This is a genomic window from Streptomyces sp. NPDC025638, from assembly GCF_055558775.1.
In genome coordinates this window covers 264,473-320,895 of record NZ_JBVHLX010000010.1, presented here as the reverse complement: position 1 = coordinate 320,895, position 56,423 = coordinate 264,473, and the positions used below count along the sequence as shown (strand labels likewise).

Here is a 56,423-nt window from a genome sequence, read left to right as displayed (position 1 = left end):
CAGGCCCAAGGGCGTCGTGGTCCCGGCACGCGGTGTCCACAACCTGCTGGCGGCCTTCCAGAGCCGCGCGCCGCTGAGCCCGGGAGCGCGGCACAGTTGGTGGACGTCGCCCGGGTTCGATGTCTCCGTGTACGAGATGTGGAGTGCGTTGCTGAACGGCGGGACCGTGGTGCCTGTGCCGGACGCGCATCGCCGTGACATCGACGCCACGCTCGACTACTTGGCCGCGCAGCACATCGACTCGGCGTACCTGCCTCCTCAGTTCCTCCCTTCGCTGCGCGACCGGGTCATGAGCGGTGGTCCCGCTCCCCGGCTGCGGCGTCTGCTGACCGGCGTCGAGCCGATTCCCATCGGACTGCTGGTCGATCTGCAGTCATGTATGCCCGACGTGGTCGTCGTCAACGGGTACGGCCCGACCGAGACCACGGTGTGCGCCACCCTGTACACGGTTCCCGAGCGATGTACCGAACCGCAGCGGCGGACACCGATCGGATCGGTGATCGAAGGCAACCGCGGCTTCGTGCTCAACGATCGCCTCGCTCCGGTCGGTCCGGGCCAGCCCGGGGAACTGTGCGTCGCCGGCCGTGGCCTGGCCCTCGGTTACCTGCACGATCCGAGCCGGACCGCCGAACGCTTCGTGCCCGCCGCCGACGGCGATGGTCTGATGTACCGGACCGGTGATCTCGTCGTTGCCGACACCGAGGGCGAGTTGACCTTCCTCGGCAGGATCGACGACCAGCTCAAGATCGACGGCGTCCGGATCGAACCGGCGGAGACGGAGGTCGCGCTCAGGCGGCTCGACGAGATATCGGACGTCGCCGTGCTCGCCCGGCCGACGAGCCCCGGTGGCCCGTTGGTGCTGACGGCCTTCGTGGTGCTTTCCGACGCCGTCGGCGAAGCCACCGGCGACCTCTGGACCGTGATCAGGGCGCGCCTGGCCGAGGAGCTTCCCTCACAGGCCGTACCCCGGCGCTTCTTCGCGCTGGAACGCATACCGATGACCAGCGACGGCAAACTCGACCGCGCCGCGCTCCCGCAGCCGAACGACGCGCCGGCGCGCCCGGCCCGGAACGAGCACGAGCGCGCCGTCGAGGACGCCTGCCGCGCTCTGCTCCCCCACACACCGCCCTCGGCACTGGACCTCGGGTTCGCCGAGGTGGGTGGCGACTCGCTGCAGGCCGCGCGGCTGTCCATCGCGCTGCGCTCGGCCACCGGCCGAGCCGTCACAGCGGCCCACGTTCTCGAAGCGGAGACCTTGGCCGACCTGGCGGCGAAGATATCGGCGATGCCCGTCGACGACGCGTCGGACGACGAGAACGCGGGAAAGAACGAGGCACCCTTGACGCCGGGCCAGGCCGGGATGTGGGCGGCGGAGCTGATCAGCGCCGTTCCCGGGTCCTTCCACGAATCCGTGGCACTGGAGCTGACCGGCCCCGTCGACCCCGACCGAACGGCCCAGGAGCTGACGGCCGTTCTCAACCGGCACGTTGTCTTCCGCGGACGCATCGACGAGGGCGCCGCGCTGTTCGTGACCGATGGTGAACCGGTCTCCGCCGTGGTGCGGTCCGTGGCGCCCGGGGAGACTCTGGAGCACGTCTGGCAGCAGTTGCTGGCCGCATTGCAGCGTCCGGCTTTCGACGTCACCAAGGGGCCGCTCGTCCGGGCTGCCGTGCTCGCCGCACCGGGCACGGTCCGCGTGCTGCTCGTCTGGCACCATCTCGTGATCGACGCATGGAGCGCTCGGGTCGTGCTGGAAGAGCTCGCGGCCGCACTCAGCGGCCGTGCCCCTTCCCGCTCGGAGGAGCACGGCCATGCCGACTACGCGTACAGGCAGCGGCGTTACCTCGATTCCACCGAGGGCAAGCTGGCCGTGTGCGCGGCGGCCGACCGGGTACGCGCCTGGCTGCCGCCGCAAGGCGACGGTGAGAGCGGTCCGGTACAGAGCTCGTGCAGTGTCACGGAACTGGCGGTCGGCCCACGTGTCTGGTCCAAGGTGCGCGACTGCGCGCGGCGCAACGGCACAACGGTGTTCGCGGTCACCTTGGCTGCCGTCCTGGAGCCGGTGTGTCAACTGGCGGAGACCGGCGGGCGGTTCGCTGTCGCGGTGGCCGACCGGAACGAACCTGCCGACGCCGACGCCGCGGGATACTTCCTCACGACCGTTCCGTTCGGCCCGCCTCCCGGAGACGGTCACGTCACCCCTGTCCCGAAAGACGCACTGCGCCGCGCCCGCGAGGTGATCGCCGAGGCACGCGAGATGTCGAGCGTGCCCTTCCCCGCGCTGATGGCCGAACTGGGCCTGCGCGAGACCCGATCCGTCGCACCGCTGGTCATTGCGTGGGACCGCGACCCGGCCACCGCGCTCTCCGTCCCGGGTTGCACGGTGCGGTCCCTGTCCGTAAGCCCTCTGGGAGTGCGCTGGCCGTGGACCGTTCTGTTCACGGACCGAGCGGACCTCGGAATGTCCGGACGGATCGAGTTCCCACCGTGGGTGCCCGGTGACCCAGTGGCGCGCTTCGGCGCGGAATTGGAATCGATGCTGGACGAGTTCACGTCCTCGGTATGAGCTCGGTATGAGTACGGTGCGACTCGGTCGCACGACAACCGTTACCAGTGGTGGAGCGGCGTAATCATTGCCTGATGTGCCATCGCATACACATTCTTTCGGGGGAGGAATGCTGCCTACACATAGCGCCGACGAAGGTGAATGTACCGGAGAGGTTGATTCGGTCGAGCTGTACCGGCTGATGGTCCGTCAACGGGACCTGGACCTGTCCGCGGCGGCGGGCATGCTGGGCTGGAGCGAGGGGCGTACCGTCGCGGCCGCCGAGTGGCTCAGCAAGTACGAGCTGCTGGTCCCCCTGCTCGGAGAGGGAACCACCTTCGGCGTCTCCACGCCCCGTAGCGCGGCATCCCGGCTGCTGGTCCCGCTGGACCAGCAGATCGAACGCCTCGAACGCGAGGCGGAACATCTCCGTGCCGACCTCGGCCGCTATCAGGTCACGTACCACGAGGCCATCCACGAAACCGAGGACGGGAACGAGTTCAGCACGATTGCCGGGCTCGACGCCATCAATGCCGAGTTGGAGGTCGCGGCCACGCGCTGCACGGAGGAAGTGCTCACCGTGCAGCCCGGCGGCGGCCGCAACGCCGAGAGTCTGGCCGCGTCCTGGGAACCCACCCGCGCCATGCTGGAGCGCGGTGTCCAGATGCGTACCATCTATCAGCATTCTGCCCGCTTCCACACTGCCACCCGGCAGTACGTCAAGCAGGTCACCAGTCACGGCGGGGACGTGCGCAGCGTCGACGAGTGCACCGATCGGCTGATCATTTTTGATCGCAAGATTGCCTTCATCCCGGCCCGTGGTGACCGTCAGATCGCGCTCGCCATCCACCAGCCGGCCGTCGTCGAGTTCCTGGTCTCGGTCTTCGAGCGGTTCTGGAACGACGCGACACCCTTCTCGGCCCGCAACCGGGTGTCGGAAGTGAAGACCCTGCTGTCCGACGTCCGCATGTCCATCATCAAGTTGCTGGCCGAGGGGGAGACCGACAACGCCATCGCCCGCCGCATGGGAGTGAGCGTGCGGACCTGCCGTGGACATATCGCCAAGATCTACGAGGAGTTCGGCGCGCGCAGCCGCTGCCAGCTCGGCGTGCTGATCGCCACCTCAGGGATCCTGGACGCCGACGATGTCCAAGACGACGGCAACGCCGCTGCCGGCTGACCGGACGGCTCAGGCCCGCTCTGCCGTGGGGAGGCCGAGGCGGTCCGCAAGGCCGGCGCTGTCACGCACCACGTACGTGGCGCGGCTCAGGCGGTCGGCCGGAGTCAGGGGCGCGAAGCCGATGCTGGTCATGCCTGCGGCCACCGCCGCGTCGACCCCCGGCACGCTGTCCTCGATCACCACCGCGTGGGCCGGGTCGACGTCCATGCGCACGGCGGCGTGCAGGAAGAGGTCCGGAGCGGGCTTTCCCCGCAGGACGTCGTCCGCCGAGTACACACGGTGCCCGAAGTGGGGGGCGAGCCCGGTGACCCGCAGGGCGAGGTCGAGACGGTCCCGTGGTGAGCTCGACGCGACACAGAACGGAGTTCCGCGCTCGCCCAGGGCGGTCAGGATGTCCAGCATCCCGGGGACGGGGCGCAACTCCCGCTCGAACGCCGCCTTCAGGCGCTCCCGGTAGCGCTCCGCGAAGCCGGCCGGGATCTCGCGTCCCGTTTCCGCGCGGACCAAGGCCCGCACACGGTCCAGGGTGCCGCCCATGTAGCGCCGGATGCTGTCCTCGAAGGTGGTGGGGAACCCGGATTCGGTGAGCAGGGCGGCGAGCACCCGGTTGGCGATCGGCTCCGAGTCGACCAGTACTCCGTCGTTGTCGAAGATCACCAGATCCGCGTCGGCGGGGTCCCGCAACGGCGTCGCGACGGGCGCGGGCGGTGCCCAGCCGGGATACGGATTCCCGTGCAGACGGGAGTTGTCGAAGCGGAGGTCCTCGGTGACCTCCTCGGCGATCCACGGGGGCAGGTCGGTGACGGATTGGGCGTCGTCCGCGTCCAGTTCGGCCAGGACCAGGCCGGAGTTGGAGCCGAAGAACTCGTCCACGATCCAGCCGTCGTAGGGCCCACCGAGGTAGTGCCGCACCTTCTCCACGAGGGGTTGTGGGCACAGCCGTCCGAGGATCTCCCCGGCGTCGGCGAGCGGTACGTGGTACTCGAACTCGGGCCTGAGCGCGCCCTGGCGGGGGCCCTTGACGGTGAGGACCGCGGACCGCCCGTCGGTGATCCGTACCCGCACGGCCCGGTCAGGGTCCTCGGACAGGTAGCCCTGGCGGATTTCCCGTGTCCGGACCACCGCCTCGCGCCAGCCGCGGCGCACCAGGAACTTGCGTTCCGTCTCCACTCCCATCACGCGAGCCCGTTCAGTGCGGTGTCGAAGATCTCGGCGAACACGTCGAGTTCGGCCTCCCGGATGACCAGAGGCGGATGCACGTTGATGACGTCGGGTGCCATGCCGGTCGTGGCGACGAGGACCCCGGCCTCGGGGTGCGCGGAACGGAAGAGGTGACGCAGTCGGCCGGCGTGCGGCCCGTCGAGGACGATACGAGCCGTGCCGCCCATCGCGTCGACCTCGCGGACCAGGGCGGGATGACGCGTCGCGACGGCGGTCAGCCGTTCCCGCATCGCCTCCTCCAGCAGGAGGATGTCCTTGTCCACTGTCGTCCACCGCTCCCAGCGGTCCAGCACCGTGTCCACGACGGCGAGTGCGCTCGGGATGCCGATGTACGTGGAGGAGTGGCTGCCGGGGCGGTACTGGTCGGGATGGCCCAAGGGCTCGCGCGACCAGACCATGCTCAGCGCCGCACCGCCGTTGGTCAGGCCCTTGCTGGTCACCACGACGTCCGGAGTGACGCCGGCTCGCTGGAAACCCCAGCGCGGTCCGACCCGGTGCATGCCCGTGAAGATCTCGTCCGCGATGACCACCGCGCCCTGCTCCCGGGCGTGGTCCACGGCGGAGCGCAACAGCTCGTGGTCGGGCTCCACCATGCCGCCGACGTTCTGTACGGATTCGAAGACGAACGCCGACACCTTGCGGCGGAAGCCGTTGCCGCCGACCCCGGTCAGCTCGGATCCCCAGCGGGCGACGGCCTTGCGGCAGCCGGCCGTACACCCGCCGCCGACGGGAGGGTGTGGACACCGCCGGCAGTCCGGGCTGGGCAGCCGGACCACCTCAAGGCCCCACGCGGCGAGCAGTTCGCGGTAGCGAGGGCTCGAACTGAGCATGCTCGTCACTCCGGAGCGGCCGTGGAAGGCCCCTTCGAAGACGACGACCGTGCCGGGCCCGTTGGCCGCGAAGGCTATGCGCAGCGCTGTTTCCATCGCTTGCGCGCCGCCGAGGTCCAGTTCCACGCGCCCGGGGGCGCCCACGACACCCGACACGAGTCGCTCCAGCCGGGACAACACCTTCAGCCGCAGTTCGGACTCGCAGAAGGAAGGCAGAGCCGGCAGTTGCTCGCAGCGCGTCAGCGCCTCGCGCAGCAGCTCGCCGTCGTAGCCCCAGGCGACGGTGCCGTTGGCGGCCTCCGCGTCCAGGTAGCGGCGTCCGTCGCCGGCGGTCAGCCAGCAGCCCTGGCCCGAGACGAATCGGGGGACCTCGGGCTCGCGATAGACGAGGTTGCCCGCTCCGACGAAGCCGGGAATGCGGTCTGAGTTCTTGGATTCGGTCATGCGGATGCTTCCTCGGTCAACCGCCGACCGCCCAACGGCGTCGGCTGTCCGTCCACCACGACGACGCGGCTTCCGTCAGGGTGCGTGCTGTCGCTGAGCGCGAGCCGTCCGGCCGCGAACGCCCGCACGGTCCACTGCAGGCAGGGGCGGTCGCTGCGGCTCTTCTGCTCCAGTTCCTGCTGCCAGGCGTCCTCCGGGGTCGGCCGCCGTCCCCCCACGGGCACCTCCGGTCCCATGGCCAGCACCGCGCCCCCGTCCCGGGTCGGGTCGACCAGGAAGCAGGAGGTACGAGTCGTGGGACGGCCCGCCGCCATGGCGAGCCGTACGGGATCCTTGCCGATGAACTCCCGTGTGCCCTGGTCGGACAGGACCGAGAGATCGGCCGGGTGCTGGTTGATCATGCGGCCCTGATAGCGCTCCAGGAGCCGGCCCTCGATCCAGCGGTGGTAGGCGAGGACCATCAGGTCCAGTTCGCCGTTGCGCCGCTCCCAGTCGGCCAGCCGCGTGTCCAGGCCGTCGTGCCATTCCCGGGCCCGGGCCCGGTAGCGCGCGCGGGCCTCCGGGCCGGACGCGGCCGACGCGGTGCCGCAGTGGCGGTCGAAGTCGCCGGTCCACGCCTCGACGCCGGCCCGGCGCGCCACGTCCAGGGCCTTGACCCGCTCCCCGTGCGAGGCGACGAGGCAGACCTCGAACTCGCCCGGGTGTGCTTCCTGCATGCCGAGCAGGGTGCTGAGGTTGGCGCCGGTCGCGGAGACCAGGACACCGATGCGCAACGGCCCGGAGACGGAGCGGCGGCTCAAGGGGACATGGGTACCGGTGGCGGTAGGAAGTACGGACAAGGGCGGACTCTTCTCTCGGGTTCTTCGAGGCCGTGCGACAGCCGCTTCGACGTTGTTCCACTGTGCGGTGCGGCGGCATGCCGGTCCATCCCGGTCCGGCCCAGTTTGCTGAACTGCAGGAAGCTGAAGGACGACATTCCTCCGCCGACACATGCATCGAGCTGCACTCATGTTCATGCAATGCATGGAGATGATGCCCGCGAAACTGGAGTTCGGTCAGGCCAGGGAGCGAGTCTTGCGAGGCCGCCACAAGCGGCGTTCGTTGAATTCCTAACGGTGGGAGAATTCAGATGGCCTCGTGCTCGCTCATACGGTCCCGTTCCGCGCTCTTTGTGACGGCGAACGACATTCGCTGGGACCTGATCTTCGGTCTGGCGACGCCCGGCCAACGCTCGGCCGAGCTGCGGCACGTTGGCTGACATCGCGGGTTATACGGCGCTGGCCGGCCTGGTGGTGGTCGTCCCTGGAGCCGACACGCTCGTCGTGGTGCGCAACACCCTGAGCGGCGGCCCCGGGAGCGCTGTCCGGACCACCACGGGCGTATGTACGGGGCTGGCCGCGTGGGCTCTGCTGTCCTCGGCGGGACTCGCGGCCGCCGTCGCTGCCTCTCCGACGCTTTTCGCCATGCTCAGGGTGGCCGGCGCCGCCTATCTCGTCCTGCTCGGGGTGCAGGCGCTCGTCGCCGCGTCCCGGGCGGCGGAGCCCGAGCTGCCCGTCGGCCGGGACTGGCGGCAGGGCGCGCTGACGAGCCTGGGAAACCCCAAGGTCGGCGTTTTCTACACGTCCCTGCTCCCGCAGTTCCTGCCCTCCCACGGGTCGGCGCTCGGGGCCGCCACGCTGCTGGCGTCGATTCACATCGCCTTGAGTTTCCTGTCGCTGCTCGTCTATGGCGTTCTCGCGGCGCGCATGGGCGACATCTTCCGCGAAGGGAGATGGCGAAAGGTCCTGGAGAGGTGTGCGGGGACCGGTTTGTGTGCCGTCGGACTGTGGCTGATCGTGTCCGCGGTGACAGGGAATTGACAAGGCTGGAAGGGTTGCAATGGGGTCGCCGCTGGACGGCTGGTACGAAAAGGCAGGAGTGCGGACCGATCCGCGGCGTGTGATCGGGGACGAGCTGGAAGCGGGAAAGACCCTCTTTCCCGAGAAGCTGATCCCGTACCTGGACCATCCGCTGGTGCGGACGCTGGAGCCGCGGCAGCGGTTCGCTCTCATAGCCCGGCATCTCTACCAGTACATGCTGTTCACGATGCACTTCGAGACGAGCGTGGTGAACCGCGCCGCCGGTCGCATCGCGGACGGTACCTCGGGGCTGCACCTGCCGTCCTCGGTGCGCCTGGACGCGTACAAGATCTACTGCGATGAGGCCTACCACGCGCTGTACAGCCTGGACGTGGTGGAACAGGTGAGCGACGCGACCGGCGTCGAGACGCCCGACTACGACTTCGCGCCCTTCCTCGGCCGCCTCGACGCAATCGGCGCCGAGGTTCTGCCCGGCGAGCCCGTCCTCGTGCAGCTGCTCCAGGTGGTCGTGTTCGAAACGCTGGTCACCTCGATCCTCAAGGACATACCGAAGGACCCCTCCGTGGTCGGCACCGTCCGCGAGGTCGTCCGTGATCACGCCGAGGACGAAGGCCGCCACCACGCCTATTTCGCTGCCTTCTTCAAGGAACTCTGGCAGGGCATGAGCCCGGCGTTGCGCGTGCGGGCCGCGCGCTGTCTGCCGGAGCTGGTCAGCCGCAGCCTCACGCCCGACCTGGTGCCCGTGCGCAGCTCCCTCGGCGCGGCAGGGCTGGGCGACGCGGCCGTGCGCGAGATCGTCGCCGACTGCTACGCCCCCGAGCAACTGCGGCGCGGCGTCCGGTCCTCCGCGCGGCACACCTTTCACCTGTTCGAATCCGTTGGAGTGCTGGACGTGGCCGGGGCGCGGGACGCCTGCACGTCCGCCGGATTGTTGTGACGACGTCTATAGGAGATGTGAGACATGGTGGCAACAGGCCGATCCCTGCTGGGACTGCCTGAGCGTGCTTCGGAGTCGGGGATCTTCTCCCTCGCCGACCTGGAGGACAAGGACCTCGACCAACTGGTGTGCCGGTCCCGTGCGTTCTTCACCGACCGGACGGGTCACGACGAGCCGCTGCGGGGGAAGATCGCGGGCATCCTGTTCACCAAGACGTCCACCCGCACCCGTACGGCGTTCACCACCGCCGCGCTGCGCCTCGGCGGCCAGGTCATCAGCTACGGCCCGCACGACCTCCAGCTGGAGACGGGCGAGTCCGTGGAGGACACCGGCCGCGTCTTCGGGCGCATGCTCGACCTCCTGGTCGCGCGCACCGCGGGGCCCGTGGCCCAGTTGAAGACCCTCTCCCGGGCCGGCGGCATTCCCGTGGTGAACGCCATGGGTCAGGAGGAGCACCCCACCCAGGGAATCTGCGACCTCGCAACCATGAGCCTGCACTTCGGCGCCCTGGACGGCATCAAGGTGCTGTATGTCGGCGAGGGCAACAACAGTGCCGTGGCGCTGGCGCACGGCCTGGCCCACTACACCGGGACCGAGCTGACCCTGCTCACCCCGCCCGGCTACGGCGTGCCCGAGGCCGAACTGGTCCGCGCCCGCGCCCGGGCCGCCGAACGCGGCTCCTCGATCCGGCAGGTTCACGCGCTCGACGAGGCCCCCGAGGCCGTCGACGTGGTGTACACGACCCGCTGGCAGACCACCGGGACATCGAAGCCCAACGCGAACTGGCGCGAGGAATTCCGCTACTTGCACATCGACGCGGCGTTCATGAGCCGCTGGCCGGGTGCCGTGCTCATGCACGACCTGCCGGCCCATCGCGGTGACGAGATCTCCTCAGAGGTGCTGGAGGGCGACCGGTCGCTCGCATGGGCCCAGGCGGAGATGAAGCTGACCAGCGCCATGGCGGTTCTGGAGGCTCTGATACAGCCGCGCCAGGGAAGCCAGTGATCAAGGATTCCGTGTGCGATCTCGTCACCGATGACGTCTTCCTGAGGTTCACCGACGTCCTCCCGGGAAGCGAGCTGTATCTCAAGCTCGAGGGACTGAATCCGGCCGGCTCCGTGAAGCTCAAGACGGCGGTCGGGCTGATCGAGGACGCCGAGCGGCGCGGTCTCCTGTCTCCGGGCGGACGCGTCGTCGAGTCCTCGTCGGGGAACCTGGGCGTCGCCCTGGCCATGGTCTGCGCCGCGAAGGGCTACGCCTTCAGCTGCGTGACCGACGTCAACGCCGCACCGCACAATGTGGCGCTGATGCGCGCCCTCGGCTCGGCCGTCGCGGTGGTGGACCAGCGGGACGCGAACGGGGGCTTCCTGGGCACGCGCATCGCCCTCATCGAGCGCATGCTGGCGGACGATCCCCTGCTGGTGTGGCCCAATCAGTACGCCAACCCCGCCAATCCGAGGGTCCACCAGACCCGTACGGCCGCAGCCATTCTCGCCGCGATAGAGAACGTGGACTTCCTGTTCGTGGGCGCGGGCACGACCGGCACCCTGACCGGGTGTGCCATGCACTTCCGTGAGGTCTCGCCCCACACCAGGATCATCGCCGTCGACACACTCGGCTCGGTCACCTTCGGCACCCCCGCGGGCCCCCGTCACATTCCCGGCCTGGGCACCAGCCGCCCTCCCGAGATCTGCCGCCCCGGCCTGGTCGACGAGGTCGTGCTGATCGAGGAGACCGAGGCGGTGCGCACCTGCCGGATGCTCGCCCGGCGGCACGGTCTGCTGGCCGGCGGCTCGACCGGCTCGGTGTTCACGGCGGTACATCGGGCCGCGCCCGGAATTCCCCCTGGTTCCCGGGTGGTGGCCATCGCACCGGACATGGGCGAGCGCTATCTCGACACCGTGTACGACGACGACTGGGCCGCCGCTCGCTTCGGTATCGACCCCACTCCTGCTGTCGACGCGCTGACGCGCCGGCTGAGCCCCGAGAAGGAGACACCTTGTTCGCGTTCGATGTAGTCAGCGGTACGGTGGCCCGCGAGGTCATCTCCGAGTCACGGCAGGACCTCCTCCAGGTCGTGAAAGAGGCCTACCTGGCGCATGAGTCGGGGCAGTCGATCAACCCCAACAGCTACTTCCTGCGGTTCCCCGAGAAGCCCTCGGCACGGATCATCGCGCTGCCCGCGTATCTCGGCGGCGATCACGACGTGGCCGGCATCAAGTGGATCGCGAGTTTCCCGGACAACGTCGCGCGCAACGTTCCCCGGGCCTCCGCCGTACTCCTGCTGAACGACTATGCCACCGGGTATCCGTTCGCCTGCCTGGAGGCGTCCCAGATCAGCGCCGCCCGCACCGCGGCCTCCTGCGTCCTGGGCGCCTCGACCCTGCACGGGTCCACCCGCGCGGACCGGATCGCTGTCGTCGGCGCCGGTGTGATCGCGCGCAACATCCTGGAGTTCTTCACCGCCGGGCAGTGGGAGATCGGCGAGTTCGCGGTGTACGACCAGGTGTCCGGCTACGCGGATGCCCTGGTGTCGTACTCCCGCGAAACGCTGGGGATTCCCGCGACGGGGGCGGACAGCTTGGAGTCCGCCGTGCGCGGCGCGGACGTGGTCGTTCTGGCCACGACGGCTGCCACCCCCTACATCAGCGGCCCCGACGTCTTCTCCCCGAAGCAGACGGTGCTCAACATCTCGTTGCGCGACATCGCCCCCGAGATCGTCCTGGCGTCGCACAACGTGGTCGACGACATCGACCACTGCCTGACCGCCCGGACCTCCCCGCACTTGGCCGAACAGGCCTGCGGCCACCGCGACTTCATCGACGGGACCCTGGCCCAGGCCGTGCTGGGCAAGGTGGAGTTCGACGACGCCAAGCCACGCATCTTCTCCCCCTTCGGGCTGGGCATCCTCGATCTGGCCGTCGGCTCCTTCATCTACCGGCGCGCGGTGGACTCGGGGCGTACGACCCCGATCGACGGGTTCTTCGCAGAGACCGAGCGCTGGCAGAAGTGAACCCCGCGATCGTGTGGGCGAGCCGCTCACCCAGGACATCGTCCCGGCCCTACGCGACATCTGCGCCGACGACCCGCTCCCACTGAGCGGGTCGTCGGCGCACCAAGTCGGGCGGCCGGTCACGCCTCGGCCGGTACGGCTTCCATCGCGGCCTGTGAACGAGCCCAGATGCGCTCTACAAGCGCGCACACGAACCCCGCTGCGGTGACGATCACCCCGAGGACGATCCAGCCGGGCTTGCCCCAGTTGACGCACATCCCGATGACGACGATGGGCGCCACCGCCTCGGTCAAGCCGTATCCGAGACCGAACACGCCCTGGTACTGGCCATGGGCCTCAGGCCGGGCCAGGGCGAAGGAAAGCTCGAACGCGCCTCCCGCCTGCCAGACTTCGGCCAGCGAGTGCACGATGACGCCCACGAGCAGCAGCGTGATCGCAAGCCACGCGGCGGGGCCGGACGCCATGGCGATGAGGAGCCATGACACCAGGAACAGCGGGCCGGACAGCGCGAGCAGCCGCGCCGCGGAGCGCGGCCCGTCGATGGAGCGCGTTGCGGGGACCTGTGTGGCCGCGACGATGGCCGCTTCGAAGAACAGGACGACGGCAGCAATCCATCGCGGCGCCGTCGTGTGCAGGACAATCCACACAGGCAGGCCCGTGACCAGGACGAAATACTGCAGGCTCGCGACCGACGACGCGGCGGTCAGCGCCAGGTAGGGCAGGTCGCGCAGCGCCACCCACCGGGGCTCCTTCTTGGGCTCGGCGCTGTCCTTTCCGGCGGAGCGAGTCGGGGGGATGTGCGGGAGCCGCGCCAGGATGCCGGCGCCGATCAGGAAGGTGATCGTGTCGGTGAGGATCATGGCCACGTACGCCGGGCGGGTGTCGACGGCCAGGACGATCGCGGCCCCGATGGTCCCGATGGCGAGCCCGACGTTGGTCACGGCACGCAGATACGTACGCAGTTGCGCGCCCTTGCCCTCCTCGGCCAGCGCGCCGATCATCGCGCCGCGCGCGCTGCCCGTTCCCGAGCGGCCGACGGCAGCGGCGGCGGCCACGACCAGCAACGGCCACAGGCTGTGCACGAACAGGAGGCTGACGCTCGCCACAGCCTCCAGCAGCATGGATCCGATGACCACCTCCCGCGTGCCGCGTCGGTCGGCCTGGTCACCGATCAATACTCCGGCGCCGAAGCCGGTCAGCGACCCCACCGTGAGGCCGATACCTGCGTTCGTCGGACTCAACCCGGCGGACCTGATGAGGAAGATCGTCCCTGTGGACAGGAATATCCCCATGCCGATGGTGTTGACGACGGTCGACAGCGCGAGCAGCCGCTGGCGGGGATCCTGAGGACCACTCAGTGCGGTGCGGAGTCTGGTCAGCTGGTTCATGGTGTTCACCTGGTTTCTCTCTCTTGAACTGCGACCTGCGCAGGGTGGTTCACAGGCGTCGCCGTGCGCACCGAGAAGCCTGTGGTGCGGCCTCTTCGGTGAGCACGGCGACGCGGTGGGCAGGTTTCGCCAGTACGCTCAGCCGGCCGAAAGGAGGGCGTCCTCGAGCCGGACGAGGTGCGCCTGGGTCCATCGGGCCACGCGGCGGGCGCAGTCGCCGTCGGACTCCCCGGAACGGGCGCCGTCCAGGACCATCGAGCGGTATTCGTCGACCGTGATCCCGCATTCCGGCGTGCCTTCGAGACGGCGCAGCATCCACTTCTTGCGTCGGCACAGCTGCCCGGCCAGGACCAGACTCGCGTCCGCGATGTGCTCTGCCGCGATGTCGGCGGACACACGAGCCGACATGAAGTCACCGGAGTCGAGCTGGCCGGCGACATCGGTCAGAGAGTTCTCCGTGTCGGCCTTGAGGAGGCGGGCGAGTGCCCGCTTGTACGACGAGCGGTCGAGCAGCTCGTTCATTTCCTGGAAGAATTTCTCGTTCTTCAGCGGAATGCCGATGGAGAGTCGGTAGACGAAATCCTGGAGAAAGTCGCCCATGGAACAGAACTCGACCTCGGTTTCGAGGTAGCGCGCCAGCGCCGTGGCGAGCGTGTCGGTCGGCCACACCTTCAGGTCGACACGCGCGCCGTCGTAGACGCCCATCCAGTTGTGCCAGCGGATTCCGCTGGGGTCGGCGCCGGGCCAGGTCTCCATGGTCTCGTCGACCGGAAGAACGAGTTCCTTGTCGGAGAACACATAGAGGTCGATGTCGCTGAAGGTATTGCCCCAGCCGGCCGCCGTCGAGCCCGTCATGCAGACGGCCTCGGCCTCGGCCAGTCCGGGAAAGTGCTTGAGGATGGCTTCGAAGGAAAGGTCCGGCGGAGTGAGGACCCTCGGCTGTGCGCAGATGACGTCGATGGTGGGATTAAACATTAGGACCTCCCGGATAGAAGGGATTCTCGGGTTGTGTGAATTCTGTTAGCTTCGTCACGCTGTGCCTTGAATGGCGCAGCGGGTAGGATCTGTTTTATGAATATTCCAAAGCAGTCTTCGGTGCTGATTCCATGGAGTGCGGAAACAGGGAATGGAATCGCCTGTATATGTATTCCGTGGGCCGGCGCCGGGGCGGCTCCTTTCCGCGCCTGGGCTCCGGCGCTCGGCGACGCGGCCGACGTGTACGGCGTCCGGCTCGCCGGCCGCGAGAGCCGGCAGACGGAGCCGCCGGCGACCGCCCTCGGTGACGTCGTCGACGAGCTGGTCCGGGAGCTGACCGAGCTGGGCGCACCCCGGGTCGCGCTCTTCGGCCACTGCTCCGGGGCGCTGCTGGCCTTTGAACTGGCGCACGCGCTGCGCCGATCCGGCAGCGCTCCCGAGGTGGCCCACCTGCTCGTCGCGTCGCAACTTCCGCCGCGTGTCTTCCAGAACGCCCGCGTCGACCAGGATCAGGACCTCGCCCGCTACGTGCCCGAGGAGTTCCGGCGAGAACCCGAACTGCTCGAGGTGCTCCTCCCGATCCTCACCGCGGACATGAAACTGGTCTCGGACTACGCCCGCTCGGTGGACGCGCCCCTCGATGTGCCGCTCACCGTCGCGTACGGCGCACGCGACGACGAACTCGGCGGCGCCGAGGTCGACGGCTGGCGCCACGAGACCACGGGCCCGGCCGCGTTCCATGAGATCGCCGGTGCCGATCATCTCTTCAGCGGCAGCGCGTGGTTGGAGCTCGCCCGGACGGTCCGTGCCGCGCTGACCTGAGCGGTCCGCCGCCGCGATCGGCTCACGCATCGCCGAGAAACGCCGCGAGCTGCCCGGGAGTCGGGTGGGAGAAGACGTGGACGATCTTCAGGCGCGGCCAGCGTCGGCGCAGGATGTGGACCACCCGCACCACTGTCGCCGACGTGGCTCCCAGGTCGAAGAAGCCCGCGTCCGGGTCGACGGACTCCAGGCCGAGCACCTCGGCCCACACCGCCGCGATGACGTCGCCGGGGGCGCCTTCCAGAGCGAGGTGGTTCTCCGGGGCGCCGGTGCGCTCAGTCATCCATGGCCTCGCGCAGTGTCGTTCCGACCCGGTGCAGATGGTCGAGATCGCCGGCGTCGAGGACCGTGGCGATCACACCGTCGACCCCGGCCGCGCGGTACTCCGCGACCTGGCGCCGCACCTCGGCGGGGGTGCCGCAGAGCGCGAGTCCGCGAGCCGCGCTCGGCGCCACGCCCAGCAGGGATCCCAGCCGCTCCAGCGCTTCCTGGAGCTCTGCCTCGGAATCGGTGACGATCGCGGTCCCCAGCCAGGTCTTGCTGATCTCGCCGCTGTCGCGACCCACCGCGGCGCACGCCCGTTCGAGGACCTCTGTCTTGTGGCGCACCGTGGCGGGTCCGCCGAAGAAATTGCACGCGTCCCCGTGCCGCGCCACCAGGGGGATGAGGACGCGTTCGCCGCCGCCGCCGATCAGGATCGGCGGACCGTCGGGATTGACCGGGCCGGGCACATTGAGCGCTTCGTCGACGCTGTGATACCGGCCGGAGAACCGCGCGGCGTGCTCGGTGAACATCGCCCGGCAGATCTGGACCGCCTCGTCGAGACGTGCCAGACGTTCCCGGGGCGGCTGGAAGTCCATGCCGTACGCGCGGCACTCCTCCTCGTGCCAGCCGGCGCCTATGCCGAGGACCGCACGGCCGCCGCTGATGATGTCGATGGTCGTCACCATCTTCGCCAGCAGTGCAGGGTTGCGGAATCCATTGCACGAGACGAGCACGCCGAGGCGAGCGGTCGAGGTGACGGCCGCCAGCGCCGCGAGCGTGGTGTACGCCTCCAGGATCGGTTCGTCCGGCTCGCCGACCGACGCGATCTGGTGGACGTGGTCCATGGTCCACAGACTGTCGAAGCCGGATGCCTCGGCAGCGTGCGCGATGTCCACGATGTGCTGGAAGAGCTTGTTGTCCATCACTCCTGGAAAGGAGTAGCCGGCCAGCTGCAGGCCGACCCGGGTGATCGCGGGGCGGCTCATCCGGCGACTGCCGACTGTGCGAGGGCAGCGGCGTCGGCCGGAGTCAACTCCTCGACGAGACCGAGCTCCAGCAGCCGCTCGCAGAGGTCGTGCACCGGCCCGCGGACCTCCGCGGCGGACAGTCCCAGCTTCTCGGCCACGCCGTCGACCACCTGGGCGAGGTTGCGGCGCCCGTCGATGAGCAGCCAGACCACACGCCCGTCGCTGTCGACCACGTAACGGCCGACCCAGGTCTCGAGCAGTACGCCGCCCTCGGTGCGCTCACTCAGTTCGGCCACCTGACCGGTCATGCGGGCGGTCACGTCCAGCCGGCGGACCAGGGCGGTCTTGTCGTTGACAGTGCTCATGAGGTTGTCTCCATAGCTAGGGTCCGATCGAGGAAAGCTGCGCTGGCAGCGATCGTGGGAGCGATGAACGGCAGGTCGACCGCGAGGTCGAGCCCGAGGCCCTCGTTCAGGCGGGCACCGATCTCCACCGCGTACAGGGAGTCGCCGCCGAGGTCGTCCACGAAGTGTGCGTCGTGCGCGATGTGCTGAACGCCGAGGACTTCGCACCAGACCTTCTCGACGTAGCCGACGATGTTCGTCGCGTCGGTGCCGCTCGAACCACGCGGCTCGACGTCGGCGGGATCCGGCTGGACTTCGGGGCGCTCGAGCCAGAACCGACGGCGCGTGAACGGATACGTCGGCAGCGGTACCCGGCCGCGCGGCTCGTCGCCGTAGTAGGCGGCCCAGTCGACAGCGACTCCCGCTCGCCACGCCGCGGCCGCAGCCTCGGCCAGGTCGAACGACGGCCCGACCAGGACCTGACCGGCCCGCTCGCGGACGGATCCGGCGTCGGCGCCGGTGCAGGCCTCGACAGCTGCGGTCAGTGACGCGGGGTCGGCGCCGCCGGCGAGCCACTGCGCGGCCGGACGTGCCCAGTCCGGCGCGTCCACCCGGGAGAAGGTCAGCCCCAGGCGGCGCAGGATCCGGGCAACGCCGAGCGCGGCCAGCGCGCCGGCCTGGTGCGGGGCGAGGCCGGTGAGCCCCGCCTGCCCGGTGAGCCCGGCCGCTTCCTTGAGCTCGGCGACCGCTGGGCCCAGCAGCGGCTCGGTGGCCAGCAGCCGCTCACCCATCGCGGCCAGCTCGTCGGGCGTCCCGTGGATGGCCAGCGACCACCGCGTGATGGGCCTGCCGGGCTCGGCGGGCGAGCGGAGCCGCGCGACGGCCTCGGCCCGGTCGGCGGCGACGGCCGCCCAGCGCCGGCTGAAGCGCGCCCGGCCCATCGCGAGCGTGTGCGCGGTGTCGGCCAGCGCGGACAACTCCAGTGACGGCGCCGCCGCGAGCCGGTCGGCGAGTCGCTGCCGCATCCGCTCCAGCTCTTCGTCCGAGCGGGCCGACAGCGCGAGGACCTGACGTGAGCGCGCGGCGTCCGCGGCCGGAACGGCGGGGACCGACTCGACAACGACGTGCGCGTTGGACCCCCCGAGGCCGAACGAGCTGACGCCCGCGACACGCGGTCCCTCGGCGTCCCAGGCCCGTGTCTCGGCGGTGACGGTGAAGGGGGTCGAGTCGAGGTCGATCTCGGGGTTCGGGGCGCGGAAATGCAGTGTCCCCGGCATGACGGCCCGCTCGACCGCCAGGGTCGCCTTGATCAGCCCCGCGACGCCCGCCGCCGCGTCGGTGTGCCCGATGTTGGGCTTGACCGCACCCAACGTGAGGGTCCGAGGCTGCCGGTGGGGAGTCGCGAAGACGCGCCGGAGCGCCTCGAATTCGACCGGGTCGCCGATTGCGGTCCCGGTGCCGTGGGCTTCTATGTAGCCGACCTGCTCAGGTGTGATGTCTGCGCGCGCGAGCGCGGTGCGGATGACCGTTTCCTGGCCGTCGATGTTCGGGACGGTGAACCCGGCGCGTGATCCGCCGTCGTTGTTGACCGCCCATCCACGGATCACAGCCCTGCGGCGGTCGCGACCGGTCTGCGCGTCGGCGTCGCGCCTGAGGACCACGATTCCGGCGCCGGAGCCGGGTATCGTGCCGGAAGCCTCGGCGTCGAAGGTGCGGCAGCGCCCGTCCGCCGACAGGATCCCGCCCTCGGTGTAGGTGTAGCCGTCGACGTCGGGCATGATCAGGCTCACGCCACCGGCCAGGGCGATGTCGCAGTCGCCGGCTGCCAGCGACGCACAGGCGAGCGCCACGGCGCTGAGCGCGGTGGCACAGCCGGTCTGCACGGTGATCGCGGGCCCGGTGAGACCGAGCTTGAAGGCGAGTCGCGGTGCGAGGAAGTCCTTCTCGTTGGCCAGCGTGATGCGCACGTCGCCGCCGCGTCCCGCGCGGGCCTCCGTCGGGGCGACGAACTCGCGGAAGTAGTGGTTCTCACCGGAGCCGACGAACACACCGACGACCGCATCCCGTTCCCCGGCGTAGCCGGCGTCCTCCAGTGCCGCGGACGCCACTTCCAGCAGCACCCGCTGCTGAGGGTCCATGGTGACGGCCTCTGCCGGCGGTACGCGGAAGTGGTCGGCGTCGAACGACTCGATGTCACCGATCTTCGCGACGGCGCGCACATGGCGGCCGTCGCTCCTGCCGTCGTCCGGCACGGACTCACCCTCGTCCGGACGGCTGACCGACTCGACGCCGTTGACGAGGTTCGTCCAGTACTCCTCGACGTCGTCGGCTCCTGCGAAACGTGCCGCCATACCGATCACTGCGATGGGGCGTGCGTGAAGTGGGGTTGGCTGCATATGAGAACTCCTGGAGGATCAAGGTGCCCTGCGGCCACTCAGCGAGCGGCGGCAGCGCGACGTACGAAGACAAGGGGTGAGAAACCACCCGGCCGCGAAAGGGGCCGGTCCGGTGGTGCCGGCGAGGCCTTCAGCGCGCGGGCTGACCGAACGGCCGCTCGACAGCGGTCGACGACACCGGCTCACCCCGCACTTCCGGCACGGACCCGCTCGACGAAGTCGGCGAGACGCGGTGCTTCGAACAGCGCGCGCACCGGTACGTCCGCACCGAGTTCCTGGCGCGTGCGGCTGACGACCTTCATCACCATCAACGAGTGTCCGCCGAGAGCGAAGAAGTCGTCCGCGGACCTCACCTCGGCAACTCCGAGCTCCCCGGCCCAGATACCGGCCACGGCCGCTTCGAGGGAGTCGGTGTGGGAGCGGTGTTCCTCGGCCGGGTCCGCCACCCTCGTCACCGCACGAGCCTGGTCGAGCAGTGCCCGGCGATCGACCTTGCCGTTGGGTGTCAGCGGCATGCGGTCCAGGATCCGCAGTTCATTGGGGACCATGTGGCCGGGCAGCCGATCGCTCAGGAAGGCGCGGAGCCCGTCCGCGTCCGGGCCGCCGGAGCGGACGGTCGCCCAGGCGAGCAGCCGGGACCCCACCGACTCGCCGGTGTCGGTCACGACGCAGGCGTCCACGACGTCCGGGTGTGCCCTGAGCGCCGCACCGATCTCGCCGAGTTCGACGCGGTACCCACGGACCTTCACCTGCTCGTCGCGCCGTCCGACGTAGAAGAGCTGGCCGTCGGCGCCCGCTCGTGCGAGATCGCCACTGAGGTAGGTCCGGCGCCGGTCCTGCGGCCCCCAGGACGCTGTGCGGAATGCGCGGGCGGTGGCCTCGTCGTCGTTGAAGTAGCCACGGGCCAAGCCGGGTCCGGAGACCCAGATCTCGCCGACCTCGCCCACCGGGGTCGGCGCGCCCTCCTCGTCCCGCAGTGAAACGGCCAGGTCGGACAGCGGCACGCCGATGGGGCTGCCGGTGCCGGCGGCCGCGTCCTTTGCCGTGATCCGGCGGTGGGTGACATGGACGGTCGTCTCGGTGATCCCGTACATGTTCACCACACGGGGGTGTTCGTCCCCTCGACGGCCGAACCAGCCGCCGAGCGAGGCCGGGTCGAGCCGTTCACCGCCGAGGATGATCAACCGCAGGCGGTCGAGCCGGGCCGGGCGGCCCTCGTCGGCAGTGGCCAGTGCGGCCAGGGCCGAGGGCGTCTGGCTGAGGACCGTGACGCCCTCGCGGTCGATCAGGTGGAGAAGCTCGTCGGGCGTACGGGCTTTGTCGTCGTCGACGACGACAAGACGGCCGCCGAAAAGCAACGCCCCCCACATCTCCCACACCGAGAAATCGAAGGCGTAGGAGTGCAGCATCGTCCACACGTCGTCGGAGCCGGGACCGTAAAGGCCTTCCGTCGTGGCCATGAGCCGGGTGACGTTGCGATGGGTGATTTGCACGCCCTTGGGGGTTCCGGTCGATCCCGACGTGAACATCACGTAGGCGAGATCGTCCGGGTCCACCTTTACGCTCACTGCCGGGCAGTCCCGGTCCGAGGTCTCGCCGGCGAACACGAGCGGGCCCGGGTGCCATTTCCCGGCACGACCGGCAAGCTCCTCATCGGTCAGAAGAACCCGGGGAGCCACCCGCTCGACCAGGCTCTCCAGGCGCGCGTCGGGATAGCGGGGGTCGAGCGGCACATAGGCGGCGCCGGCCATGAGAACGCCGAGAACGGCCGGCACGACCTGGCGGCGCGCGACGAACACCGGCACCAGATCGCCCGGCCGCACACCGGCCGCGACCAGCCGACCGGCTATGCATCCGGCCAGGTCGTGGAGTTCCGCGTAGGACATCGAAGTTCCGCCGGCGGTGAGTGCCGTGGCCTCGGGGCTCGTGGCCGCTCGGCGGGAGAACCAGGAGTGCAGCGTATCGGCGGCTACCGCAAGGTCAGTCAATTCAGGTGTATTGATTTCCACTTCCGGCAACTTTTCCCCCGGATATCGAAGCTGATCGGTTTGGGATCCTAGCCGACGGAAAACTCAGGTCTTCCCTTTAAAGGGTGGCCGAATCGCTGCCACAACGTTAGGGGATCCCTTGCGAGTTGCACGCCTTCAGCATGATGCAGTGCAGGATGTTGACCTAGGCCCGGACTGGCTGTCGTATGCACCGGTGACTCACACTCGGTAGGAGTGCGACTCATTGGATTGGGAGTGTTCTCGTGGAATCCCCTGAAGCAAACTGGCTTCGGCCGCCGTTGAAAGACCTTTCGGAGCTGCCACCGGTAGAGGTTCATTGCCACGGGTTCGGTGATGTCGACTTCTCGGACTTTACGAAGGTCGACCTCGACCGGCTCGAGGAATGGTGCGCACGCGAGGGCGTTCTGAGCCTGCCCACGATGTACCTCCACCGGTCCCAGCTGGCGGAGTTCGAGGCGTTCGTCCGCGAGTACCACCGCATGCGGGGCGACGGCCGGCTCCAGCACATCGCCGGCATCGCCCTGGAGGGCCCGCTGCTCGCCAGCCACGGCGGTACCCCTGCCGCGACGGTCTGGGCGCCCACACGGCACGAATGGGAGCGCCTCGCGGCGCTGGGGCCGTACGGTCTCATGTACACCGTGGTGTCGCCGGACGCGTTCTCGCCCGCCTCGGAGCTGACCGGTCAGCCCGGTGCCCAGGAGACCGGCTTCGACTGGATCGTCCCCGTGCTCATGGCCCACGGCATCCGTCCGGCACTCGGGCACTTCACCCGGGCCGACCCGGCGGCCAGCGCGGAACTCGTCGACGAAATAGTCGAGTCGGCCTGGCAGGCCGAGTGGGCCGGCAACGGTGTGCGAGTGGTCACCGACCACCTCTTCAACGACATGCCGCTCAACATCCGGCACGCGTTCCGCACGTCACGGGCGCGCGCGGAGCGGGACGCGGCCATCGCCTCCTACGACCTGCCCTCGTGGACGCTCGACAGGATGGCGGAGATCGCCGGACCGGTGCCGGCGGCGATCATGCGCCACGCGGCGGCGGGACGGATCGGCGCCTGCATCAACTTCGACGGCGAGCATGTCGACCTGGCCATCGCGGCCCGCGCGGTGCAGCTGATGGGCGCCGAGAACTCGATGATGATGACGGACCGCTGCGACTCGGCCCGGCTCGGCGGCCAGGGCCTGCACCACATCGAGGACAACGGCCTCTGGTACCAGCAGGACGGCATCGTCGCGGCAGGCTCCGTGCCGCTCGCCCGCCAGCAGGCCAACGCCCTGTCGCAGGGCCTCACGCCCGCGGAGGTCCACGCCCTCGCGGCCGGCACGGCGCACCGGGTGTTCGGCATCTCCGCCATGAAGGACCTGCGCCTCCCCACCGCCTGACGAAACAAGGAGCCACCCATGCTGGAAGATCTCGACCGGCTGGTCGTCGACTGGTCGGACCTGCCCAAGGCCCGCGCACAGACCCGGGAGATCCTCACCGCGCTCGCCGAGGACAAGGCGACGCTGACCCAACTGCTGGAGCGCGCACGGGAGGAGGAGGACCTCTTCGACAAGTGCGAGCACCACCGGCTGCTGGACAAGCTGGTCATCTACGACGCCCTGGACCGCGGTTTCCGTATCCGCGTCCACGTCTCGACCGAGGATCACCGGGACCGGCCGCACGACCACCGGTTCACCTTCACGTCGCTGATCATGCGCGGACAGTACAAGCACGTGCGGCACGAACTGGTCGGGCGCCTGTCCGACGAAGACATCCCGCAGAACGCCCAGGACGACTTCGACGCCGTCCCGACCGACCTGCGGGTCGTGCCCAGGTTCGTCACCAACGAGCAGGCGGGCAACTGCTACACGCTCCACCACAGCGAGATCCACACCACGTACACCACCCCCGACACCGTCTCCCTCTTCCTTCGCGGCCCCGCCGAGAAGGAGCGCTCGATCATCACCGAGCGCGAGACCGGCCGGGTGTGGTGGCGCTTCGGCGAGGACAAGGAGAAGGCCGAGCGCCGCGGCAGCAAGCGCATCAGCAAGGACTACTTCGACGAGCTCACCGGCCGCCTGCGTGCCATGGAGGTGCTGTGATGGCCACCCGCCCCGGCGACGACCTGCTGGACCCGACCCCGGCGATCCTGCTGGCACCGCCCTCCGAGGCCGAAGTGACGAAGGCCGAGGCCCTGATGGCCTCGCTGCCCACCGTTCGCTGGGACGAACTCGAGCGCGCGGCGGAGATCACCGACGCGATCGCCCGCCGCCTGGGCGACGACCACGCGCTGCTGCGCACCCTGGTGGCCCGCGCCATCCGGACGCCCGAGCTGCGGCGGAAGTTCGAGTGCCACGCCCTGGACGACAAGATCGTCATCTGGGACGACCAGGAGAAGGGCCTGCGCATCCGGCTCCGGCTCGCCAACACCGACCAGTACGAGCGGGTGCACAACCACCGCTACAGCTTCACGGCGTACATCCTGCACGGTGCCTACCAGCACACGCTCTACGCGACGGACCAGCCGCTGGACGAGACGGCCGATGTCTCCCGGTTCTGGCCGTACTTCGTGCGCGAGGAGCCGGTCGGCCGGGTCATCACCCTCGACCACGAGCAGCTGCACACCACCATCACCGAGCCCGAGACCATCTCCTTGATGATCCAGAGCCCGGCCCAGAAGCGCCGCGCGTTCATGATCCGGCGCGACAACGGGGACGTGTGGTACCGCTACGGCACCGCCGACGAGTCCGAGGAGCGCCGCTCCGAGGTGCTGATGTCCGACGAGCGGCTGCACCACTGGCTGTCGCGCCTCGAAGCGTTCGGCCTGCTGTGAGCATGTCCTACGGCCACCTCGGCTACGGTCCCTCGCACTGGCAGCGGATCGATCTGTACGGGCCCGCAGAGCCGGAGGAGACCGAGGCGACGGTGGCGGGGGCGGCCGTTCCGGCCGCCCCGGTGGTGCTGGTGCACGGCGGCTTCTGGCGGCACGACCGTACGGCCCAGGACCTGGAACCACTGGCCTGTGCCCTGGTCGCACGCGGTCACCGGGTCGCCGTGGTGGAGTACCGGCCGACCTGGGACGGCGGCGTCTGGCCGGCCGCCGCCGACGACTGCCGTGCCGCGCTGCTGGCGCTGGAGGAGTCGGACGCGAGCTGGGCCGGTGCGACGCTCGTCGGGCACTCGGCCGGCTGCCATCTGCTGCTCGCCTCGATCGCCGGGACGGCCCGTGGAGCCACCGCGGTGCTGCTCGCCCCCGTGACCGACCTCGCCGAGGCATCCCGCCTCGGGGCGGGCGGCGGAGCCGTGGACGACTTCCTCGCCGCCCATCTGGCGGCCGGGGGCAGCCACGAGCAGGCCACCCCCGAGCCGCACCCGGCCGATCTCGCGTCGCTCACCGTCGTGAGCGCCGAGCACGACCAGGCCGTGCCAAGAAAATTGACGGATCTTCAGTTGGACGACTGGTCCAGGCGTGGACTGCCGGTGACATCCGTGCGGGCGCAGGACGCCCGGCACATGCACCTGGTGAACCCGGAGCGCCCGGCCTGCCGCTCCGTCGTACTGCCGCTGCTGGCGGACCACGCCTCGATCGTGGAGGAATGAGAGAACGATGACGGCGACCACCGCCGAGGCAGACCTGGGCACGCACCTCGTGCCGGAGACGAACATGTCCGCCGTCAGCCCCAGGGCGTTCGACTCCCTGACCGCGGACCCGCGCAAGCGGGCCGCGTACCGGCTGGACCCCTATGCCCGGGAGGGGCTCGACCTGTTCCGCTCGCCCGGCGAGCGCGCCTGGCTCTACACGACCACCTTTGTGGTGATCAAGCCGGACGCGGTCGTCGGCCGCCGCGGCGGGCTGGTTCTGGAGATCCTGGGCGAGGAGGGCTGGCAGCCGATCGCGGCCCGGCCTTTCACCTTCGACCCGCTGCTGACCAGGGAGATCTGGCGCTACCAGTTCAACGCCGCCTCCCGGCAGCGGATCGCGGTGGTGGATCACCTGCTGGGATCGAGCCCCTCGCTGCTGGTTCTGCTGCGCGACACCCGCCGGGCGGACGGGCTGCCGGCGAGTGTCCGCCTGACCGCGGCGAAGGGGGGTGCCGATCCGCAGGCGGCCCACGCGCGCGATCTGCGTACCCGGTTCGGCAGGGTCAACGGCCTGTTCAACTTCATCCACACCGCTGACGAACCGGCCGATCTGGTGCGGGAGTTGCGGCTGTTCTGCTATCGGACCGGCACCGACTGGCTCCGCGCCGCCCTGACCGCGACACCGTCGTCCACCACTGAGGAATGTCCGGCCCGAAGCCTGCTCGCCGGCCTCGAGGCCGACGCTCCGACCCACGACCTGGACTCGGCGCAGAGCCTCACCCGGCTGGTCGCCCGCTCCGACGTCTGGGGGAGCCTCGCCCGCGAACACGGCACTCGTGACGCCGTACGACGGTGGCTGTCGGCCCTGGACGAGTCCGACCTCCCGCCGGGCACGGCCCGATGGGACGTCCTGTCGGTCCTGACAGACTGGATCGACTGCAACGAGCCAGGCGTCGCACCCCTGTTGGCGACCGTCTCGGCGACCGACTGGAGGAAAGCAGCGTGACGTTCCTTCCCCTCGCTCCACAAGCCGTCGTCTTCGACTGCGACGGGCTGCTGGTCGACACCGAGGTCTGCTGGACCAGAGCCGAGACCAAGATCTTCGCCGCGCACGGTCACGACTTCGGCCAAGAGCAGAAGGCCCTGGTGATCGGCCGTACGCTGGCGAGCGCGGGCGAGGCGATGGCCGACTACTTCGGCAGGCCCGGAGCCGGCCCCGAACTCGCCGCGGAACTCTTCGAGCTCGTACGGCAGGAACTGGCCGGCGGTGCCGAAGCCCTGCCCGGGGCGGCCGAGCTGGTCAAGGCCTGCGCCCGGGCCCTCCCGGTCGGGGTCGCCAGCAACAGCCCCCGCGAACTCCTCGACACCGCCCTCACCTCGGCCGGCCTCGCCGACCTCTTCCCGGTATCCTTCGCGGCCGACGAGGTGGCGGACGCCAAGCCCGCCCCCGACCTCTACCTGAAGGCGTGCGAGGCGTTGGGGGCGGCGCCGGGGGCCTCGGTGGCCTTCGAGGACTCGGCCACCGGGATCGCCTCGGCCCGGGCCGCGGGGCTCTTCGTGGCAGTGGTGCCGTCGCTGCCGGGGAGCGAGCTCGACCACGACTGGCTCGGCGGCAGTCTGGCCGAACCCGAACTGGTGAAGTGGGCGGCGGGACTCGGGTATGACATCGCCCTGTGACCTGCTGGTCTGTCTGTGCTCCCGGGTGAGCGAGGGTGAGCTGGTCGCGGCCATCCGCGCCGGGCACCGGGACGTCGCCGCGCTGCGCGAGGCCACCGGGGCCAACACCGGCTGCGGCGACTGCCTGGAGGACCTGGAGGACCTGCTGGCCGACGAGGCGGAGCAGAACGCCCCGGCGGAAGTCGGCCCGCAGCAGCCTGCACTGCACCATGCTGAGGGCGGACCCCTCTAGCCCGCGGCGAACGGCCGGGAGAGGGTGAGCCAGGAGGACGGCTCCGCGAGCGCGAGCCGTTGTCGCTCAGCCGGCCGGCAGGCCGGACCCGTGAACGGGTGGAGCGCTCCTCCCTCTCAGCCATTCGTATCGCTGCCCGCCCTCGCCGCGGAGCGCGGAAACGGCCTCCACCCGTATCGGCCGGGCCCGGTCCGCGGCCGTCGGCGCGACTTCGCAGGAAGGACATCACCATGGCTCTCGGCACCGACGGTTTCGCCCTGATCGACCTGCCCCCCGCCCCGGCCGAGGTACTCGCCAGCTACGAGGACCTGCCGGTCGACGCCTACATGGGCCATGGCACCCGGTACAAGAAGTTCTCGCAGTACCGGCTGTCGGCGGCGCGGGACGGTGCGGGATGGGACTTCGAACGGCTGCCGCACCGCGACTACACCGCGTACCGGAAGTTCAACCCGGTCGGCGGCGGCAAGCGGCGCACCTACCTTCCGGTGGCGGTGGATTTCACGCCGCTGATCGACGCGGGGGCGCGGTCGCTCGGGCTGGACCGGGGCGAGGACTGGCAGATCAACCTGCACCAGAACCGCACCTGCGCCGCACCCGGACGCCCCGGTCCCCTCACCCCGGAGGGCGTGCACCACGACGGCCACGAATTCGTGATGATCGGCGTGCTGCGCCGGGAGCGGGTCGGCGGCGGCGAGACCCGGCTGTGGCGACCGGACGCCCCGCAGCCGTTCTGGACCGGTGTGATCCGGCCCGGCCAGGCCGTACTCCTCGACGACCGGGCGATCGCCCACGACGTCACCGATGTGCTGGCGGCCGGTGATGAGCCGGGCCACCGGGACATCTTCATCGTCGCCTTCTCCCGCTGGAGCGAGAAGTGGTACGGCGACGAGCACGACGCGGCCGCCTTGACGCACAGCGAGAGCTGAGCAGCACAGAAACGGTTCTTTTCTGTATGGACACCATGGACACCGACTTCACGGGCCTGTTGGACAACAGCCTGCCGGCCGCGCTCCGGGCACTGCTCGCCCTGCCCGCCGACGACCTGCGGCGCGCCAGCGAGGACTACGGCTTCCGCGGTGAACTGGCCGCCGTCTGCCGCGCCCTGACGGCGCGCGCGTACGGAAAGGCGGAGCAGGCCGCGCTGGAAGAGGTGCACGCGGTGCTGGCCCTGATCCACGACCGGGACTTCTCCGGCGTCGCGGTCACCGACACCGACCGCGAGGAGCAGCCGATCCTGCGGGACGTCGCCGCCCTCCTGGAACACGCCGTACTGCGTCACGAGACGGAGCGGGTACCCGCCCGGGAGCTGACCGGCTACCCGGAGACGGGACCGGAGTACGTGCGCTGGCTCAAGGCGATGGTGAGCCGGCACCCCGCGGGCTGGCACCCGCTCTACCACCAGCACCTGGGCGAGCACGGCAGCGTCGAGGACCTGCGGCTGCTGCTGGCCCAGGAGACCAATCTCGACCCGCGCTTCGACGACATCCTCGCCGCGATGCAGATCGGCCGGCAGGGCGCGGAGAAGATGGAGATCGCCGCCAACTACTGGGACGAGATGGGCAACGGCGACCCCGCCCAGGTGCACACCACGCTGTTCGGCCGGGCGCTGGAGGCGGTCGGCGCCGATCCGCGCTACATACGCGAGACGTTCCTGCCGGAGGCCGCCGTCTCCGGCAACATCTCCTCCTTGCTGGCGCTCTCCCGCCGCCACTACTACAAGGCTGTCGGCTACTTCGGGGTCACCGAGTACCTGGCCCCGCGGCGCTTCCGGTGCGTCGTCGACGCCTGGCGCGGTCATGACCTCGACGAGGTCGGCATCGTCTACCACGACCTGCACATCGGGGTGGACGCCGGCCACGCGGCCGGCTGGTTCAAGAACGTGGTCGGCCCGCTGGTGACCGCGGACCCGCGGGTCGGCCGGGAGATCGCGCTGGGCGCCGCGATCCGGCTCAACACCTCGCAGGACTACCTCGACGCCCTGCTGCGGCGCATGCACGCCACCGAGCGGGTCGCCGCCTCGGCAGCCTCCTGAAGGGAGGACCACCGGTGCGCCAAGACGCCTGGAAACCCGCCGACTTCGTCAAATACGAGGCGCTCGGCAACGACTACGTCGTCATCGACCCGCGGTACGCCGACTTCGCACCACTGCCCGAGAACGTCCGGCGGGTGTGCGACCGGCACCGCGGCCTCGGCGCCGACGGCCTGCTGTACGGACCGCTGCCTGCCGCCGACGGCTTTCGGCTGCTGACCTTCAACGCGGACGGCTCCGAGTGCGGCGGCAGCGGCAACGGACTGCGGATCTTCGCCTGGTACCTGCGCGAATCCGGCCACACCGAAGCGGACGTGATGACCCTGCGCACACCCTCGGGGACGTCCACGGCGACGATCGTCGACGGGGACGCCGGCGTCGTGCGCGTCGGCCTCGGCACCGCCCGCCCCGACAGCGGCGCCGTCGGGGCGCGCGGTCCGGCCCGCACCATGCTGCGCGAGCCCCTGGACGCAGCCGGCCGGCGGTGGGAGGCCGGCTGCGTACGGCTGGGCAGCCCGCACTGCGTGCTCCCACTGGCCGACGGCCCCGCCGACGCGGAGCTGGCGCGCCGGGTGGGCGCCGCGGTCAGCGGCCACGACCTCTTCCCCGACCGGATCAACGTGGAACTGCTGCACGTCACCGACCGCGAGAACCTCGGCATCGAGGTCTTCGAGCGGGTGGCCGGCCACGTGCCGGCCTCCGGCAGCGGTGCCGCCGCCGCGGCGTACGTGGCCCACGCGCGCGGCCTGTCCGGCCCCCGGGTCACGGTGAACATGCCCGGCGGCCGGGTCGCCGTGGACATCGGTGAGGACGGAACGGTGTCCCTCACCGGCGAGGTCGGTCCGGTACTGCGCGGGCACTGGGCGCCGCGGCTCGCACGATCGCTGTCGGGGTGACCCGATGACGACCGCGCTCACCGACGACGGGTACCCCATGCGCCGCTGGTTCTTCGAGGACGCGGCCGGCCGCTACGACCTGGACCTGGGCGACAGCTTCGTGGACTGCGGATCGGTGGACGACCTGCCGTATCCCGCCGGCCTGTTGCTGGACTACGGCAGCAACCGCGGCAGCGCCCCGCTGCGCGAGCTCGTCGCCGGCCGCTACGGCCGGCACGCCGCCGACGTGGGCGTCACCCACGGCGCCCAGGAGGCGCTCCACCTGCTCCACCGGGTCCTGCTGCGCCCCGGCGACCACGTGGTGGCCTTCACCCCCGGCTGGCCGCAGGCCTGGGAGGTGCCCACCGAACTGGGCTGCCGGGTGGACCGCGTGGGCACCACCCCCGACGGCGACCCGGACATCGCGCACGCGGTACGGCTGATCGGCCCGCACACCAGGGCCGTGGTGCTCAACTCCCCCTGCAATCCCACCGGACGGCGCGTGCCGGAGCGGGACGTGGCCTTCTTGGTCACCGCGCTCCGCGCCCACGGCAGCCACCTGATCCTGGACGAGGAGTACGTGGCCGACCTCGCCCGCGACTCGCTGCTCGGCCGCTACGAACGGGCCGTCTCGGTCTCCGGCGTCTCCAAGGTGTACGGCTTCCCGGGGCTGCGCACCGGCTGGATGTGCGGGCCCGCGGACCTGGTGGCGGCCGCCATGGAGCGCAAGCACTCCACCACCCTCGCCAACTCCGTGCTCACCGACGCCCTGGCGGCCGAGGTGCTGCGGCGGCACGACCACTACCTCGACCGCTACCTGCGGCTGACTTCCGGCGGCATCAACGTGCTGCGCGACTGGGTGGCGCGGCACCGGGACGTCTTCCGGCTGCTGGAGCCGCAGGGCACGCCGTTCGCCTGGCTGGAGATGACCGGTGCCGGCACCTCGTTGGCCTTCTGCCGTGAGGTGCTGAGAGCCGGGGTGCTCCTGATGCCGGCGGAGGTCTTCGGCACCGAGCGCGGCCTGCGGATCACCTTCGCCCGCGAGGAGTCCGTCCTGCGCGAGGGGCTGCGCCGCATCGACGCGGTGCTCGCCGCGCACGGCCGGAGCGCAGGGCGGGCGGACTGTTGACCACGACACACACCGCCGACCTGTGGTCGCGGCTGCTGCCACCCCGCGGCACGGCCGACCACCCGCGCGCCGCGGTCCGGCTGTTCGACGGCGTCAAGGGGGCCGATGGCCCATGGCGTCCGGTGCGGCCGCTGCTGTTGGACGCCGGCACGTACCGGGACCTGGTCCGGCTGTCGCGGCGGGCGGCCGAGCTGGTGCTGGCCGCCGCGCGGCGCCGGGCGGACACCGCCGGCGACCTGCTCGCGGCGCTCGGCTCCCGGCCGGAGGACTACCCGCTGCTCGACCCCCGCGACCCGGTCGGGGACCGGCTGCTGACCGCGGTCCGCCCGGACATCCTCATGGAGGACGGCGTCGCGCGGTTCGTGGAGTTGAACGTGGACGGGGCGCTGGGTGGCGTACTGCAGGCCGACCTGCTCAGCGGGCGCTTCCTCGACCGCTACCGTCGCTGCGGCCTCGCCGGCCGGCTCGGGCTGTCCGCGGCCCCGTCCGCCGTGCGGGCCAGGGCCGAGGCGCTGCGCAGCTTCCTCGGACTGCCCCGGGGCGCCACCGCCCAGGTGCTGATGCCGCACTTCACCGGGGGGCATCTGCCGGGGCTCGACGACTGCGCCCGGTTCGCCGACTGGCTCACGCCCGTCTTCCGGCACGCCCGGGACCACGGCATGCGGATGTTCGCCCATCCCCTGACCGCGCTGACCACCGCACCCGACGGGACCCTGCTGGCCGGCGGAAGAGGGGTCGACGCGGTGTTCCGGACCTTCGTCAGCCACGGGGAGCCGCCCAGCGCCGGACTGACGGCGCTCCGCCGGGCGCTGGACGCCGGCACCGTGCGGATGTTCACCCCGGAGAGCACCATGCTGCTCACCAACAAGACCACGCTGGCCTGGCTCTGGGACGACCTCGACCTGCTCGACCCGGCGGACCGGCGGCTCGTCGAGACCCACGTGCCCAGGACCGTCCGGCTCGGCCCCGCCGACCGCGACACCCTGGGCCGCGCGCTGCGGGACCGCGCCGGCTGGGTGCTCAAGCCCGCCGACGGCTTCGGCGGCAGCGGCGTCGTCGTCGGCGCCGCCACCGACGACGCGGGTTGGCGGGCGGCGCTCGACCGCGCGGCCCGGCAGGGCGGGCACGTGCTCCAGCGGTACGTCGACGCCGACCGGACGGCCCTGCGGTTCGTGCGCACCGCGGACGGCGAGGTCGCCGACGCCGAGGTGCCGTACGTGCTCGGACCGTTCCTCTACGGACTGCGGGGCAGCGGTGTCCTGGTGCGGCACGGCACACCGGCCGCGGCGGGCGTGCTCAACGCCGGCCGGGGGGCCACCATGAACACCGCCCTGCTGGCCGGTGGTTAGCCGATGCCCCAAGGCCTGATGAGCCGTCCGAGGCACGCGTTGAAGCTGGACTTCCGGTTCCGCACCTTCCAGGTGTCGGTCCTGGGCTCGAACCTCGCGGACGGCATCTACCTCGTCACCATCCCCCTGCTCGCCCTGTCGCTGACCGGTTCCGCGCTCGTGGTGAGCGCGGTCGGCGTAGCGCTGCGCGCGCCGTGGCTGCTGCTCACCCTGCCCGCCGGCGTGGTGGTGGACCGGTTCCCGCCGCTCAGGGTGATGCGGGTGGCGTCCATGGCCCGGCTGCCGCTGGTCGCGGTGCTGTGCGTGCTCGCCTGGCAGCGGCTGCTGCCGGTATGGGGGCTGGTGACCGCGGCCTTCCTGATCGCCGGGTGCGGCACCTTCATCGACGTGGCGGCCCAGTCGCTGGTACCGCGGATGGTCCCCAAACCGCTGATCCCGCGGGCCAACGCCAACCTGCAGTCGGGCCTGACGCTGACCCAGCAGTTCGCCGGCCCCGCGCTGGGCGGTGTGCTGGCGGCGGTCACCGGCGCCGGGATCGCGGTGTCGACCACGCTGTACGCGGCGACCCTGTCCGGGCTGCAGGCACTGCACCGGCGGCTGCCCGGGGGCGGTGACCGGGACGCGGGCGTCACGCCGGGCAGACGGCTGACGCTGCGGGCGATGTTCCGGGACCTGGGCGAGGGCGCCCGGTACTTCCGCACCCGGCGCGATCTGATCGGCCTGGCGGTGGTCGCCGCGACCGGCAACCTCGCGTTCGCCTCGGTCACCACGATGCTGCCGCTGTGGGTGGTCGCCCCCGGTCGCCTGGGACTGCCCAAGCCGGCACTGGGGTTCATCGCCGCGGCGCCCGCGGTGGGCGGCCTGCTCGCCGGGGCGGTGGCGGCGCGGATGCTGAGCCGGTTCGGCGGGCGCGCGGTGCTCGGCTTCTGCGCGCCGGCCGTCGGTCTGTGCTTCGTGCTGATCGCGGTGCCCAGCCCGTTCGCCGCCTTCGGGGCGATGGCGTGCTACGGGGGGTTCACCGTGGCGCTGAACGTGATGAGCATGTCGCACCGTCAGTCGACCATCCCGGAGCACCTGTTCGGCCGGGTCAACGCCGTCTACCGGTGGATCGTGCTGGGCGTCTCCCCGTTCGGCGCCGGGCTCGGCGGCCTGGTGGCCGACCACTTCGGGGTGGCGGCCGTCTTCCTGTGCGCCGGCGCGTTCGCCGGCGGCGCCGGGGTGCTGCTGCCCGCCCTGCTCTTCCGCGCTTCACCTCCGGATCCGGACCGGAGCCAGGACCCCGGACCGGACCGACGCACCGACGCACCGACGCATCGACAAGGACGTGACACATGACCGATCCGCTCCTCGAACTGCCCTCCGACTGGCAGCGCGCCCTGGCCATCGTCGCCCACCCGGACGACGTGGAGTACGCGGCCGCGGCCGCCGTCGCCACCTGGACCGACCAGGGCAAGGAGGTCGTCTACCTGATGGCGAGTCGGGGCGAGTGCGGCATCACCGGCGTGGATCCGGAGAAGGCCAAGCCCGTCCGGGAGGCGGAACAGCGGGCCAGCGCGGCGGTGGCCGGGGTGACCCAGGTCGAGTTCCTGGACCACCCCGACGGCCTGATCGAGTACGGCCCGCGGCTGCGCCGGGACTTCGCGCACGCCATCCGGCGGCACCGGCCGGAACTGGTGGTGACGCTCAATCACCACGACCACTGGCGCGGGGTGTCCTGGAACACGCCTGATCACCGTCACGTCGGCCGGGCCGCGCTCGACGCGGTGGCGGACGCCGCCAACGAGCATCTGTTCCCGCAGGAAGGCCTGGATCCGTGGGAAGGCGTGCGCTGGCAGGCGGTGGCCAACTCCCCGTACCCGACCCACGCGGTGGACGTGACGTGGGCGGTGGAACGCGGCGTGCGGGCGGTGCTCGCCCACGACACCTACCTGCGCGCCCTCACCGACGAGGACCCGGAGGAATACGTACGCGCCTTCCTCGGGCGGAACCTGTCCGCCGCCGGCGCACGGTTCGGCGGCCGGCCCGCGGTGCCGTTCGAGGTGTTCCACCGCGACCCCTACCGCGAGCGCGCCGGCCAGCTCCACTACCGCTGACCCGCGCCCCCTGTCCCGCGGGTCGAAACCCGGGTCGTGGGGCCCCGAACCCGAAAGGAGCCGCGCCGTGCACATCGCGGTCGTGGACGCCAACCCGCCGTCGTTGCGGGCCCTCCTGCTCGCGAAGGCGGCAGGGCACCGAGTGACCTTCCTCCAGCCGCCGCTGACCCAGTACGCGCTCACCGGCGAGAACCTGAGCATCGTGCACTGCGTGGACACCCTCGTCGACGGGATCGACACCACGGACCCGGAGGCCGTGGTCGCCGCGCTCGCCGAGTGCCACGCGCGGCACCCGATCGACGTGGCCGTGGCATTCCAGGAGCTGGCGGCCGAGGCCGTCGCCCACGCCTGCCGGGAGCTGGGCCTGCGCGGTACGGCACCGGAGGCAGTCCTCGTCGCACGGCGCAAGGACCGTTGCCGGGCGGCGTTGGAAGCCGCCGGGCTGGACTCCGCCGCCTACGTGCTCGCCGCCGACCAGGACGCGGCGCTCGCCGCGGCGGAGCGCATCGGCTACCCGGTGGTCCTCAAGCCGCCGTCCGGCAGCGCCAGCCTGCTGTCCCACGTGGCCCGTGACGCGGCCGAGGCGCGGAGGGCCGCCGCCGACGTCCTCGCCGGCCAGGACGCGGTGCCACCGCACTGGCGCACCCAGTTCAGCCGGGGCGTGCTGGTCGAGGAGCTGCTGGTGGGCCGGATGGTCTCGGTGGAGATCGGCGCCCGGGACGGCGCGTTCTTCCCGTTCTGCGTCACCGGCAGGTTCCGCTCGCCGCGCGACGAGGTGATCGAACTGGGGTCGTGCGTCCCGGCGGACCTGGCTCCGGCGCAGAGCGCGGCGTGCGTGGCGTACGCCGAAGAGGTCTGCCGCGCGATCGGCGCCGACTTCGGCATCTTTCACTTGGAGATCATGCTGACCGAACGCGGCCCGGTGCTGGTCGAGTTCAACCCGCGCATCATGGGCGGCGGGCTGCCCAACGCCTACCGGCACGCGACCGGCCAGGAGATCTACGCCTCCTTCCTGGACCTGGTGACCGGCGCACCGGTATGCGTCCCCGAAGGCTTCGCGGGGTGCACCGCGGTCTTCGTGGTCACCGCCGAGACCGGTGGGCGCCTGCCGGCGACGGCGTCCCTCTCCCCGCTGCGCGATGAGGACGGCGTGCTCGAGGTGCTCGGCTTCGACACCTACCGGACCGGGCCCGGCCGGCTGGTCGTGCCAGGCCAGACGGTGGCCCGCTTCATCCTGCGCGCCCCGGACCGCAGGACGGTCGTCGCCCGGGGCACGCGACTGCTGCACCGGCTGGAGGAGACGCTGGGGTTGACCCTGATGACGGGTGACAAGGACGCCGAGGGCGGGGCGGCGATGCTTCATGCCCCCATCACTCTGTCGATCACACCCCTCAGCCGACCTGACGTGACGGCTCCCGCGCGGAGTCGCTGGAGCGCGAGCCGCAAAAGGTCTCGGCAGGGGTCGGGAGGGAGCGGCCCGGCCGGTGCGTGATGCTGCGCGGGCGACGCCGGGTGGGCAGAGCGCGGCTGGTCGAGCGGTTCGTGGGCCGCTCCGAGGCACCGTTCTTGTTCCATGCGGCCACTGGTGCGTCGCCGGGGGACGATCTGGCACGGCTGGCCCGGGACGCCCAGGCATCGACGCTGCCGCCGGCGCAGCTGGTGGCTGCCGCGCGGCCGGACAGCCGGGACGCCGCCTTCGATGTGCCGGCCGCGGCGCTGCCCGCCGACCGGGCGAGCGTGCCGGTCATCGACGAGGTGCCCCGTACCTGTTGGATGCCGACGGCGCTTTCGAGGGGATGCTGCAGCGGGCCTGGGACCGGGTGCTGCGCCTTACACGAGTCCTCACTCATGGGCGCTCCATCGCGCGAGTCGATCCATTCCTGTCCGGCAGCGTCCAGTCACTGATCGTTTCAGGATGAGCCCCTGTCACATGACCGGGTGAGCCCCCACCCGCCGATTGGCCCACCCCCGTGGCTTCGCGCAGACGTAAGGCGTCCTTGGCGGCTTACCGTCACCCGGGGAGCAACTTCCGATCTTGTTGCCCGGTGCCAAGGAGGCGGCCATGGTGTCGCGAGAGTCGTGGGGTCGCCGGTCGGGGCGGAGGGGTCGGCGCGCCGTCGGGGTCTGTGCGCTTGCTTTGGGGTGCGTCGTGGGGAGCTGCGTGCCCGCCGCGGGTGTGGCGGGTCCGGAGGGGGACGCGGCCCGGCTGTGTGCCACGACTCCCTATCCGCCGTCGCAACCCACTCCGCCGCCGATCCTGTCGGGCAGCGACGTGTGGAGTTTCGTCTCCGAGCCCGGTCTTCACCCGATGCGGGTCAGCGTCACCGCGCACCGGCCGGGGACGGCTCCCGGCGGCATCTTCGTCGGGCCGTTCAGCGCGGACCAGATGATCGGCCAGACCGGGGCGCTCATCAACGACGACTCCGGTGATCCGGTCTGGTTCCGTCCGCTGCCCTCCACGAACCTGCAGAACGCCGACTTCAGGGTGCAGACCCACTACGAGGGCCGCGGGGGCCGGGGACGGCCGGTGCTGACCTGGTGGCAGGGCACCCTCGCGCTTCCTCCGGCGTACACGAATCTGCCGGCCGGCGCGCCGGAACCGGGCGGGTGCTACTACATCTACGACACCCACTACCGCCTGCTCAGGACGGTCTTCGCCCACCACGGCTACTACCCGGACGAGCACGAATTCACCCTGACGCGCAGGGGCACCGCACTGTTCATCGCGTCCAGGCCGGTGCCCATGGATCTCACGCCCTACGGGGGTCCGGAGAACGGAGCCATCGAGAACAGTGAGATCCAGGAGGTCGACCTCGCCACCGGCCGGCTCCTCTACTCGTGGAACGCGCTGGACCACCTCGACCCCGCCGATTCCGAGGAGGCGGCCTCGACCGCGTCGTCGTCCGGCGGCGTGTGGGACGCCTTTCACATCAACTCGGTCGACGAGGGTCCCGACGGCCGGCTGCTGATCTCGGCCCGGAACATGTGGGCGATCTACGACGTCACCAAGAAGTCCGGGCGGATCCGCTATCAGATCGGCGGGAAGAAGAGCGACTTCACCTTCGGGCCCAACGCCGACTTCTACTGGCAGCACGATGCCCGGTTCCGGCCGGGAAACCGGATCAGCATGTTCGACGACGGCTGCTGCGACCTGCCCGACGGCTCCCCAGAGCAGCGCTCGCACGGTCTGATCCTCAACCTCGACTTCCGCGGGCGGAAGGCGACCGTGGACCGGGCCTACTACCATCAGCCGCCGCTGGAGTCACCGACCCAGGGCAACACCCAGGCCCTCGCCAACGGCAACGAGTTCATCGGATGGGGCCAGAGCCCGTACTACTCGGAGTACGCGGGCGCGGGGAACACCGAGGCCGACGCCGCACGGAACCTGCTCTACGACGCGAAGCTGCCCGGCTCCGACATCTCCTACCGGGCGTTCCGGAACGAGTGGACCGGCACGCCGTACTACCCACCGAGCGCGGCGGCACGCACCGACGGCGGGCACAACGTCGTCTACGCCTCCTGGAACGGCTCGACCGAGACCCGGGCATGGCAGGTGCTGGCCGGGGCTGCCCCCGACCGGTTGTCCGTCGTCGCCCGTCATGTTCCTCGGGACGGGTTCGAGACCGCCGTCAGCACGAACAGCGCCGGGCCGTACTTCCAGGTGAAGGCGCTCGATGCGCAGGGCAAGGTCCTTCGCGCCTCCCGCGTCGTGACTCTCTCGGTCGGGTGAGACGAGTCGGGTGAGATGCGCCAGGGTCGCCGGCCTCGATGCCTGACCGTCAGATTCCCCGCACGGACGCCACGGTGAACGGCGACTCGGGGACTCCGGGGCCCATCGGCCCGCCCTTGTCGAACTGCGAGCGTACGACCAGCAGCCATCCCCGGTCGCGGACCAGCGTGGTCGGGATCTGCAGCGCGGGGTCGGTGAACCGTCGCTCCAGACGGGCCGAGCGGCCGTCCGGTGACAGCCGCCACCGGGTGATCGTGTCGACGGCGTTGTGCGCGGCCCACAGCGTGCCGTGCGCCAGCTCCAGACCGTCGCCGTGCGTCAAGTCACCGCCGTACAGGGTCACTTGACGTACGGCCCCGGTGGCGACGTCCACCCGGTAGAGGCCGCCGCCGGTCATGTCGACGGCGAACAGCCGCTGCCCGGCCGGGTCGACGACGATGCCGTTGAGGGTGAAGGCGTCGGGGGACCCCGGGTCCTTGACGTAGCTCAGGTCGTAGGCCGGGGTCAGCGTCCCGCGCGGGCCGCGGGCCAGGTCGGCGGGGGTAACGCGGTAGATCACCGCGCGGGTGCTGTCGGTGAGGTAGGCCGTGCCGTCCGGAGTGACGGCCAGGTCGTTGACGAAGCGGGGCGCGTCGCCCGGCACCTCGAAGCGGGCGATCAGGGACCGGTCGCGCAGGTCGTAGACGTCGACCCCGGCGGTCGAGTCGATGACCCACAGCCGTCCGGCCCGGTCGGCCTTGAGTCCGTTGGCGGTGGCGCGGCCGTCGGCGCCCGCGGGCAGGAACACCTCCGCGGTGCGTGCCCCGCGACCGGCGCGGTAGACGGCGCCGGTCGTGTACGAGCCGACGTATATGTCCCCGGTGCGCGGGTCGAGGGCGATCCCCTCGGGGTAGACACGGTCGCCGGGGAGCGCGAAGGCGGTTGACACGCTGGGCGTGGTGGCCGCGTGCGCCGTGGGGGCGGCCGCGGCTACGGCCAGGGCGGCGGCGGTGGTGGTGGTGAGGAACGTGCGGCGGTGCATCGAGCGGGACACAGTGGTGCCTCTCGGTTCGGCTTCTCACGGGATGATGGGTATGAACTTAGATTAGAGCTCTAATCATCGTCAACGTATTAATGCCCTGCAGTCCCGTGGAGGGTGCACCGACGCAGGGGCGATTAGCATGCGCAGATGACGTCCATGCCCGCCGCCGAGCGCCTCGGTTCCCACCTCAAGCGGGCCGAACAGGCCCTCGCCGCGACCAAGTCCGCGGTCCTGAAACCGGCCGGCCTGACCGTCGCGCAGTACTCGGCGCTGCTCCACCTCTCCGGCAACCCCGGCATCAGCGCGGCGGCCCTCGCCCGGCTGTGCGGGGTCACTCCGCCGACCATGAACACGGTCCTGAACAACCTCCAGGACCGTGCCCTGATCGAACGCACGCCGCACGAGTGGCACAAGAACGTGCTGGAGACGAGGCTCACGGACGAGGGCCGCGCCGTCATGAACGATGCGGACGCGCGGGCCGTACGGGTGGAGCGGGCACTGGCCGCGGAGTTCACGGACGAGGAGCGGACGGCGCTGACCGCGCTCCTCGCCCGTTGTGTCACCGTCCTGGAGCGGGAGCGCCCATGAGGCCCGGGGTGCTGAACGGCGTCGGTTCCGTGACCCAGCCGGCCGCGAGCACCAGACGCGTCTCCCGGTGCACGGCGAGGAACCCGAAGGGCCGGTCGAACGCCACCTGGACGACGGTGGTCTCGTAGCGGTACCGCGGAGGACCGCTGCCCGCCACGGGCATCACGGCCGTCACCGCGGCGGCGCGGAACCCGAGGGCGCCGAACTGGGCGACCGCCGACTGCCGGGCCGCCCCGACGGCCAGCGGGGAACCGCTGATCCCCGGAAAGTGCCCCTGCCGGGTGTCCCGCGCCGTCGTGAGCCCGAACAGGCGGTGCAGGGCCAGCAGATCGTGGTCCGCCTTCACCTCGTACGCCACCGTCCTGATGTCCAGCGTCGTCGGCTCCGGGGTGAGGGAGGGCCGCCGCTCGACGCGCAGGCCCGGCCACGCGTCCCCGTACGGGAGACGGCCGCCCCCGACGACCGGAAGCGCCCGCTCCAGGATGCCGACGCCCGCCCTCAGCACCTGCCCGGGGGCCATCCGCTCCTCGCCGAGCAGCAGGTGGACGTCGATGCCGTTGTCGCCGGGCACCTTCAGCGAGGTGACGAAGCCGTCGGGTGTGTTCGTCACACCGACCCGGTCCGGCCGCACGCTCCTGCGGTACAGCCCGAGCAGCGTACGGCCCTGCCACGGCCCGGCGGCCGGCCGCAACGGCAGTTCCCGGAACGGGTGCGGCCAGTTCGTGCGCAGGGCGAGCGCGCAGGCGAGCACCATCCTGGCGTCCTCCGACAGCTCGACCGGCATCCGCTCGATCAGCCCGCCCGTCCGCTTCGCCGCCCACGCGTCCAGCGCCTCCTGGGAGGCGGCGAGGTCATGGGTGAGCACCCCGTGCGCCTCGGCGGGCAGCCCCGCACGCCACTCCTCCCGCAGCTCCAGCGCGCGGTCCGTCCACAGGCCGAGCGCGGAGTCCAGGCCGGGCATGGCGTCCATCGCGGCCAGCAACTCCCGTGCGGCGTACGCCGCCTGCTCCGCCGGCACCCCGATCGCCGCCGCGAGCTCGGCCCGCGCCGGACCCGCCGCGCCGTCGGCCAGGAAGGCCAGCAGCGGCCACACCCCGGCGGCCGAGAACACCGTGCCCTCCTCCGAGACCCCCGCCCATCGCGCGGTCAGTCCGTTCACCGCCCGCACGGTCGCATGTGTGACCCGCATTCCACCCCCGTCGGCAGCGCGCTTACCATGCGCCCAGTCGTACGTCAGTTCAGCGTCACCGCCGCCCGACCCAGGAGCACGGTACCCGTGTCCATACCCCCGCCTCCCGGCCCCCAGCAGCCCGAAGGGCAGCACCCGTCGTATCCGCAGGGCCCTTACGAGCAGGGGCCGTACGGTCAGGGCCCCTACGCCCAGGGCCCGTACGGCGGACTGCCGTACCAGCCCTGGGCCCAGGGCTACAGCCCCTTCAACCGGCCGGCGCCCGTCAACGGGCTCGCCATCGCCGCCCTCGTGCTCGGCATCCTCTGCTTCCTGCCGGGCGTGGGACTGGTCCTCGGGATCGTCGCGCTGGTCCAGATCAGGAAGCGGGGCGAGCGCGGCAGGGGGCTGGCGATCAGTGGCTCCGTGCTGTCCGGGATCGGGCTCGCGCTGTGGGTGCTGGCGCTCGCCACCGGCGGGGCCTCCGACTTCTGGGAGGGCTTCAAGGAGGGCGCGCGTGGCGGCGCGAGCCTGTCGCTGGCCAAGGGCGAGTGCTTCAACGCGCCCGGCGGCTCGCTGTCCGGCGAGACGGACGACGTCGACAAGGTGTCCTGCGACCATGCGCACGACGGCGAGGTGTTCGCCTCCTTCAGACTGAAGGGCCGCTCCTACCCGGGCGACGGCCCGGTCACCAAGGCTGCCGACGAGCGCTGCTACGGGCTCCAGGACAGCTACGCGATGGACGGCTGGGCGGTCCCCTCCGACGTCGACGTCTACTACCTCACCCCGACCCGGGACAGTTGGAGCCTGGGCGACCGCGAGGTCACCTGCGTGTTCGGCAACACCGTCGAGGGCAAGAACCTGACCGGCTCGCTGCGCAACGACGAGACCGTCCTCGACGCGGACCAGGTCGCCTATCTGAAGGCGGCTCATGTGCTCAACGCCGCCATGGAGAGCGCACCCGACGCGGAGTACGTCGAGGACGACCTGCCCGGGCACAAGGCATGGGCGGGCCGGGTCGAGGTGGCGCTCGCCGCGCAGGCCGGGATGTTGCGCGGCCACTCGTGGCCGGCGGACGCGAAGAAGCCGGTCGCCACGTTGGTCGTGGAGATCGACAAGTCCCGCGCCGAGTGGGCGAAGGCCGCCGCGGCCGACGACGCCGACACCTTCTACGACCACTACGACAAGGGCTTCAAGCTGCTCGACCGGAACAAGACGGTCACCGCCCGCAAGGCTCTGGGCCTGGCCACGACCCCGCCGTCCTACGAAGACGACAGCGGCGGCTCCGACAGCGGGGGAGACGGCGGCGGTATGGAGGTGTGATCGCGGCTATAGCGGGGAGAAAGTGCCTGCGTAAAGCCCTCGCGAGCCACAAGTCATCACATCGAGTGATTCTCTGGCCTTTGCTTGCACGGCACAACCCACGGTTGCCACTCTGTTGCTGTCTGTACAATCTGATGGGAGCGGCCAGTGACTTTCGGTGAGCAGCCGGCGTATCTGCGTGTCGCGGGTGATCTCCGCAAGAAGATCGCCGACGGTTCGCTGCCGCCCCATACCCGGCTCCCCTCCCAGGCGAGGATCCGCGAGGAGTACGGGGTCTCCGACACCGTCGCCCTGGAGGCCCGCAAGGTGCTGATGGCCGAGGGCCTGGTCGAGGGCCGTTCCGGCTCGGGGACCTATGTGCGCGAGCGGCCCGTGCCCCGGCGGGTGGCCCGCTCCGGGTTCCGCCCGTCCGGTGGCGCCACTCCGTTCCGCCAGGAGCAGTCCGACGCCGCCGCGCGCGGCACCTGGGAGTCCAGCAGCGAGCAGACCGAGGCGAGCGGCGCCATCGCCGACCGGCTCGGCATCCGGCCCGGCGAGCGCGTGATGTGCACCAAGTACCTCTTCCGGGACGGTGGAGAGCCGATGATGCTCTCCACCTCCTGGGAGCCCCTCGCCGTCACCGGGCGCACGCCCGTGATGCTGCCCGAGGAGGGACCGCTCGGCGGCATGGGCGTCGTGGAGCGGATGCGTGCCATCGACGTCATCGTCGACAACGTCACCGAGGAGGTCGGCGCCCGCCCCGGCCTCGCCGAGGAACTGCACATCCTCGGCGGTGTGCCCGGTCATGTCGTCCTCGTCATCCAGCGCACGTACTACGCCTCCGGCTGCCCGGTGGAGACGGCGGACGTGGTCATCCCCGCCGACCGCTATCGTGCCGCATACCACCTCCCGGTGAAGTAGCGCACACCCCAAGGGCAGTTGACCCCGTCGCCCCGCCGATCCGCGGGCTGTCCCGGGCCGTTGGAATCCGGCCGTTTTCGCAGGTGACCCCAGCTGTCCCAGGTGAGCCGCCGACGGGCCGCACCGGGCCGCCCGGACGGCGCATTCATCATCGTGCGCCCCCGGGGGGCTGGCTGGTTGCGTACCTCTTTGTGAAAAGCCGTGTTCGCTGCGTAAAGGTTAGGCGTACGCTCGGGCATATGCGGATTGCGGTTTCCTCGGAGCGCGGGTCCATGGGGAGCGGAGGGGTGGGGCGCCATGAGTGAAGGGACGGTCTCTCTTCCCTGGCTCGTGATACGGCAGGACGACAACGGCAATCGCTACCGCGTGGGCAGATACGCGACGCGGGCCGAGGCCCAGAAGATCGCCGACAGTCTCGACGGCCGCGGACACAAGCAGCTCTACTGGATCGAGCGCATCGCCCAGAACGGAGACGGCGGCACACGCAACTGACCCCGTCCGCGCTCCCGTAGGCTCCCGCCCATGACGGAACGGATCGTGGTGGTGGGAGCCGCCCTGTTCGACGGCGATCGCCTGCTCGCCGCGCGCCGCAGCGCACCCCCCGAGCTGGCCGGCCGCTGGGAGCTGCCCGGCGGCAAGGTCGAACCCGGCGAGAGTCCCGAGGCCGCCCTCGTGCGCGAACTGCGCGAGGAGCTCGGCGTCGAGACCGAGGCCGTCGAGCGCGTCCCGGGGGAGTGGCCGCTGAAACCCCCGTACGTGCTCCACGTGTGGACCGCCCGCCTGCGTCCCGGCTCCGCCGACCCCAAGCCCCTCCAGGACCACGACGAACTGCGCTGGCTCGCCCCCGGTGAGATCTGGTCCGTGGACTGGCTCGACCAGGACGTCGCCGCCGTACGACAGCTCGGGATCCGCCCGGAGGCGGGAGCGGGCTGAGATTTCCTACGCCGTTCGTGCCACACTGCGGGCCCCCGGGCGGTACCGCACCCCGGATATCGGGTATGTGCCCATTAACCCCACGAAACCGGACATGGGTGGGCTCGCTTGCCTGGGAAGTGATCGGGCGTGATCGACACCGAAGGCGACTGTGCCGAATGGACCTTCCCCGCGGATCCCGGTGCTGTGCGCACCGCCCGCACAGAGGTCCGGGCCCAGTTGCTCGGCTGGGGGCTGGATGCCCTCGCGGACATGACGGCGCTGCTGGTCAGCGAGTTGGTGACAAACTCGCTCCGGCATGCCACCGGCCCCATCGGCGTACGCCTCGTACGCCCCACCGGCCTCGGCGACACCCTCCTGGTCGAGGTGTCGGACCCGCTCCCGGATCCGCCGCACGAACGGGTCGCCCATCTTGAGGACGAGAGCGGCCGCGGCATCCAACTGGTCGCCAGTTCCTCGCGCCGCTGGGGAACACGGCCCGGCGACAACGGCAAGACGGTCTGGTTCGAGCTCGCGGTTCCCGGCTGAACCGCGAGCCGCAGGGGGCGCCAGGGGTGTACAGCCCCCCTCCCGCCGTCCATGGAACGACACTGGCCGGTGACCATTGCCGGAGTCTGTGGTTCGAGGGCGTGTTCCCTGGTTAGAAGACTGGGAGTGTTGTCGCGGTCCGGTCCGAAAACCGCTTGGGCCGACCTGTGATCGTGAACACCGTGTCGTGCGGCGCCGTAGTGCTGGATACTGCGGGCAGCCGCCTCCGGTGACCGGTGCCGGACGCGGTGAGCTGGAGGGGACGGTTCGCGTGAGCGAGATACCAGCGAAGGCCACGGAGTCCGAGGACCCGTCGGACGGCGCGAGGGCGGGGGGCGTGGATTCTGCCGCGGCTCCCGGAGACGCCATGTGGCAGGTCAGTCCGCCCGGCTCCATGTACGACTACATCAAGGTCGCGTCCTTCTCCATCGGCCCCGGCGGGCTCGTCGACCAGTGGAGCCTGCGCGCCGAGCAGCTCTTCGGCATCCCCGCCGAGCGCGCCGTCGGCATGGACCCCATCGAGGCCTTCATCGACGCCGATCTGCGCGAGCGGGGCCAGCGCAAGATGGCCGAGATCCTAGACGGGCGGGAGTGGACCGGGGTGGTCCCCTTCCGGATGCCGGACTCGGCGGACGCGGAGCGCGGGGAGGAAGCCCTCGCCGAGGTCTACGTCATGCCGACCCGGACCGCCGAGGGCGACCGGGCCGCCGTCTGCATAGTGGTCGACGTCCGCACCCTGCGCAGCATCGAAACCGACCTCGCCGCCTCGCAGGCCATTTTCGGTCAATCTCCTTTCGGCTTCCTGCTGATCGACCCCGACCTGCGGGTCCGCCGCGCCAACATGCGGTTCGCCTCGATCTTCGGCGGTACACCGGACGACCACCGGGGCAAGGGAGTCCACGACTACCTGCCGCGGAGCGAGGCCGAGCGGGTCGCCGCCACCCTGCGCCGGGTCCTGGAGACCGGCAACTCCATCACGGACATGCACGTCACGGGCTTCGTGCCCGGGTCCGAAGAGCGCCGGCACTGGTCCATCAACCTCTATCGCGTGCACAGCGGCAGCGGCCGGCCCATCGGCATCGCCTGGCTGGGCACCGACATCACGGCCCGCCGTGCGGCGGCCCGCGAGGCGGCGGCCGCACGGCGAAATCTCGCCCTTCTCAACGAGGCGGGCGCCCGCATAGGCAACTCCCTGGATCTGGAGACGACGGCCCGCGAACTCCTCGACGTCGTCGTGCCCGGCTTCTGCGACCTCGCCACCGTCGACCTCTATCAGGGCCTCCTGGCCGGCGACGAGACCCCGCCAGGACTGGCCGACGGCAGCGCGGAACTGCGCCGGGTCGCCTACGCCAGCGCGGTCTCCGACGCGCCGTTCGTCGGCGGCGGCTCACCGGTCGCGGTCGGCGCGGTCCACCACTACCCCTTCAACTCGCCCTGTGCGGACGCCCTGCGCACCGCCCGCCCGCAGAACGTCCCCGCCGAGGAGGGCGGCCTCGTCCAGTCCACGCTGGCCGTCCCGATGGTCGCCCACGACACGGTCGTAGGGCTCGCCCAGTTCTCCCGGACGAAGGGCAGCGAGCCGTTCGGCGAGCGCGACCGGGACCTCGCCGTGGAGCTGGCCGCGCGGGCCGCCGTCTGCATCGACAACGCCCGCCTCTACCGCCGCGAGCACGAACGCGCGCTGATACTGCAGCGGTCCCTGCTGCCACCGGGTGATCCCGAGGCGTCCGGCCTGGACATCGCGTGCCGCTATCTGCCCGGCAACGCGGCGACCGAGGTCGGCGGCGACTGGTTCGACGTGATCGAACTACCCGGTCACCGCACCGCGTTGGTGGTGGGCGACGTCATGGGCCGCGGTCTGCGCGCGGCGGTGGCGATGGGCGAACTCCGTACAGCCGTCCGCACGCTGGCGCTGCTCGACCTGGAACCGGCCGAGGTCCTCTCGGCGTTGGACGAGATCGCCCGCGGCCTCGGCACCCCCGGCGGCGTCCAGCAGGCGACCCGCGCCGCCCGCCAGCCCCGCGACGCGGACCTCTCCGAGGTCTATCTGGCGACCTGTGTGTACGCGGTGTACGACTCGGTGACCAGACGCTGCACGTTCGCCAACGCAGGCCATCTGCCGCCGGTGCTGGTGGAGCCGGGCGAGGCGGCGCTGATGCTGGACGTGCCGCCGGGCATGCCGCTCGGCGTGGGCGGTGAGCCGTTCGAGGAAGTGGAGGTCGAACTCCCCGAGGGCGCCCTGCTCGCTCTCTACACGGACGGACTCGTCGAATCCCGGCACCACCCCCTCGACGAGGGCCTCCAGGCCTTCGTGGGCGCGCTCACGGACCCGACCAGCCCGCTGGAGGACGTCTGCGACCACGTCCTCAACACCCTCGACACCCATCACGGCGAGGACGACATCGCCCTGCTGATGGCCCGCGTCCAGGGGCTGCCGGCCGACTCGGTCGGCGACTGGGCGCTGCCGCGCGAGCCGCGCAGCGTGGGCCGCGCCCGGGAGTACGCCCGGGGCCAGCTGGTCAGCTGGGATCTGGAGCCCCTGGTCGACACCACGGAGCTGCTGGTCAGCGAGCTGGTGACCAACGCGCTGCGGTACGGCGAGGGCGAGATCAGACTCCGGCTCCTGCTGGACCGCACCCTGGTCTGCGAGGTCTGGGACTCCGGCCTGGTCCAGCCCCGCCGCCGGCGCGCCCGCGACACCGACGAGGGCGGCCGCGGCCTCCAGCTCGTCGGCCTGCTGAGCGCAGCCTGGGGGTCCCGGCGCACACCTCGCGGCAAGACGGTCTGGTTCGAACTCCCGCTCCCCGACGGCGAGAACACCTTGACGGACCCCGCGGAGGCGTTGCTGAGCCTGTTCTGAGAACGGGCGGCGCCCGGGGCTGGTCGTGCAAGTCCCAGCAGACCGGTCCCACTCCCGGGGGAGCCTGCGCCGGTCGCGCGTGTCGGTGCCGCCGAGGCCGTCGACGAGGGCACGCTGACCGGCCTTCGCGGCGAGCAGCCACTCCACCTCCGCCAGGCGCCTGCAAGTCCGGCAGGCTCTAATCCCGGGGAGTCTGCGGCGGTCGCGGGTGTCGGGAGGGCCGAGGACCTCCCCCGGCGAGGCCGTCGGGCGAGGGTGTACTCACCGGCCTGCGCGGCGAGCGGCGGCTCCGCTTCCGTCAGGCGCGCGCAACTTCCGGTCAGTGCTATTCCCGGGGGAGTCTGCGGCGCTCGCGGGTGTCGGGGCCGCCGAGGCTGGCCGGGGGTCCTCCGTCGGGCTCTTCGCCGAGCAGGATGCCGCCGAGGACGGCCCCGGCCAGGCCGCTCGCGCGGTCGGTGGGGCCGTCGTACGGGTTGCCGTACCTCCCACTCCCGGGCTTCCCGGGCGAGGGTGTCGGCGAGGGTGTACTCACCGGTCTCCGTGGCGAGTGGCCGCTCCGCTTCCGTCAGGCGTGGGCAAGTCCTGGTCGGTGCTATTCCCGGGGGAGTCTGCGGCGCTCGCGGGTGTCGGGGCCGCCGAAGCCGGCCGGGGGTCCTCCGTCGGGCTCTTCGCCGAGCAGGATGCCGCCGAGGACGGCCCCGGCCAGGCCGCTCGCGCGGTCGGTGGGGCCGTCGTACGGGTTGCCGTGCGCTCGTACGTCCCGCTCCGCCAGCTCCCGGGCCTCCCGGGCGAGGCCGTCGGCGTGGGCGTACCGGCCCGACTGCGCGGCGAGCAGCCGCTCCGCCTCCGCCAGGCGCGTGCGGGCCTCGGCGCCGACCGCCGCCCGGTGTGTGGCGATGAAGTCCGCCGCGGCGGACGTGGCGCTGCGGGCGGCCAGCAGGGCGGCCACCGGGACGACACCGGCGCGTCCCACCGCGAGCAGTCCGACGGCCCGCGTGATCCGCCGCAGGGCGTCCAGCGGGTCGTACGGCCCACCGGTCAGCTCCTCCCGTACGGCGGCCAGGGCCGTGTCGGCGTGGGCCAGGCGGGCCCGGAGCTCACCCTCGGGCAGGAGCGGGGGCCGCCTGCGCGCCTCGGCGACCTCCGCCTCCCCGCCGGTCAGCACGGCCGGCACCAGCCCCGCCGCCTCCTGAAGCTCCGCGGCCAACCGCTCCACCCCGGCCACGAGGACCTCCGCCTGGGCCACGGCCCCCTCGGCCGCGCGCAGTTCACGGGCCGCACGCCAGCCGTCCCCGGAATCGGCCGTCTGGCGGGCCCGGTTGAGGTGGGTCGTGGCGAACACGAGCCGGTCCTTGGCCTGTTCGAGGTAGCCGGTGACGGGTGCGGCGGCCGAGGACGCGTACCGCTCGCGCAGCTCGGCCGACACGGCGTCGGCGCCCTTCGTCCGTCCTGCCAGCGCCCGGAACCGCCCCTCCGCGACCTCCAGCGCCTCACTCATCCCCCCTTCCAGCGACCGCAGTTGATCGAACCCGGCCGCCTCCGTGTCCAGCCGCCGCCCGGCCTCCGCGCACCGCCCCACGATCCCGATCAGCGCCTGCCGCCGGGCCGACTCGTCCTCCGGAACCCCCTGCTCGTACCTCCGCCGTATCGCGAACGCGGCCGTCAGCTCGGTCTCCGCCGCCCGCAGGGCCCCCGCGAAGGGCTCCAATTCCTCCGGTCCGAACCGCGCCTCGGCGAAGCCGAGTTCCTCGCGGCTCGTGCGCACGCTGTCGTCCGCCGCGACCAGCGAGGCCCGCGCCTGCCGCTCGAAGTCGCGGGCCGACGGTTCGGGCGGGTGCGCGGACACCAGGCCGGGCGTCGTACGGCTCCGGGCCCGCCGGGTGCGCCGCAGATACCCGTACCCCGCCAGCACCACCACCGCGGCCACGACCACGAGCGGCAGGACCAGGTCGGCGGGAGAGGTACCGCCCTGCTCCGCCGCGGCGGTCACCCCCGCCACGGGAACCGGATCTTGGGCCTTGATCGTCATCCCCGGCAACACCAGCCACACGACTGCGACCACACAGCCCAGCAGGGCATGCGCCACCCGCACGGCTATGTGCGACTTGGCATGCCGGGGCCGGCCACGGATCGAGGATGACGTCACATTTCGGAGCGTATGGGCAGGAAAGCGGCTCCGCGACCGCTGTGGATGCGCGTGGGGGACGACGGACAGGGGGTACGGGATGGACACGGCACCGATACGGCCCACCGAAGGCGAGATGCCGGCGACGGAAGGAGATGCGCCGGAGGCGGACGCCCAGGATGCCGGTGCGGACGCCGGTCCCCGCGTCCGGCGCCGGCGGTGGGTCACGTGGGCGCGGCGAGCGGTGCTCTCGGTGGTCCTTGCCGTCCTCCTGCCCCTTCTCGCCGCCGAGACCGCCCTGCGCGTGAACTACACCGGTGACCCGGCCGACGGCACGTACACCAGGAACAAGGACGCCATCTGGCTCGGGCACGCCTGGGTCGACGGGCGCAAGAAGGACGCCGATGTCGAGGCCCTTGCCCGTCGGCTGCGCGACACCGGCATCCGGGATCTGTACGTCCACTCGGGTCCCCTGGAGCACGACGGAACCCTCCCCGAGTCGGACCATCCGAAGGCCCGTTGGCTGATCGCCGCCGTGCACCGGGAGCTTCCCGGCATACGCGTCCAGGCCTGGCTCGGCGACAAGCTGGCCAGTGAGTCCCCCGACGGTCTGCGCCTGGAGCGCGCCGGCACCCGCGCGGCCGTCGTCCGCTCCACCCGGCAGATCCTCGCCGCCGGCTTCGAGGGCGCCCACTTCGACCTGGAGCCCCTCCACTCCGGCGACCGCGACTACCTGTCCCTCCTGGACGACCTGCGCCGCGTCACCCGCGACAACAACGCCCAGCTCTCGGTCGCCGCCCACCAGATCGACCCTCTGCCCGCTTTCCACTCCTTCTGGGGCACGACCACGGGCCACCCCAAGTGGTGGTCGCAGGCGTACTTCGGCGAGGTGGCCCGCCGCGTGGACCAGATCGCCGTCATGTCGTACGACACCATGCAGCCGCTGCAGAGCCTGTACGGCGGCTATGTCGCCCAGCAGACCAGCCTCGCCCTGGAGGTCACCCCGGCCTCCACCGACCTCCTCATGGGCCTGCCCTTCTACCACGAGAACCGCTTCGGCCACTGGGCGCACGCAGAGACCGTCCCGGCCGCCGTACGCGGCGTACGTCTGGGCCTGTCCCGTACGGACGCGGACCGCTCGCGCTTCGGCGTCGCCCTGTACGTGGACTTCGCGGCCACGGAGGCGGACTGGAGGGCCTACAAGGAAGACTGGGTGCGGTGACCCGCACACGACAGCAACCGAACCTCGCCGCGCTCGCCCCGCTCGCCCGGGCCGCCGTCGGCCCGGCCCGCACCCTGGTGGCCGTCACCCGGCTGCGCGGCGGCTCCAAGAAGGGCGCCTACCGCCTCGCCCTCGACGACGCCACGACGGCGGTCGCCTACGTCTGGTCCCCGGACGAGGACTACTGGGACCAGCCCGACAGCGACCCCCGCGACCCGTTCTCGCATGCCTCCGGCCTCGACCTGTTCACCGCGTCGCACGCCCGCCTGTCCGCCCTCGGCGTCCGCACGCCCCGCCTGCTGCACGCCGACCCGGAGGTGAACGCGGCCGTCGTCGAGGACATCCGGGGCGGCAGCCTGGAGGAGGCACTGCGGCACGACCCGGACACGGCCCGCCCGGTCCTGGAGCGGCTGGCCGGGATGCTGGCGGCCATGGGCGAGTGCACGGCGGACGCCTACGGCAAGGTGAGTCTCGTCGACAACGGAGGCTCCTCGCACGGCGGTTCCTGCGAGCAGCTCGTCACCGACCGCGCGCTGGCCGACATCGCCCAGGCCGCCGTACGCGACCCGCGGATCGCCGCCGCCCGCCAGGCGCTGGAGGACACCGTGCGCTCCCTGGCCGCCGAGGTCCGCCCGCGCGCCCGGCACACCCTCATCCACGGCGAACTCGGCCCGGACCACGTCCTCGTGGACGCCGACGGGAACCCGGTGCTCATCGACATCGAGGGGCTGATGTACTTCGACGCCGAGTGGGAGCACGTGTTCCTGCGGCTCCGCTTCGGCCCCGCGTACGACGCCCTCCGCGCCCCCGGCCTCGACGAGGCCCGCCTGCGCCTGTACCGCCTGGCCATGCACCTGAACCTCGTCGCCGGCCCGCTGCGCCTGCTCGACGGGGACTTCCCCCATACGGAATTCATACGCGGTATCGCGGAGTACAACCTGGCCCAGGCGCTGGCCCTGGTGGGACGATGACCGTCATGCACATGTACTTGGTCGTCGCGGCAACGCTGGCCGTGACGCTGATGGCGGTGTTCGGCATCGCCGGCATCACGACCGGCTGGGTGGTGCCGTTCGGCCGGCACCGCGTCCTGCGGCCGAAGCTGTGGGGGTACGGCCAGTTGCTCGGCGCGGTCGGGATGTCCCTGTGGATGTTCCTCGGCGTGTTCCCCAAGAAGTTCGATGTGATCCCGCTCATCGGCTGGTTCGTGTTCATGGGGAGCCTGGGCCTTCAGATACTGGCCCAGCGCCCCGGCCGTGCCCCCCGGCCGACCCCTACGAAGTCCGCCTCCTGATCTTCGAGCCCAGCCACACCAGCGGGTCGTACTTGCGGTCGACGGCCCGTTCCTTCATGGGGATCAGCGCATTGTCAGTGATCTTGATCCCCTCGGGGCACACCTCCGTGCAGCACTTGGTGATGTTGCAGTAGCCGAGGCCGTGTTCGTCCTGGGCCGTGCTCTTGCGGTCCAGGCCGGTCTCGGCCGCCGCGTCCAGCGGGTGCATGTCCAGCTCCGCCACCCGCATCAGGAAGCGCGGCCCCGCGAACGCCTTCTTGTTCTCCTCGTGGTCGCGCACGACATGGCAGGTGTTCTGGCACAGGTAGCACTCGATGCACTTGCGGAACTCCTGTGACCGGTCCACGTCCTCCTGCATCATCCGGTACTCGCCCGGACCGACGCCGGCGGGCGGCACGAACGACGGAACCTCCCTGGCCTTCTCGTAGTTGAAGCCGACGTCCGTCACCAGGTCGCGGATCACCGGGAAGGTGCGCAGCGGAGTGACCGTGATCGTCTCGTCGCGGGTGAAGACCGACATGCGCGTCATGCACATCAGCCGCGGCCGCCCGTTGATCTCCGCGGAGCACGAACCGCACTTGCCCGCCTTGCAGTTCCAGCGCACGGCCAGGTCGGGCGCCTGGGTGGCCTGGAGGCGGTGGATGATGTCGAGCACCACCTCGCCGTCGTTGACCTCGACCTTGAAGTCCTCCAGGCCGCCGCCCCCGACGTCGCCCCGCCACACCTTGAAGCGGGCCTCGTAGCTGCTCACTCGTAGAGCTCCTCTTCGGCGAGGTACTTGACCAGCTCCTCCTTCTCGAAGAGGGCGAGCAGGTCCGGGCGGATGGGTTCGGTGGTCTCACGGGTGAGCTCGATCTGGCCCTGGACCGGGTCGGTCGCGGCCAGGCCGCCGGTCGGGTCGGCCAGCCCGCACAGCAGGTTCACGGAACGCCAGTTGTGGTCCATCGTCGGGTGGTCCTCGCGGGTGTGCCCGCCGCGCGACTCCGTGCGCTCCAGGGCGGCCCGCGCCACGCATTCGCTGACCAGCAGCATGTTGCGCAGGTCCAGGGCGAGGTGCCAGCCCGGGTTGAACTGGCGGTGGCCCTCGACGCCGGCCCGGCGGGCCCGTACCCGCAGATCCGCGAGCTTCTCCAGGGCCTGCGCCATCTCGCCCTCGCGGCGGATGATGCCGACGAGGTCGTTCATGGTCTGCTGGAGTTCCTGGTGCAGGGTGTACGGGTTCTCCGGCGGGCGTCCGTCGTCCGCCTCGGGGCCCTCCGCGGAGAAGGGGCGCAGCGCTTCGGCCGCCGCCATGTCCACCTGGGTCTCGTCCACGGGCGGGCGGGCGCCCGCCAGGCCCGCCGCGTACTCGGCCGCGTGCCAGCCCGCCCGGCGCCCGAACACCAGCAGGTCCGAGAGGGAGTTGCCGCCGAGCCGGTTGGAGCCGTGCATGCCGCCCGCGACCTCACCGGCCGCGAACAGGCCCGGCACCCCGCGCGCGGCCTCCGTGTCGGAGTCGACCGCAATGCCGCCCATCACGTAGTGGCAGGTCGGCCCGACCTCCATCGGCTCCGCCGTGATGTCGACGTCGGCCAGCTCCTTGAACTGGTGGTACATGGACGGCAGCCGGCGCTTGATGACCTCGGCCGGCATCCGCGTCGAGACGTCCAGGAAGACCCCGCCGTGCGGGGAGCCGCGGCCCGCCTTCACCTCGGAGTTGATCGCGCGGGCGACCTCGTCGCGGGGGAGCAGCTCGGGCGGGCGCCGGTTGTTCTCCTGGTCGTCGTACCAGCGGTCGCCCTCCTCCTCGGACTGGGCGTACTTCTCCTTGAAGACGTCGGGGACGTAGTCGAACATGAACCGCTTGCCCTCGGAGTTCCGGAGCACCCCGCCGTCGCCGCGCACCGACTCCGTCACCAGCAGGCCCTTGACGGACGGCGGCCAGATCATGCCTGTCGGGTGGAACTGCACGAACTCCATGTTCAGCAGCGAGCCGCCCGCGAGCAGCGCCAGCGCGTGCCCGTCGCCCGTGTACTCCCACGAGTTCGACGTCACCTTGAAGGACTTGCCGATACCGCCGGTCGCGATGACGACGGCGGGCGCTTCGAGGACGAAGAAACGGCCGAACTCGCGGTCGTACGCGAAGACACCGCTGACCCGTGAGCCGTCCTTGAGGATCCGGGTGACCGTGCACTCCTGGAAGACCTTGAGCCGGGACTCGTAGTCGCCCGTCTCGCGATGGTCCTCCTGCTGGAGCGAGACGACCTTCTGCTGCAAGGTCCGGATCAGCTCAAGACCCGTGCGGTCGCCGACGTGCGCGAGGCGCGGGTACTCGTGGCCGCCGAAGTTGCGCTGGGAGATCTTCCCGTCCTTCGTACGGTCGAACAGCGCGCCCCAGGTCTCCAGCTCCCACACCCGGTCCGGGGCCTCCCGCGCATGCAGCTCGGCCATCCGCCACTGGTTGAGGAACTTGCCGCCGCGCATGGTGTCGCGGAAGTGGACCTGCCAGTTGTCGTGCGCATTGACGTTGGCCATCGCGGCCGCGATGCCGCCCTCGGCCATCACGGTGTGCGCCTTGCCGAACAGCGACTTGCAGATCACCGCCGTACGGGCGCCGCGCTCCCGGGCCTCGATCGCGGCGCGCAGCCCGGCGCCACCGGCACCGACCACGACGACGTCCCACTCCTGCCGGTCGACCACGGACATCAGAAGGCCCCACCCAATCTAGAAGAAGCGCGGATCGTCGAAGACACCGGACGCGATCAGATAGACGTAGAAGTCGGCGAGCGCCACGCTCACCAGCGACGCCCAGGCCAGCTCCATGTGGCGGGCGTTCAGCCTCCCGGCGAACTGCCACGCCTTGTAGCGCACGGGATGCTTCGAGAAGTGCTTGAGCTTCCCGCCGACGATGTGCCGGCAGGAGTGGCAGGAGATGGTGTACGCCCAGATCAGCACGATGTTGGCCAGGAAGACCAGGGTGCCGAGACCCATGTGGCCCCACCGGTAGTGCTCGTCGCGGAAGGACAGCACCGTGTCGTAGGTGAGCACCCCGGCGACCAGGAGGGCGGCGTAGAAGAAGTACCGGTGGATGTTCTGCAGGATCAGCGGGAGGCGGGTCTCACCGGTGTACTTCCGGTGCGGCTCGGCCACCGCGCAGGCCGGCGGGGACAGCCAGAAGCTGCGGTAGTAGGCCTTGCGGTAGTAGTAGCAGGTCAGGCGGAAGCCCAGCGGGAAGATCAGGATGATGATCGCCGGGGAGATCGCCCACCAGCTGCCGAACAGATCGGCGTTCGGGCCCGCGTGCATGGTCCGGCAGTTGTCGGCCAGGCACGGGGAGTAGAAGGGTGAGACGTACGGCGCCGCGTAGTAGTGCGCATTGGCGAAGGCCCGCCAGGTCGAGTAGACGACGAAGGCGAACAGACCGGCCGCGGTGACGGCGGGGGCCAGCCACCAGCGGTCGGTCCGCAGATGCGGGGCGGCGATCGCGGCGCGCGTATCGGTGTGTACGCCGCCGCTGTTCATATGAGGTTCCGTACCAGTGGCCAACTCATGACTCCGGTCGGGTTCGGGTGAGTGGGGGTGCCTGTCGGCACTCCCTCGGGGCCTGCGGGCCGCGCTCCTAGGGGGCGTGCCGGTCGCGGGCGCCGAGACCCTCGTCGTCCGAGTCCGTCCACAGGCTGATGTCGTACGGCGTGTCGGAGATGGTCACGAGATCGGGGCGACGCGGCTGGCCGAGGCCGGGGGCGACCTCGCGCAGCAGTGCCACGCTCTCGCGCAGGTGATCGGCGTCGGCGCGGACGCGGCGCATCTCCAGTCCGCCGCTCCCGAGCTGTTGCTCCAGGCGTCCGACGGACCGGAACAGGTCGTCGAGACAACGCTGGACTGACGTCAGGTCGTCGTGCACGGACATGACGTGACCTCACTTCCCACGGACCTCGTGGTCCTAGGCGGCAACGTTCATGCGCCTGCGAGTGTTGCGCGTCACACCTGCCGATGTGAAGGCATGTGCAGCGATTGGCGGATTGCGCGCCTCCACCGCACGCCCGCACGCGCGCTGTGTGTGCGCCGGGAGCGCGTGTTGCGCCGCACGGGTGGCCTTGAGAGCCCCCGCCGCCGTGTCGCCCCCGACGGGCGAACCCTTTCCTCTTCAGTGGGTCCATACATCTGATCAGCACCAAAATACCGCCAAATGTGAACAGACCACACCCGTGTCACCGGGCTCCCCGGAGGTAGCAGATGTCCCACGACGGCGTCGCACTGCGCGCGGTCATGCGCTCGGTCGCCTTCCTCACCGCCGGCGCGCTCGCGGTGCCCGTCCTCGCCGGCTGCAGCTCCGGAGACGACGAGGCGGGCCGTCCCCTGGCCGGACAGGACATCGCCCCCGCCGCCCGGAACCTGGTCGCCGACGGCGGCACCCTGCGCTGGGCGGTGGACGCCGTCCCGGAGACCCTGAACACCTTCCAGGCCGACGCCGACGCCGGCACCACCCGCGTCGCCCAGGCCGTCCTGCCCTCCATGTTCCGAACCGACCAGAACGGGCGCCCGGTCCGCAACCCGGACTATCTGGAGTCCGCCAAGGTCATCGAGACCGAGCCGCGCCAGGTCGTCCTGT

General features: G+C 71.0%; 52 protein-coding genes and 2 pseudogenes (2 of these 54 running past the window's edge). 36 read left to right on the top strand and 18 right to left on the bottom strand.

Features of this window, described 5'->3' with window-relative positions; genetic code table 11:
- Both ACZ4EG_RS26330 and ACZ4EG_RS26325 read left to right on the top strand, forming a co-directional pair.
- Positions 1 to 2,566, top strand: partial view of an amino acid adenylation domain-containing protein gene (locus ACZ4EG_RS26330; RefSeq protein ID WP_467792316.1) — the 3' portion only. Its footprint begins 494 nt before the window's first position; 2,566 of the gene's 3,060 nt are visible here — the last part of the coding sequence; its start codon lies beyond the left edge, outside the window; it ends in the stop codon at positions 2,564 to 2,566.
- 109 nt (positions 2,567 to 2,675) lie between these two features.
- The gene (locus tag ACZ4EG_RS26325) at positions 2,676 to 3,725 is read left to right on the top strand and encodes a helix-turn-helix transcriptional regulator (RefSeq protein ID WP_467792315.1); all 1,050 of its coding nucleotides are present in this window, start codon (positions 2,676 to 2,678) and stop codon (positions 3,723 to 3,725) included.
- 9 nt (positions 3,726 to 3,734) lie between these two features.
- Here the strand turns inward: ACZ4EG_RS26325 and ACZ4EG_RS26320 are convergent, their stop codons facing one another.
- From ACZ4EG_RS26320 to ACZ4EG_RS26310, 3 genes are read right to left on the bottom strand one after another with little or no spacing between them, the layout of a single operon-like run.
- Positions 3,735 to 4,895 carry an HAD-IA family hydrolase gene (locus tag ACZ4EG_RS26320; RefSeq protein WP_467792314.1) on the bottom strand — a complete coding sequence of 387 codons (1,161 nt, stop codon included), beginning with the start codon at positions 4,893 to 4,895 and terminating at the stop codon, positions 3,735 to 3,737.
- A 5-nt stretch (positions 4,896 to 4,900) separates the two neighbouring features.
- Positions 4,901 to 6,220: an aminotransferase class III-fold pyridoxal phosphate-dependent enzyme gene (locus ACZ4EG_RS26315; protein ID WP_467792313.1), complete on the bottom strand. Its 1,320-nt coding sequence runs from the start codon at positions 6,218 to 6,220 to the stop codon at positions 4,901 to 4,903.
- Positions 6,217 to 7,059 carry a formyltransferase family protein gene (locus ACZ4EG_RS26310; RefSeq protein WP_453553691.1) on the bottom strand — a complete coding sequence of 281 codons (843 nt, stop codon included), beginning with the start codon at positions 7,057 to 7,059 and terminating at the stop codon, positions 6,217 to 6,219. The genes ACZ4EG_RS26315 and ACZ4EG_RS26310 overlap by 4 nt, the downstream gene beginning before the upstream one ends.
- A gap of 411 nt (positions 7,060 to 7,470) precedes the next feature.
- Between ACZ4EG_RS26310 and ACZ4EG_RS26305 the strand changes: the two genes are divergently transcribed.
- Genes ACZ4EG_RS26305 through sbnB form a run of 5 tightly spaced genes read left to right on the top strand, consistent with a single transcriptional unit; the run spans position 7,471 to position 12,029 of the window.
- Positions 7,471 to 8,079, top strand: a complete 609-nt coding sequence (locus ACZ4EG_RS26305; protein WP_453553689.1) for a LysE family translocator — start codon at positions 7,471 to 7,473, stop codon at positions 8,077 to 8,079.
- A 19-nt stretch (positions 8,080 to 8,098) separates the two neighbouring features.
- A complete protein-coding gene (locus ACZ4EG_RS26300; protein WP_467792312.1) occupies positions 8,099 to 9,016 on the top strand; it encodes a diiron oxygenase in 918 nt (305 codons plus the stop codon).
- A 24-nt stretch (positions 9,017 to 9,040) separates the two neighbouring features.
- Complete coding sequence (locus ACZ4EG_RS26295) at positions 9,041 to 10,021, top strand: ornithine carbamoyltransferase (protein WP_467792311.1); 981 nt, start codon at positions 9,041 to 9,043, stop codon at positions 10,019 to 10,021.
- Positions 10,018 to 11,034, top strand: coding sequence for a 2,3-diaminopropionate biosynthesis protein SbnA (gene sbnA, locus ACZ4EG_RS26290; protein WP_467792310.1), 1,017 nt, complete (start codon positions 10,018 to 10,020; stop codon positions 11,032 to 11,034). The genes ACZ4EG_RS26295 and sbnA overlap by 4 nt, the downstream gene beginning before the upstream one ends.
- Complete coding sequence (gene sbnB, locus ACZ4EG_RS26285) at positions 11,016 to 12,029, top strand: 2,3-diaminopropionate biosynthesis protein SbnB (protein WP_467792309.1); 1,014 nt, start codon at positions 11,016 to 11,018, stop codon at positions 12,027 to 12,029. The genes sbnA and sbnB overlap by 19 nt, the downstream gene beginning before the upstream one ends.
- A gap of 119 nt (positions 12,030 to 12,148) precedes the next feature.
- On the opposite strand, the gene ACZ4EG_RS26280 is transcribed toward sbnB, so the two are convergent.
- Together ACZ4EG_RS26280 and ACZ4EG_RS26275 are read right to left on the bottom strand one after the other, a co-directional pair.
- Positions 12,149 to 13,417 carry an MFS transporter gene (locus tag ACZ4EG_RS26280; RefSeq protein ID WP_467792308.1) on the bottom strand — a complete coding sequence of 423 codons (1,269 nt, stop codon included), beginning with the start codon at positions 13,415 to 13,417 and terminating at the stop codon, positions 12,149 to 12,151.
- Between the two features lie 138 nt (positions 13,418 to 13,555).
- Positions 13,556 to 14,392: a hypothetical protein gene (locus tag ACZ4EG_RS26275; protein WP_453553677.1), complete on the bottom strand. Its 837-nt coding sequence runs from the start codon at positions 14,390 to 14,392 to the stop codon at positions 13,556 to 13,558.
- 96 nt (positions 14,393 to 14,488) lie between these two features.
- On the opposite strand from ACZ4EG_RS26275, the gene ACZ4EG_RS26270 reads away from it, so the two are divergent.
- Positions 14,489 to 15,214, top strand: coding sequence for a thioesterase II family protein (locus ACZ4EG_RS26270; RefSeq protein ID WP_467792307.1), 726 nt, complete (start codon positions 14,489 to 14,491; stop codon positions 15,212 to 15,214).
- Positions 15,215 to 15,236: 22 nt separating this feature from the next.
- Here ACZ4EG_RS26270 and ACZ4EG_RS26265 read toward each other — a convergent pair whose 3' ends face one another.
- From ACZ4EG_RS26265 to ACZ4EG_RS26245, 5 genes are all read right to left on the bottom strand, one after another.
- On the bottom strand, positions 15,237 to 15,497 hold the full coding sequence (locus ACZ4EG_RS26265; RefSeq protein ID WP_453553673.1) for an acyl carrier protein: 261 nt from the start codon (positions 15,495 to 15,497) through the stop codon (positions 15,237 to 15,239).
- Positions 15,490 to 16,464 (bottom strand): TIGR03560 family F420-dependent LLM class oxidoreductase, encoded by a 975-nt coding sequence (locus tag ACZ4EG_RS26260; RefSeq protein WP_467792306.1) that lies wholly within the window; start codon positions 16,462 to 16,464, stop codon positions 15,490 to 15,492. Before ACZ4EG_RS26260 ends, ACZ4EG_RS26265 begins: the two co-directional genes overlap by 8 nt.
- Complete coding sequence (locus ACZ4EG_RS26255; protein WP_467792305.1) at positions 16,461 to 16,811, bottom strand: PqqD family peptide modification chaperone; 351 nt, start codon at positions 16,809 to 16,811, stop codon at positions 16,461 to 16,463. Before ACZ4EG_RS26255 ends, ACZ4EG_RS26260 begins: the two co-directional genes overlap by 4 nt.
- Positions 16,808 to 19,186: a beta-ketoacyl synthase N-terminal-like domain-containing protein gene (locus tag ACZ4EG_RS26250; RefSeq protein ID WP_467792304.1), complete on the bottom strand. Its 2,379-nt coding sequence runs from the start codon at positions 19,184 to 19,186 to the stop codon at positions 16,808 to 16,810. The genes ACZ4EG_RS26255 and ACZ4EG_RS26250 overlap by 4 nt, the downstream gene beginning before the upstream one ends.
- Before the next feature lie 182 nt (positions 19,187 to 19,368).
- Entirely contained in the window at positions 19,369 to 21,174 is a 1,806-nt protein-coding gene (locus ACZ4EG_RS26245; RefSeq protein ID WP_467792303.1) for an amino acid adenylation domain-containing protein, read from the bottom strand.
- A 440-nt stretch (positions 21,175 to 21,614) separates the two neighbouring features.
- On the opposite strand from ACZ4EG_RS26245, the gene ACZ4EG_RS26240 reads away from it, so the two are divergent.
- The 17 genes and pseudogenes from ACZ4EG_RS26240 to ACZ4EG_RS26160 all read left to right on the top strand — a co-directional run bounded on the left by ACZ4EG_RS26240 (position 21,615) and on the right by ACZ4EG_RS26160 (position 37,873).
- Positions 21,615 to 22,577: a hypothetical protein gene (locus tag ACZ4EG_RS26240; protein WP_453553663.1), complete on the top strand. Its 963-nt coding sequence runs from the start codon at positions 21,615 to 21,617 to the stop codon at positions 22,575 to 22,577.
- A gap of 18 nt (positions 22,578 to 22,595) precedes the next feature.
- Positions 22,596 to 23,279 (top strand): hypothetical protein, encoded by a 684-nt coding sequence (locus ACZ4EG_RS26235; protein WP_453553661.1) that lies wholly within the window; start codon positions 22,596 to 22,598, stop codon positions 23,277 to 23,279.
- Positions 23,279 to 24,010, top strand: a complete 732-nt coding sequence (locus ACZ4EG_RS26230; protein ID WP_453553659.1) for a hypothetical protein — start codon at positions 23,279 to 23,281, stop codon at positions 24,008 to 24,010. The genes ACZ4EG_RS26235 and ACZ4EG_RS26230 overlap by 1 nt, the downstream gene beginning before the upstream one ends.
- A 2-nt stretch (positions 24,011 to 24,012) precedes the next feature.
- A complete protein-coding gene (locus ACZ4EG_RS26225; protein WP_453553657.1) occupies positions 24,013 to 24,777 on the top strand; it encodes an alpha/beta hydrolase in 765 nt (254 codons plus the stop codon).
- Positions 24,778 to 24,784: 7 nt separating this feature from the next.
- Positions 24,785 to 25,765, top strand: a complete 981-nt coding sequence (locus ACZ4EG_RS26220) for a nucleoside-diphosphate kinase (protein ID WP_467792302.1) — start codon at positions 24,785 to 24,787, stop codon at positions 25,763 to 25,765.
- Positions 25,762 to 26,436 (top strand): HAD family hydrolase, encoded by a 675-nt coding sequence (locus ACZ4EG_RS26215; RefSeq protein WP_467792301.1) that lies wholly within the window; start codon positions 25,762 to 25,764, stop codon positions 26,434 to 26,436. The genes ACZ4EG_RS26220 and ACZ4EG_RS26215 overlap by 4 nt, the downstream gene beginning before the upstream one ends.
- Positions 26,420 to 26,668: a (2Fe-2S)-binding protein gene (locus ACZ4EG_RS26210; protein WP_467792300.1), complete on the top strand. Its 249-nt coding sequence runs from the start codon at positions 26,420 to 26,422 to the stop codon at positions 26,666 to 26,668. The genes ACZ4EG_RS26215 and ACZ4EG_RS26210 overlap by 17 nt, the downstream gene beginning before the upstream one ends.
- A 230-nt stretch (positions 26,669 to 26,898) precedes the next feature.
- Positions 26,899 to 27,594 (top strand): 2OG-Fe dioxygenase family protein, encoded by a 696-nt coding sequence (locus ACZ4EG_RS26205; protein WP_467792299.1) that lies wholly within the window; start codon positions 26,899 to 26,901, stop codon positions 27,592 to 27,594.
- A gap of 26 nt (positions 27,595 to 27,620) precedes the next feature.
- A complete protein-coding gene (locus tag ACZ4EG_RS26200) occupies positions 27,621 to 28,700 on the top strand; it encodes an iron-containing redox enzyme family protein (protein ID WP_467792298.1) in 1,080 nt (359 codons plus the stop codon).
- A 14-nt stretch (positions 28,701 to 28,714) separates the two neighbouring features.
- On the top strand, positions 28,715 to 29,593 hold the full coding sequence (dapF, locus tag ACZ4EG_RS26195) for a diaminopimelate epimerase (protein WP_453553645.1): 879 nt from the start codon (positions 28,715 to 28,717) through the stop codon (positions 29,591 to 29,593).
- Between the two features lie 4 nt (positions 29,594 to 29,597).
- Positions 29,598 to 30,701, top strand: coding sequence for an aminotransferase class I/II-fold pyridoxal phosphate-dependent enzyme (locus ACZ4EG_RS26190; protein WP_467792297.1), 1,104 nt, complete (start codon positions 29,598 to 29,600; stop codon positions 30,699 to 30,701).
- Positions 30,698 to 32,050 (top strand): hypothetical protein, encoded by a 1,353-nt coding sequence (locus ACZ4EG_RS26185; RefSeq protein WP_467792296.1) that lies wholly within the window; start codon positions 30,698 to 30,700, stop codon positions 32,048 to 32,050. Before ACZ4EG_RS26190 ends, ACZ4EG_RS26185 begins: the two co-directional genes overlap by 4 nt.
- An 18-nt stretch (positions 32,051 to 32,068) precedes the next feature.
- Positions 32,069 to 33,385, top strand: coding sequence for an MFS transporter (locus ACZ4EG_RS26180; RefSeq protein WP_467792295.1), 1,317 nt, complete (start codon positions 32,069 to 32,071; stop codon positions 33,383 to 33,385).
- Positions 33,382 to 34,143 (top strand): PIG-L deacetylase family protein, encoded by a 762-nt coding sequence (locus ACZ4EG_RS26175; protein ID WP_453553637.1) that lies wholly within the window; start codon positions 33,382 to 33,384, stop codon positions 34,141 to 34,143. The genes ACZ4EG_RS26180 and ACZ4EG_RS26175 overlap by 4 nt, the downstream gene beginning before the upstream one ends.
- Positions 34,144 to 34,210: 67 nt before the next feature.
- Positions 34,211 to 35,635: an ATP-grasp domain-containing protein gene (locus ACZ4EG_RS26170; RefSeq protein WP_467792294.1), complete on the top strand. Its 1,425-nt coding sequence runs from the start codon at positions 34,211 to 34,213 to the stop codon at positions 35,633 to 35,635.
- A pseudogene (locus ACZ4EG_RS26165) lies at positions 35,635 to 35,987 on the top strand (ATP-binding protein); the annotation flags it as partial. The gene ACZ4EG_RS26170 and the pseudogene ACZ4EG_RS26165, both read left to right, overlap by 1 nt.
- A 317-nt stretch (positions 35,988 to 36,304) precedes the next feature.
- Positions 36,305 to 37,873 carry an arylsulfotransferase family protein gene (locus ACZ4EG_RS26160; RefSeq protein ID WP_467792293.1) on the top strand — a complete coding sequence of 523 codons (1,569 nt, stop codon included), beginning with the start codon at positions 36,305 to 36,307 and terminating at the stop codon, positions 37,871 to 37,873.
- Between the two features lie 49 nt (positions 37,874 to 37,922).
- On the opposite strand, the gene ACZ4EG_RS26155 is transcribed toward ACZ4EG_RS26160, so the two are convergent.
- A complete protein-coding gene (locus ACZ4EG_RS26155) occupies positions 37,923 to 38,894 on the bottom strand; it encodes an SMP-30/gluconolactonase/LRE family protein (RefSeq protein ID WP_467792292.1) in 972 nt (323 codons plus the stop codon).
- 147 nt (positions 38,895 to 39,041) lie between these two features.
- Between ACZ4EG_RS26155 and ACZ4EG_RS26150 the strand changes: the two genes are divergently transcribed.
- Positions 39,042 to 39,482, top strand: coding sequence for a MarR family winged helix-turn-helix transcriptional regulator (locus tag ACZ4EG_RS26150; protein WP_453553629.1), 441 nt, complete (start codon positions 39,042 to 39,044; stop codon positions 39,480 to 39,482).
- Here ACZ4EG_RS26150 and ACZ4EG_RS26145 read toward each other — a convergent pair.
- A complete protein-coding gene (locus ACZ4EG_RS26145) occupies positions 39,454 to 40,671 on the bottom strand; it encodes a serpin family protein (protein WP_467792291.1) in 1,218 nt (405 codons plus the stop codon). The two genes, ACZ4EG_RS26150 and ACZ4EG_RS26145, sit on opposite strands and share 29 nt — an antisense overlap.
- Before the next feature lie 87 nt (positions 40,672 to 40,758).
- Here ACZ4EG_RS26145 and ACZ4EG_RS26140 point away from each other — a divergent pair, with 87 nt between their 5' ends.
- From ACZ4EG_RS26140 to ACZ4EG_RS26115, 6 genes and pseudogenes are all read left to right on the top strand, one after another.
- Positions 40,759 to 41,973 carry a DUF4190 domain-containing protein gene (locus tag ACZ4EG_RS26140; RefSeq protein WP_467792290.1) on the top strand — a complete coding sequence of 405 codons (1,215 nt, stop codon included), beginning with the start codon at positions 40,759 to 40,761 and terminating at the stop codon, positions 41,971 to 41,973.
- A gap of 147 nt (positions 41,974 to 42,120) precedes the next feature.
- Positions 42,121 to 42,873: a GntR family transcriptional regulator gene (locus ACZ4EG_RS26135; RefSeq protein ID WP_453553623.1), complete on the top strand. Its 753-nt coding sequence runs from the start codon at positions 42,121 to 42,123 to the stop codon at positions 42,871 to 42,873.
- A gap of 297 nt (positions 42,874 to 43,170) precedes the next feature.
- Entirely contained in the window at positions 43,171 to 43,365 is a 195-nt protein-coding gene (locus ACZ4EG_RS26130; protein ID WP_467792289.1) for an SPOR domain-containing protein, read from the top strand.
- Between the two features lie 30 nt (positions 43,366 to 43,395).
- Positions 43,396 to 43,806 carry a (deoxy)nucleoside triphosphate pyrophosphohydrolase gene (locus ACZ4EG_RS26125; protein WP_453553619.1) on the top strand — a complete coding sequence of 137 codons (411 nt, stop codon included), beginning with the start codon at positions 43,396 to 43,398 and terminating at the stop codon, positions 43,804 to 43,806.
- 98 nt (positions 43,807 to 43,904) lie between these two features.
- A pseudogene (locus ACZ4EG_RS26120) lies at positions 43,905 to 44,334 on the top strand (ATP-binding protein).
- 271 nt (positions 44,335 to 44,605) lie between these two features.
- Entirely contained in the window at positions 44,606 to 47,194 is a 2,589-nt protein-coding gene (locus tag ACZ4EG_RS26115) for a SpoIIE family protein phosphatase (protein ID WP_467792288.1), read from the top strand.
- Positions 47,195 to 47,519: 325 nt separating this feature from the next.
- Here the strand turns inward: ACZ4EG_RS26115 and ACZ4EG_RS26110 are convergent, their stop codons facing one another.
- Together ACZ4EG_RS26110 and ACZ4EG_RS26105 are read right to left on the bottom strand one after the other, a co-directional pair.
- Positions 47,520 to 47,726, bottom strand: coding sequence for a hypothetical protein (locus ACZ4EG_RS26110; protein ID WP_467792287.1), 207 nt, complete (start codon positions 47,724 to 47,726; stop codon positions 47,520 to 47,522).
- A 60-nt stretch (positions 47,727 to 47,786) separates the two neighbouring features.
- The gene (locus tag ACZ4EG_RS26105) at positions 47,787 to 49,340 is read right to left on the bottom strand and encodes a hypothetical protein (protein WP_467792286.1); all 1,554 of its coding nucleotides are present in this window, start codon (positions 49,338 to 49,340) and stop codon (positions 47,787 to 47,789) included.
- A 115-nt stretch (positions 49,341 to 49,455) separates the two neighbouring features.
- Between ACZ4EG_RS26105 and ACZ4EG_RS26100 the strand changes: the two genes are divergently transcribed.
- The 3 genes from ACZ4EG_RS26100 to ACZ4EG_RS26090 are packed head-to-tail and all read left to right on the top strand — an operon-like array spanning position 49,456 to position 51,832.
- Entirely contained in the window at positions 49,456 to 50,541 is a 1,086-nt protein-coding gene (locus tag ACZ4EG_RS26100) for a glycoside hydrolase family 18 protein (protein WP_453553788.1), read from the top strand.
- The gene (locus tag ACZ4EG_RS26095) at positions 50,538 to 51,512 is read left to right on the top strand and encodes a phosphotransferase (protein WP_467792285.1); all 975 of its coding nucleotides are present in this window, start codon (positions 50,538 to 50,540) and stop codon (positions 51,510 to 51,512) included. Before ACZ4EG_RS26100 ends, ACZ4EG_RS26095 begins: the two co-directional genes overlap by 4 nt.
- 5 nt (positions 51,513 to 51,517) lie before the next feature.
- Positions 51,518 to 51,832, top strand: coding sequence for a hypothetical protein (locus ACZ4EG_RS26090; RefSeq protein ID WP_467792284.1), 315 nt, complete (start codon positions 51,518 to 51,520; stop codon positions 51,830 to 51,832).
- Here ACZ4EG_RS26090 and ACZ4EG_RS26085 read toward each other — a convergent pair.
- The 4 genes from ACZ4EG_RS26085 to ACZ4EG_RS26070 form a co-directional block, all read right to left on the bottom strand.
- Complete coding sequence (locus ACZ4EG_RS26085; RefSeq protein ID WP_467792283.1) at positions 51,813 to 52,583, bottom strand: succinate dehydrogenase/fumarate reductase iron-sulfur subunit; 771 nt, start codon at positions 52,581 to 52,583, stop codon at positions 51,813 to 51,815. The two genes, ACZ4EG_RS26090 and ACZ4EG_RS26085, sit on opposite strands and share 20 nt — an antisense overlap.
- Positions 52,580 to 54,517: a fumarate reductase/succinate dehydrogenase flavoprotein subunit gene (locus ACZ4EG_RS26080; RefSeq protein WP_453553605.1), complete on the bottom strand. Its 1,938-nt coding sequence runs from the start codon at positions 54,515 to 54,517 to the stop codon at positions 52,580 to 52,582. The genes ACZ4EG_RS26085 and ACZ4EG_RS26080 overlap by 4 nt, the downstream gene beginning before the upstream one ends.
- An 18-nt stretch (positions 54,518 to 54,535) precedes the next feature.
- Entirely contained in the window at positions 54,536 to 55,357 is an 822-nt protein-coding gene (locus ACZ4EG_RS26075) for a hypothetical protein (protein WP_467792282.1), read from the bottom strand.
- A 73-nt stretch (positions 55,358 to 55,430) separates the two neighbouring features.
- The gene (locus ACZ4EG_RS26070; RefSeq protein WP_363294009.1) at positions 55,431 to 55,721 is read right to left on the bottom strand and encodes a hypothetical protein; all 291 of its coding nucleotides are present in this window, start codon (positions 55,719 to 55,721) and stop codon (positions 55,431 to 55,433) included.
- A gap of 326 nt (positions 55,722 to 56,047) precedes the next feature.
- On the opposite strand from ACZ4EG_RS26070, the gene ACZ4EG_RS26065 reads away from it, so the two are divergent.
- Positions 56,048 to 56,423, top strand: the 5' end (the start) of a protein-coding gene (locus ACZ4EG_RS26065) for an ABC transporter family substrate-binding protein (protein WP_467792281.1). Its footprint extends 1,718 nt past the window's final position; only the first 376 of its 2,094 coding nucleotides appear in the window; the start codon lies at positions 56,048 to 56,050; its stop codon lies off the right edge, out of view.

Excerpts from the sequence above, each read along its gene's own strand:
- ACZ4EG_RS26220 (WP_467792302.1), top strand. The coding sequence starts at position 24,785 with ATGACGGCGACCACCGCCGAGGCAGACCTGGGCACGCACCTCGTGCCG.
- ACZ4EG_RS26295 (WP_467792311.1), top strand. The coding sequence starts at position 9,041 with ATGGTGGCAACAGGCCGATCCCTGCTGGGACTGCCTGAGCGTGCTTCG.
- ACZ4EG_RS26145 (WP_467792291.1), bottom strand. The coding sequence starts at position 40,671 with ATGCGGGTCACACATGCGACCGTGCGGGCGGTGAACGGACTGACCGCG.
- ACZ4EG_RS26325 (WP_467792315.1), top strand. The coding sequence starts at position 2,676 with ATGCTGCCTACACATAGCGCCGACGAAGGTGAATGTACCGGAGAGGTT.
- ACZ4EG_RS26250 (WP_467792304.1), bottom strand. The coding sequence starts at position 19,186 with ATGCAGCCAACCCCACTTCACGCACGCCCCATCGCAGTGATCGGTATG.
- ACZ4EG_RS26255 (WP_467792305.1), bottom strand. The coding sequence starts at position 16,811 with ATGAGCACTGTCAACGACAAGACCGCCCTGGTCCGCCGGCTGGACGTG.
- ACZ4EG_RS26205 (WP_467792299.1), top strand. The coding sequence starts at position 26,899 with ATGGCTCTCGGCACCGACGGTTTCGCCCTGATCGACCTGCCCCCCGCC.
- ACZ4EG_RS26265 (WP_453553673.1), bottom strand. The coding sequence starts at position 15,497 with ATGACTGAGCGCACCGGCGCCCCGGAGAACCACCTCGCTCTGGAAGGC.
- ACZ4EG_RS26200 (WP_467792298.1), top strand. The coding sequence starts at position 27,621 with ATGGACACCATGGACACCGACTTCACGGGCCTGTTGGACAACAGCCTG.
- ACZ4EG_RS26235 (WP_453553661.1), top strand. The coding sequence starts at position 22,596 with ATGCTGGAAGATCTCGACCGGCTGGTCGTCGACTGGTCGGACCTGCCC.
- ACZ4EG_RS26150 (WP_453553629.1), top strand. The coding sequence starts at position 39,042 with ATGACGTCCATGCCCGCCGCCGAGCGCCTCGGTTCCCACCTCAAGCGG.
- ACZ4EG_RS26230 (WP_453553659.1), top strand. The coding sequence starts at position 23,279 with ATGGCCACCCGCCCCGGCGACGACCTGCTGGACCCGACCCCGGCGATC.
- ACZ4EG_RS26070 (WP_363294009.1), bottom strand. The coding sequence starts at position 55,721 with ATGTCCGTGCACGACGACCTGACGTCAGTCCAGCGTTGTCTCGACGAC.
- ACZ4EG_RS26280 (WP_467792308.1), bottom strand. The coding sequence starts at position 13,417 with ATGAACCAGCTGACCAGACTCCGCACCGCACTGAGTGGTCCTCAGGAT.
- ACZ4EG_RS26125 (WP_453553619.1), top strand. The coding sequence starts at position 43,396 with ATGACGGAACGGATCGTGGTGGTGGGAGCCGCCCTGTTCGACGGCGAT.
- ACZ4EG_RS26240 (WP_453553663.1), top strand. The coding sequence starts at position 21,615 with ATGTACCTCCACCGGTCCCAGCTGGCGGAGTTCGAGGCGTTCGTCCGC.
- ACZ4EG_RS26260 (WP_467792306.1), bottom strand. The coding sequence starts at position 16,464 with ATGAGCCGCCCCGCGATCACCCGGGTCGGCCTGCAGCTGGCCGGCTAC.
- ACZ4EG_RS26175 (WP_453553637.1), top strand. The coding sequence starts at position 33,382 with ATGACCGATCCGCTCCTCGAACTGCCCTCCGACTGGCAGCGCGCCCTG.
- ACZ4EG_RS26180 (WP_467792295.1), top strand. The coding sequence starts at position 32,069 with ATGAGCCGTCCGAGGCACGCGTTGAAGCTGGACTTCCGGTTCCGCACC.
- ACZ4EG_RS26210 (WP_467792300.1), top strand. The coding sequence starts at position 26,420 with ATGACATCGCCCTGTGACCTGCTGGTCTGTCTGTGCTCCCGGGTGAGC.
- ACZ4EG_RS26270 (WP_467792307.1), top strand. The coding sequence starts at position 14,489 with ATGAATATTCCAAAGCAGTCTTCGGTGCTGATTCCATGGAGTGCGGAA.
- ACZ4EG_RS26225 (WP_453553657.1), top strand. The coding sequence starts at position 24,013 with ATGTCCTACGGCCACCTCGGCTACGGTCCCTCGCACTGGCAGCGGATC.
- ACZ4EG_RS26155 (WP_467792292.1), bottom strand. The coding sequence starts at position 38,894 with ATGCACCGCCGCACGTTCCTCACCACCACCACCGCCGCCGCCCTGGCC.
- ACZ4EG_RS26130 (WP_467792289.1), top strand. The coding sequence starts at position 43,171 with ATGAGTGAAGGGACGGTCTCTCTTCCCTGGCTCGTGATACGGCAGGAC.
- ACZ4EG_RS26190 (WP_467792297.1), top strand. The coding sequence starts at position 29,598 with ATGACGACCGCGCTCACCGACGACGGGTACCCCATGCGCCGCTGGTTC.
- ACZ4EG_RS26300 (WP_467792312.1), top strand. The coding sequence starts at position 8,099 with ATGGGGTCGCCGCTGGACGGCTGGTACGAAAAGGCAGGAGTGCGGACC.
- ACZ4EG_RS26090 (WP_467792284.1), top strand. The coding sequence starts at position 51,518 with ATGCACATGTACTTGGTCGTCGCGGCAACGCTGGCCGTGACGCTGATG.
- ACZ4EG_RS26275 (WP_453553677.1), bottom strand. The coding sequence starts at position 14,392 with ATGTTTAATCCCACCATCGACGTCATCTGCGCACAGCCGAGGGTCCTC.
- ACZ4EG_RS26100 (WP_453553788.1), top strand. The coding sequence starts at position 49,456 with ATGCCGGCGACGGAAGGAGATGCGCCGGAGGCGGACGCCCAGGATGCC.
- ACZ4EG_RS26080 (WP_453553605.1), bottom strand. The coding sequence starts at position 54,517 with ATGTCCGTGGTCGACCGGCAGGAGTGGGACGTCGTCGTGGTCGGTGCC.
- ACZ4EG_RS26315 (WP_467792313.1), bottom strand. The coding sequence starts at position 6,220 with ATGACCGAATCCAAGAACTCAGACCGCATTCCCGGCTTCGTCGGAGCG.